This window comes from Savagea faecisuis, from assembly GCF_042675605.1.
Classification (GTDB): domain Bacteria; phylum Bacillota; class Bacilli; order Bacillales_A; family Planococcaceae; genus Savagea; species Savagea faecisuis.
Map to the genome: position 1 here is coordinate 1 of NZ_JBHTJF010000014.1, position 57671 is coordinate 57671.

The window sequence follows — 57671 nt, forward strand, 5'->3', positions numbered from 1 at the left end:
ACAAATTGACATAAAAACCTTATATAGTGGTTTCACATAAAGTGTTGCATTTAATATTGCAATTTAGGTCAATTTATAAAATTAAAAAGCTAGCAAATTTATCATTTAAATTTGCTAGCCTTTCTAATACATCGTCTACATTATTTCAATCCCCTCACCGATCGTATGAACGATGAGACTAACGTACATGAGATAGACTAGCATATTTATTTTTTTATCTCAACACTTCATCTTTTGTAATATTTATACTATTTTTACCACAAAAGAGGAATATAGTCAAATAGATGTTTCTATTTGCTTATGTAGAATAAAACTGCTAGTCCTGTAAAAGGCAATGTGAAGTTGCGATTTCAATTCACTCCCTCTATGTAGAGGGAGACATCTAGGTCAAAAAACACCGGACACGATGGGGATATTTCAATCCACTCCCTCTGTGTAGAGGGAGACTACGAGGGGGTGTGTTTGGATCCCTCAATTACTACATATTGTGCCTCATTTCCCTTTTTCTTTCAAGTGACCTCTTGCACTTTATAAAAGATCGTGAATGATACAATTCACATATTCAAATAACAAAGCGCCTCACATTAAGCTTTCACTTCATACGAGGCACTTTTATATTTTATGCTTGTTTTTATTTCTAATCACGTTTGTCTTTCGCTTTAAAAGAGTCACTTACTAAAATGAAGATGAGGAAAATAGTTAAGATTATAGGAAATACAAATAACCAATGTTCAATCGAGTAAAGGTCAGCGTAATAAGTATCGTATAGGTGGATAAGTAACCAACTAATGTTTACTAATAAAATCGTGATAATAAGTAATTTCATAACTTCTTCCTTTCTATACCTAAGCGATTTTTTGCTATATATGTAAAATAATACTTTCCATCTGTTTTGAATTTTTCAGGAGGGGTTTTCACTCTTCTATTCCTACATATTGTGCATTATTTCCCCTTTTCTCGCAAGCTATCTCTTACAATTTATAAAAAGTTCGTAAATGATGGAGTTCACCTATTCAAACAACAAAAGTGCCTCCCATCAAGCTTTCACTTCATTAGGAGGCACTTTTAAACTTTATAAAAAATCGCGCAATTCGTATCGCTTCACAACGTAATATGCGGTTTCATTTTTTCGTATGTTTTCGGTCCTAGTTGTTTCACTTGGAGTAGTTGTGTTGTATTCGTATAAGGACGCCCTGCGATAATGCGTGCCGATAATGTTTTTCCGATGCCCGGAATTGTTTCCAGTTGTTGCTGTGTCGCATGATTAATACTGATGAGCCCCGTCGGTTGTTCCGGTTTTGGTGTTGGCTTTGGTTTTTCGTTCGGTGTTAGTGCAGGTGGTGTCGGCTTCGGTTGTGGCGTTGGTTTTGAGATCGTTCCCGTACCTGTAAACGGTTGAGCCGACACGTGAATTTGTTTGCCATTCGTTCGGAATGTAATGTTTCCTGATGTCGCAGTCGAGTAGTTTTTCGTTTTATAATAATTTAAGCGCTGGATCACTTCCGCATGTGGATGCCCGTACGAATTGCCTTCTCCGTAAGAAAATACGACGTACTTCGGTTTCACCATTTGAAGAAGTGCTGCGGTGCTGCTCGTGTTCGATCCGTGATGCCCTGCTTTGTAAATATCACTACGCAATCCACCACGTGCGACCATTGATTGTTCTGCTTGTTGTTCAGCATCGCCTGTCAACAACACATTGACATCACCGTACGTTCCTTTCACTGCAATCGAAGCATTGTTTAAATTACTTGCTTTTGAATCGACATGAACGACCGTTAAAGCAAAATCACCAAATGTAAAACGGTCGCCTACTTTCGGCACTTGAAACGCAATGTTTTTTTGATCAATCATCGCTAACATATTGTAATACGTTTCTGTCGTATGCGGTTTTCCACTGTCTAAAAATTGCGTAACGGGGAAGTTCGCGAGTACGGTCGCCATTCCACCGATATGATCGCTATGCGCATGAGTCGCAATGACAAGGTCCAATTTCCCGACATCTTTTTGTTTTAAAAAGCTTACCACTTTTTGACCTGCTGAATGTTCTCCCGCATCGATTAAAATATTTTGACCAGTTGGCGTTTGAATGAGTGTCGCATCGCCTTGTCCGACATCGATAAAGTGAACGAGTAAATCGTCCATCTTTTCCGCTACTTTAAAATCATCATGTAAATGACGCGCCATGAAAAGCGCAAAGTGTTGACGTTGCATCGGTGCATTCGGACGAAACGATCCGTCTCCATATCCGGCAATGATGCGCTCCTCTGTCAAAGCATCGATATATGGCTTTGCCCAAGCATCGTTCGCTACATCGGTAAACGTGTACGTTTGATCTGTTTCCAAATCATACGCGAGAGCCATCATTTTAGCCATTTGGGCGCGTGTTACAGCAGCATGTGGTTCAAAATAACGTTCGCCATTTTTTACTTTTCCTGAAATAATGCCTAGTTCTGTTGCTTTCGCAATGACTTCATAACCGTAAGAACCTTCTTTTACGTCCTTATAGTTCGGGTTTTCGACATTTTCAAAAACAGTGATCTTTTTTTCACGTAAAATCATTTGCATCGCTTGTAGTCTCGTAATCGGTTGCGACGGTTTAAATGTACCATTCGAATAGCCTTTAATAATATCGCGTTCGACTAAATACTGAATTTCATCGTCATATTGATGAACATCTTGAAATGTTGAAGCTTCTACTGAAATAGGAAGCAACAAAATCGCAAATAATACGACCCACCACTTTATAAATTTCGACATATTCTATCTTCTCCTCCTTTATCCCCTTTCATCATACTAAATCTTCCATATGAAAAGTACTGATTTCCCTAATATGTCGAAGTTTTATCGTTTAAATTTAAGTTTTAGCAAAAATTATAGAAAAAAACCTCCTACTTTCCTCTAGTAGAAGGCTGATTCTTTATTTTCATCTTTGAACGATTCAATTTGTTTCATACGATCGAGTAGTCATTTTACTGGATGCGACATTTGATATTCCTTCCCACTCAATAACTACTTCTTCATCAATTTGAGCCATTTGAGGAGCGGATGAAATAATTGTTAATCTTTGTTCTCCTACTCGCACGGTGTAATACATTTCTCTCCCTTGAAACGATACGTTTTCCACAATTCCACGCAGTCCTTCTCCGCTCCGCTTCAAATGAAGTTGCTCGGGACGAATCGGACATTGCCCCGCTTCTTTAAAAGCATCCGGGATGTCGGGGACAACCCAATAAAAAGAAGGATGTCCATACGGATAAAAATGCTCCCCCCTCCAAACACCGTTTAAAATATTCGCTTTTCCGACAAATGTCGCGACAAAAGGGGTAGCGGGATGATAATAAATGCTTGTAGGGTCTCCCATTTGTTCGATGCGTCCGTCTTTCATGACGACGATTTTATCAGCCATGGCGAGTGCTTCGCTTTGATCGTGGGTGACATAGACGACGGATGGCTGTAACGTGCGATGAATCGTTTGAATTTCATCGCGCAATTCGATGCGTAACGCTGCGTCTAAACTACTTAACGGCTCATCCATCAATAATAACTGAGGTGAAGCTGCTAAAGCGCGCGCGATGGCGACCCTTTGTTGCTGTCCTCCTGATAATTCGTGAGGCATACGCTTTTCATATCCTGATAAGCCGACAAGTTGCAACATACTTTCTACTTTAGCGTCCATCGATGAAAATGCTCGTTTTTGATGCAAAAAGCGATGATGTTTTAAAGGAAATGCGATTTGTTCAGCGACTGTCATATGTGGCCAAAGGGCAAATTTTTGAAAGACAAGTCCGATATCTCTTTTTTCTGGCGGGACGACCTTTGAAGCATTTGCGAGGATTGTCTCGCCCATCCGAATTTCTCCAGAAGTCGGTGAAGTGAAACCTGCCAGCAAACGAAGAAGTGTCGTCTTTCCGCATCCACTCGGCCCAACAATTGCGACAAACTCGCCCTCCTCAATTGTTAAGTCAATGTCTCGAAGTGCCGTCGTTTCGCCAAATTTTTTCGTAACGCGTTGCAGTTGAATCATCGAATCATTCCTCCTCGTTTTTTATTTTTCATCCGAAGTAATAGTGCCACGAACAAAGCAACACTTGCCATTAAACTAAGAACGATGACAGAAAATGCCGTCGAATAAGTCGTATATCCGGCTTGTTCGTAGTTAAAAATCATAACGCCAACGGTTTCTGTTCCACTCGACCATAAAAGAGAAGATACGGTCAATTCCGTAAACGTCGTCAAGGCGACAAATAAGGCCCCGATACTTACTCCTGTCGCCACTAACGGCCACAAAATTTCCTTCCATTTCGCAAATGGCGAAGCACCGCTCACTTGTGCCGCTTCTTCTAAATCAACACTCACTTGCGCAAATGCCACCGCACTCCCTTTCACTTGTAAAATGAGGAAGCGTGTAAAGTAAGCGAGAATTAAAATTTTTCCTGTTCCGTATATGTTTGGGTTCCACCCAGGCAAGGGTTCCATCCATGCTAAAATCATCGACAAAGCCAATACGATACCAGGAAGTGCGTAAGGAATCGTAATCATCCCTTCCATCCACCGACTCGTCAACGTATTCGAACGAGATCGAACGTAAGCGAGCGCTGTACCGATGATGATTGTGAGTGCGACCGTAATGACAGCAAACATACCGCTCGTTTGTAAACTGTTCCACACTTTATCCGTATCCTGGAGTAAAAATTGATAATGGCTCAACGTTAAATTTTCAAAACGGAACGGAAGTCCGTACACTTTAATTACCGATGTTTTAACTAAAACGAGAAGCGGGACAATCGTCAGTAAAAGAACACTGCTCCACAATATAAGTTCTACGTAAATTTTCTTTTTCCCTAATGGAATACGCGGTGTCGTAACGACGGGTGCCGTCTCCGAAATATGTTGCTTATTTTTTAAAATGAGATTTTGCAACGTGTAGCCGACTAAAGCGATCACAGCGAGAATCGCAGATAACGCGGCGGCTCGACTAAATGCGCCTGGACCAAACCCGACCACTTCTTGATAAATCGCTGTGCTCAAGACTGTAATATGCGCAGGAATTCCAAGAAAAGCAGGAATTCCGAAGTTATCTAAATTCGTTAAAAAGGCGAGTAATCCACCTCCTACTAATCCTGGCAAAGCGAGTGGAAACGTGACTTGTTTTAATACCGTCCATTGATTACCGCCGGATACACGTACCGCTTGTTCTAACTCTAAAGGGATACGTTGTAACATCGTTAGCGTAAATAAAAAAACGAGGGGGAAATGACTGATCATTAATACGAAAATAATACCGCCGATACTGTACAAGTTAATTTGAAAAAGTTGAGCAAACTGCGTCCAACCGATTGTCAAAATGTAAGAAGGGACGATGAACGGCATCATTAACAACAGTTGCATCACCTTTTTTCCACGCACGTCCGTATAGGCAATTACATAAGCGTAAACGAAACCGAGTAGTAATGCACCGAGCGTTGCCCAAACGACAATCCACAATGTACGTCGAAACATTTTCCAAAATTGAGCATCTTGAAAAATTTGACTGAAATGCGCAAGCGTCAATGAACCGTCCGCTGTGACACTCATCCAAATTAATCGTACGAAAGGCCAGACAAATAAAATGAAAATAAATAAAATAGCACTCAGCGTAAACCATTGATTCGAGGAGATAAAGCGCTCTCGTAATCGCACCTCTCCTTTTCCTTTCATCGCCATCGTCGACATCGACATCCTCCTTAGAAAAAAGAGATAGGTGACGATCTCTCCCTATCTCCGTTTTTGCTTATTCGCCAAACAATTGTGAAAACTGACGTTTATCTTCTTCTCGATCTTGTACCAATTGTTTCAAATCGGCTTCCATCACATTCATGTCTTGAATGCTTTTTAATCCTTCTGGCGCTTCCAAGTCTTCACGAATTGGCGTGTAACCTAAAGAACGTGCTAATTCTTGTCCTTCTTTTGATAATACGAAATCGATAAAGTGTTTGGCAGCTTCTTCATTTTTCGCATCTTTCATTAATGCGATCGGCTCTGTGATAACAGGTACACCTTCTTCAGGATACGTTAACGTAAGTGGAGAACCTTCTTGAATGGCACGTGCTACGATGAAATCTACAACGAGCGCATGAGCACGTTGACCGCTTTGCACTTCTTTCAATGCCGCTCCATTTCCTTGTACGACCATTAAATCGTTTTGTTTTAACTGTTCAAACATTTCCCAACCGAGAGATTGACGTGTAAAAACTCCAACGTTATACGCAGCAGCACCTGAGTAAAGCGGACTCGGCATAACAGCTTGTCCTTTTTCACTCTCTTTCAACAAATCTGCCCATTTTGTCGGCATATTTGAAGCGACATCATGATTCGTTGCGATCACCGTCGCCATCGCTTTCGTCCCTGCATACATAAAGTCTGAATCGATAAAGGCTTCTGGAATTTCTGCCATTTCTTTTGATTCATAAGCCTGTAGTAAATCTTCTTCTTTCAATCGTTCGAACGTGACTGCATCAGCTACAAGTAAAACATCTGCTTGTACAGCTCCTGCTTCTTTTTCAGCTAAAACTTTACCGATGACTTCTTCTGTGCCTGAACGGAATGTTTGCACATCGATGTCTGGATACTTTTCTTTGAACGCTTTCACTAATGCTTCCGCGTCACTATCTGGTTGAGAAGTGTAAAATTGAATCGTACCACTCACTTGTTCTTCTCCTTCTGTCTGCTCCGTCGGTTCTTTTTCGTCATTTGCTCCACATGCTACGACAAAAGTCATCATCGCTACGATCAGCGCCATCCACATTTTTTTCATTTTAATATCCTCCTCGTTTGATTAACGCATGGTGTTCCATTTTTTCTAACCATTGTTGCTTCGCTTCCACTTCATAATGTAAGCGGAGGGGGTGCCATGTACTCGTCGTTAAAAAATGCGCATTCAATAAATAAAAATCACTTTGTTCATCGAGCGATTGCACATCTTGACGGTAATCCGTCAACCAATAAATCGTACGTTGATGAGGTCCTTTCGAAACCATATGGCGATAGCGCTGAATGTCTAAATCAATCGTCGCCCATCGCATCCCTCGATACTGTTCATCATCGCTCGCTGGAATATTCACATTCCATAAATGACGACTTGCGACGACGTCTTCTAAAAAAAGCGACAACCATTCATACATCCGCTTCGTCGCCCGTTGAAAATCGACCGTTTCGATATCGTATTCATCATACGAAACGGCAACAGCCGGAATGTCATAACTAATCGCTTCCCTCGCGCCGCTTACCGTTCCTGAATAAAACAAATCACGTCCAACATTCGCTCCAAGATTCATGCCAGAAAATACGACATCAATCGGCGAAGTAATTAACACATCGCAACCTAATTTAATCGCATCTGTCGGTGTTCCGTTAATGCTCCAAGCTTGTACATTACGCCCAAACACATTCGATTCTTTCGCTTCGATCGGTTGACGTAAGGTGATGGATTGACTAATCGCACTTCGCTCTTTATCCGGAGCGATGACGTACACTTTTCCAAAATGTTGTAACACATCGACGAAAGCGAGAAGGCCAGGCGCAAAAATTCCATCATCATTCGTCACTAAAAAAGTCTTCATACCGATTGTTCTCTCCTCTCGCTCATCTGCTCTAAGCGGTGAAGTCCCGCAAGATGCGCACGTAAAAATTGTTCATCTTCCGACACGTCAAATCCTTCTAAAATGAGCGGAACCTTTTTATTTAAAATGTACGGCATCAGTCTCGACCATTGAATCTCGCCTTGTCCAACCGGAACATGAAAGGCTAACGGTGTCGCATCGCTCATATGAATTTTATTCACGCGTTCCAATTGAATTAATGCTCTTTCTGGCTCTTCTCCTAAACTACTGTGTGCCACATCATACGTCGTATACACCCAATCCGAACACGCTTCAAGTAACGCATTTAATTGTGTGGGTGTCGTATACATTTCTTTCCGAATCGGCTCCATCAATTCAAAAGAAACAGGCATTTCATACTGTTGGGCCAATTGATCAATCGCTTCCACACTGTACAGCATTTGTTCTCTGTGCCAATCATCCAGCAATGAAATTGAAGAATGTCGACCTGGATGAATCGTCACATCGTCCGCCTGTAGTAATTTCGCAAAGTGTAAAGATTTCTCGATTTCTTCTAGCGATTGTTGACGCACTCCTCGGTTGATCGACGAAAGATTTAAATCCCAACTCGCCGCATGCACAGTCCGTGCTTGACTATAAGAAGAAAATACATCCGCGATTTCCTTCGGGGAAAGGTTAAAATATTGGGCTTGCTCATACCAAAACTCAATGCCCGTAAGATGATACGTTTCTAATGCTTTCGCCATCTCTAAAATAGATCGTCCCCAAAACAATGTCGAAGAACTATATAACATGTCCACGCTTCCTTTCTAATAAAGAGGTCATGAATGGATGTACACTCGCTTCATCATAAAGAACACTTCCTGGCAAATACGGATTGCGTGAATGTTCTCCGTGATAATCACTACCGACCGAAACATATAACCCGTCCTCTTTTGCACGTTTTAACCACGTGTTCGTCATTTTAATCGTGTGACGACTATGGAAGGCTTCGACACCTTCAATGCCTTCTTCTTTCAATTGTTCCCACGACCAATGCTGCGCGTACAAACCAGGATGGGCTAATAAAGCGATGCCTCCTGCTCGTTGGATTAATCGGATCGCTTGCTCTGAATCGTATGGAGGGCGCTCGACATATGCGGATTTTCCTTTCACTAAAAATGTGTCATACAGCTGTTTCGCTGTATATTCTGGATAATGAAGCGCTAGTTCTTCTGCGATATGCGTGCGCACAATAATCCCTCCCGTCGCCCGCTCCATACACCGTTCCCACTCAATCGCAAAACCGAGTCTTTGAAGACGGTCCACAATGTCTTGACTCCATGTAATTCTCGTCTCTTTTCTCCAATCACAATACGCACGGAGATCCGCATGATCGACATCGATGCCATACCCTAAAATATGTAACTCTCCTTGAGGTCCTTCCGAATTAATTTCGATGCCTGGAATAACATCGGCAACCGCTTGTAATGCGTCTAATTCCGGATCATCATACGCCGCTACCGTATCGTGATCGGTAATCGACACATGTGTCACTCCCGCATGGCGCACACGCTCTGCTAGTTCTGAAATCGTATCTTGTCCATCTGAATGAATCGTATGCATATGTAAATCGATTTTCATAACATCTCCTTCCTTTCCCCTCTATCTTAAAGCGCACATATTGAGGACATATCATAGTTTTATAAAGGTCATGTAAAACTATGAATATTTTTCTTCTTTTCCATTTCCGTTATTTTACACGTATTTCACACGTCGTTCATGAGTGCTTTACAAACGGTAAAACCTTTCGTCATATAAGGAATTCATGACGTATATCGAGAAGTAAAAAAGTTCGTAAGGAAAGGTTAAATCGAACCTATACATGATGAAGACATACGACACTCTTCTAAAAGGGCAGACAAAAGAATAAAACGTGAAAAAGCAAAAAACGCATGGAATGTCGCGACTTTCAGTGTGGTGACAGGATATCGTCTAGTATGTCAAAAACGGAAGAGATGCAATCAAACGTTACGCACTTTGATCGCATCTTTTTTTCATTTATGCTGTTCTTTACATTTAATTTTCACCCCTTCCTCTTTTGGGGCATGTGTGACCCATTCGATTTTATATACTGAAGATAGAACGAAACAAAGGAGAGGATACTATGATGAAACAACAATCTTGGATTGACCGAAATGACGAAACGATCGCATTAATTAACGAACGAGGACAGATCGAGTTTCAACCTCAGTTGGACGTTGACCGTATGTACTTTCCAAGTTATGGTTTAACACAGGTAAAGCGAGAGGGACGATTTGGTTATGTGAATCAGTTCGGCAACCTCGTTATTCCGTTCCGCTTCGCCAAAGCATATCCATTCTCAGAAAATGGACTCGCTTTCGTCGTAGAAGAAAAAGGAGGCAAAGGAGGATATATTAATCGTGAAGGAGAATACGTCATTCCCCCTCGCTTCGATACAGGGACGCCGTTCAAGTTCGGACTCGCGGCTGTCTCTAATGGTGGCGTCTATTACTACATTACGCCAGACGGCTATCCGGCTATTAATGAGAAGTTTCTCTACGCTAGTGAATTCGCAGATTGTGGTTTGGCAAAAGTTGTCGACTCGAGTGGCCGTCACGTGTTCATGGACAATTATAGTCGCATCGTTCTTGCGATGAAAAAAGGGAACATCTTACTCCACTTTAAAGAAGGAGGACGAGCGGCTGTATTCAACTCGAAAGGGAGACATGTGTTAATCGATGCAGCGGGCAATATCATTACTCGTTCGTATGACAACATTCGGCTCTACCCTTACAGTCACCTCCACCCGTTCTTACTCGACGGACTGTGGGGATACTTAAATGACCGAGGGGAAGAAGTCATTCCGAATATTTACGAAGAAGTAAACCCGTTCAACCATCTCGGATACGCAAAGTTGAAAGCATTCAATCCACTCGCTCCGAATGGTCAAAGTGAATTCTACATCGATCAACACGATCAAATTATCACACCTCAAAAAGTGGAAAGAAAATTACGACGATTGACTAAGCAATACCAACATATTAACGCCTTCCAAAAAGGTCGTGCTCTCGTACGCTATACGGAAGAACAATAGGAGGAATGAATGATGAAAAAAACATGGATGAAATGGATGACATTATGAATCGTACTTACCTTAGCCGCTTGTAGTGATAAAGAGGTGGCGCAACAAGATCAAGTTGCGCCAGAAGTAGAACAACAAGAAGTGATACAAGAAGAAGATTTACAAACAAATGAAGTAAGCTTACAACCACTCACAGGCTACTATCAAGAACGAGACGGTCTAACGGTTTGTCAATTGACCGAAGAGGCACTCATCTGCGGAATCATCAGTGTCGATGCTTATGCATATGCCCCAATCGAATCAGTAAGTGTAATCACAGACGATGAGTGGGATTTCCAGTTGACAGACGAGACTCATATTACATTTTCAAATGTGACGGATGAAACATTCGAAATGTTTGGCACGACGTACGTCAAGACAGCACCTGAGACGATTCACACTCAACTCCCATACATGCCATCGCTCGATGATTACTTCAATATCGACGTAATTCAAACAACACTTGAAACGGCGCAAGGACAAGGGCACGACTTATTAGAAGAATGGAGACAAGCAGAAACAAATGAAGCGGAAACAAATAGTGATATGACACTGTTTCCAAACTATACGAACGAAGAAATCGAATACGCGCGCATGTGGCACGACTACGGAAAATCAGACACCCCACCCCGTCTCACGGTATCTTTTTACGAAGCGGGAACATACATTAACCCATATATTGAAGATAGTCGACTCGTCTACCCAGAAAAAGTCGTCGTCTTAACAGGAGAAATAACGGGGCATGACATGGTAATCTACAGTAGTAACGAGGATGGAACAGTTAACTTATACGATGTACCTTCTCATTGGCATCAAGATAATGAAGCATCGATGAAGCGAGCAACAGAACAAGTATTACAAACTGTCACAACACGTGAAGTACCCGATGGCGATCCAATCGTAGTCGGACAAATTTTACACAACATGACAATCGAACATTGATGAGTAAGTCATAAGTGAAAAATGTATCAAAGTTTTTAGAGGTATTTCGAGTTCGCGCTTTAGTTCACTTTTGCTCATTTCCCTACAAGAAAGAGACTAGAGCATAAGTCGAAATGTAATAGAAAACGCATGAAATCAAGGTTTTAGCTTTTGATTTCATGCGTTTTGAGGATTTTCAGAGGTTTTGTCTCAACCTGTTTTCTTGATGCGATAAACGTTCCAATGAAAGTGTGGGTGATAATCATCACGTTCTTCGTTGTAGGTGATTTCTAGTTTTCTAGCATAGCCTTTTACAATTTTCTAAAATACCGTACTTGCTACACATTTCCTTTATTTTCACCTTCACTATTAAAAAGCAAAGCTTCCACTTCAGATTGAGAAAGTATTTTTGGGACCGGGCTCTTAGCGGTAAATATACTGACTACATTTTTCATCGAATTTAAAAAAACAATTAAACCTAACAGCCCAATAACTATATTGATTAATGGATTCACAATAAAAAAATAACGATTTTTAAGTTCACTACCTTTTCTTTTAAGCATAAAATTCACCTCCTGAGTAAAAAACACCTCAAAGAATCTCTTTTATTTTTTGTTGAGAGAAACGTCCATCCATACATTATTATGTCTCCTTTCTAATTCTAATTCATATTCTCTTCGATTATTTTCTTGAGTTTGAAAAAGCCTGATCAATATTTCATTAATTATTTTTCATAACAATCTTTACAAATGATTTCACTGTTTTTTTTCAAATATGCTTTAATTTCTACCATAGCCGTTTTTTCTGGGGCTTTCATCTTTGCATAAATTTCTTCATCGCCTTCTACTTCTCTTCCGCAAACAGAACAATATAAATTACGTTTAATCATTAAAATCACTCCTTTTTAAATGTTAACTTTTAAACTAGTATTTTCAAACTTCCTCTATGCAGAGGGAGACAAAAAGACTTCACGACGCGCTCCTAACGCATCGTATTTCAATCCACTCCCTCTATACAGAGGGAGACCTTCGTCAAAAATTGTGTCTAAAACTTCTTCTGCTATTTCAATCCACTCCCTCTATACAGAGGGAGACCAACATATAGAGGAGGGTTAGACAATGACGACTGATTTCAATCCACTCCCTCTATACAGAGGGAGACGTGCATCGGATGAAGCAGGCAGGCGCAAAACGAGTGATTTCAATCCACTCCCTCTATACAGAGGGAGACTAACGTAATGATCCAGGTCGTTTAGATGGTATATAATTTCAATCCACTCCCTATATACAGAGGGAGACTCCCCGTCGCAAATCGTGACGACAGTTCCAGGCCTATTTCAATCCACTCCCTCTATACAGAGGGAGACAAATTCTCGAAAGGACCATTCCGAAGAGATTAAAATTTCAATCCACTCCCTCTATACAGAGGGAGACAGCGATAAATTGGACAACTACAAATTTTTAGTTATTTCAATCCACTCCCTCTATACAGAGGGAGACCGCCATCCACAAGCGATGCAATGAGGATCGTCGATATTTCAATCCACTCCCTCTATACAGAGGGAGACTGCGAGGGATTGTGTTTGAATCCCTCTATTCCTACATATTGTGCCTCATTTCCCTTTTTCTTGCAAGTAACGTTTGGAACTTCATGAAAACTTCGTAAATCAGGCGATTTTCTGTGCGAAGGTCCTTAGTTTTTTATGGGCACTTCAGGTTCGCGCATTAGACTTGGTTCACTTTTGCTCATTTTCCCTACAAAAAACCTCTACATATCACAATGTAGAGGTTGAAGTTCGTTATTCCCATTCCATTTCGCCTTTGACGACTTGTGCGCTCATTTCTAAGTTGCCTTCCTCTAAATCAGGATACGCTTCTTTCATTTTTTCTACTAACTCCGCACTCGTTTCGGTTTCTTGTTCGGCCTGGATAAAGGCTTGAATGTATTCTTTTGTAAATGTGATGTTATCTGGTTGGAACGCATTTCCTTTTTCAAAATGGCCCGGGATGACGACTTTCGGATTCGCTTGTTCCAGCTGTTCCAAATCTTTCACCCATTGTTGTTGGCTCTCGATTGTCTTCGTATCTGCCATAAATAAATGGCTTCCCGTCGATACTAAAATACCCCCGAGGAATAAATCGTCCGCTTCGTTATAAAGCGTCTGTTTTTCAAGGTCGTCTCCAAAAATTGTGAACGTCGTATCCCCTAACACGATCGCATCTTCCACTACTTCAGGTATGACGATTTCATCAGGCGCGCCGTCTTTCAACGTATCCGCCCACACCGCTAATTTCGCTTCGTACGTATTTTGAATATGCTCAATCGTCGCAGGAGTCGCTACTACTTTCGCATCGGGGAACTTTTTCACGATTTCATTCGTGCCGAAATAAAAATCAGGGTCACTGTACGAAATGTAAATCGTTTCGATCTCGACGCCTTTCTCTTCCGCCACTTTCAAAATGTGCGCAGCGTCTTCTTTTGAAAACTGAGTATCGACCAAAATCCCTTTCCCGTCTTTTTCGATAATCGTTGCCGTCGACCCAAACACATCATCTGGATCCATCGTGTAATACGTAACTGATTGCCCTTTCGTCTCCGTATACCCTTCCGCTGCTTCAGAAACTTTCTCCTCCACAGCTGGCGTATCCTCGGCTTTCTCATCTTCCTTCACTTCTTTTTGTTCGTTATTCGAACAAGCGACTAACGCAAACAACGCGACGAGTAACGTAAACACAAACCATCGTCTCTTTCTCATCCAATCTCCCTCTCCATACCCGCTCCACCTCAAACAAAACGTAAATGAGAAAAAAGACAAGAAAAAACGCAAAATCGTCACATTTCATAACGAACATATTTAGGGAGTTTGTAAAAATGATAACAAAAAAGACTTATCTTTATCATTTATTCAGAAAATGATAATATATGTATTAAGCTTCACCTATCACCTCGTTGCTAGTGTATACAAATAAAGGAGTGCTCTTTATGCTGGCATACCACGGAACAAAATATAGCAATGCTACTTCTATTTTAAAAAATGGATTTTTTTTAAAAACTTATGATGTAAATAGTGAAGAAAAACAGTCGATGCCTGGAGATTTAGGTGCTGGGATTTATGCATTTATTTGCGATAAAAAGCTCAAGAATTCTATTAATTTTGCAAGAAAAAGATTCGCTCCTCATCATTGTACCTTGATCCTAGAACTTATAGAAAACTATCCTGTTTTAGATTTACAAGATCCGAAAAATATAGAGTATATTTCAAGATTTAGAGAGAGTCTCGATTTAAAGAGGATTGAGGAACGCGCTAAAAAGGATAAGGGAAAACGGACAGTCACTCTAGATGGTTACATTATCGAACTCTTAATCGCAGAATCAGAAAAAAGAAATCCGAATAATAAAATTGCAGCTGTCCGTGCTCCCAGTTATACTAAGTTTGAGAAGGGTATAAACTTTCACGCTTCTAAAATACCGAACGGAATCGAACTATGTATACGGCAAAAAAGTATCATTAAAAATATTAAATTAGCTAAACCTTAATTAAAAAAGAAATTAAATTGGGAGGGAATACAAATGAAAATAAATCTTTTTGACCTCTTACCTCCACCAGAAGAATTAGCGAAAACAGTCGATTTAAATTTACTTGAAATTCAAATTTTTGGAGATATCGAAAGTGAAACAGGAAATGACTATCCTAATGGTAATGTAGACAGCAAGTATTCTAGTAAAAACCCTTCACAATCAACAAACTTTCTTGAAATAGGATTCTACATGACACAATCGAAAAGGAGAACTTCTAGACATGTAAATAAAAACTGGTCTTTTGATTTGAGCAGTAAATCTACTCTTAACCATATAAAAGGAGAGTTTCAGACATGCTAAATTCAGTTCTTTTAGAAGATGTGAAAATTAATGAATGCTTCTTTTCTTCTATGCCTGGGCTTACTGATCCTGGCACAGGAAAATTTCATATCAAATATGAAGTTTTTCCTCATGCTGAAAACTTAAATCAGACATTAGTGCAACTCTACTTCAGTTTGCATTCGGATCAACTAACTGACGAGGAAGAGCCTGCCTACAGTTATGAAAGCTTAATAAATGCTTTCGTTTGGCATGAAAATGAACTCGATGAAAGTAATATTCATAGCGTTATCTTACAAGTAATCCCTCACATAAAGAACCACTTAAGTATGATTGGTACTTTTTCAGATTTAAATCTAAAAGCAATTAATTTTGATGCTTTTTCACAAGAAATCAAATCTAAAATTAGTTAAATGCACAACATCCTATTTCTACAAGAAAATATATAAATACGAATGCAATCAAAAACAAAGAAAGAAGCAAATTCCTATGAGTTTGCTTCTTTCTTATTTTAAAACTGTTATTGTCTTTTTAAAAATAAATGTGGGCTTTATGTGGGCTTTTTAAAAATCACGTGTCAAAAATTTGGCACTTTGACACATTATCTATTATTTTCGGTTTCTCGATGATTTTTCCGTAGTTTTTGACACATGATTTTATAGGTCTTTTTACTTTTTATTTCCTTTCTTTCAGTCTTGGTTTCAGCTGAGCATCCTCAAAGAAAGTCTTGTAAGCCAGTTGTGTGAATAGGATGACGCTCATTGCGACACCACCTAGTATCCCGAGCATAATAGCCAATTGGTACTGTATCGCTGTCACTGGACTGAGACCTGCTAGGATCTGCCCTGTCATCATGCCAGGAAGGAAGACGATCCCCATTCCGACCATATTGTTGATCGTTGGGAGGACGGCGGAGTCGAAAGCTCGGTCGACGTAGCGTTTGACGGCTTGTTTTGGTGTCGCGCCTAGCATGAGAGCGGCTTCGACTTTGTCTCGATTGTTCGACATATTGTCGAGTAACGACTGGATGCCGAGTGTCACACCTGTCATCGCATTGCCGACCATCATGCCCGCAATCGGTATGACGTAACGCGGATCGAACCAAGGCGAAACGTTTAAGACGACGAGGTTGAAATAAAGAAGTGCTACAATCGAACCGGCAAACATCGAACTAGCGATGACGCGTTTTAACGCTTTCGGCATAGCGTAAGGGACGCGCTTATATATGTTGTATATCGCAAACACTTCCATTGCGAGCACGATGCCGACGACGAGCCAAGCATTCGGATTGTCAAAAATGTACGCAAGGACGTACCCTGCAATGACGAGCTGAATCGTCATGCGCAATGTGGCAACGGTTAATTGCATTTTGCGTGAGATGCCACGCCATTGAAAAATGAGCAGCACAAATAGAACGAATACGTATGCGCTCACGAGACGCCAAAATTCAATATCAATCAATGATTTCACCCGCTTTCACCGTAATGATCCGGTCGCTCACTTCTTCAGCGAGTGATTTCGAATGCGTGATGATGATGATCGTTTGTCCGGCTTGTTTCGCATTGCGCAAAAATTGTCGCATCACGTCTTCTTCCGTATGATCGTCTAACGCAGACGTCGGCTCATCTAATATGAGGACGGATGGATTCATAAGAGCGACCCGTGCGAGTGCAATCCGTTGTTTTTCGCCTCCCGACAATGTCGCCACATCATCTTCTAATGATTGAGTCAGTTTCATCTCTTGTAGCACACGCATCATTTCTTCTTCTGTCGCTTCTCGTTTTTCTGCATAGTGTAAACCGAGCTGCAAATTATCACGGATCGTTCCTTCTACGATGAGCGGTGTTTGCGACAACATGACAACGTCGCGACGTAACGTGACCGCGTCCATTTCTTTAAGGTCTCGGCCTTTATATGTAATCGTTCCTTCGGTTGGGCTATTCATTTTATTGAGCAATTTCGCAAGCGTCGACTTCCCCGCTCCACTTTCCCCGACGATACATGTAATGTCTCCTTCGTGGATCGTCAAAGTGGGGACGTGCAACACGTTTAAAAAGCGAATATTTTGTAGTTCAAACATATCCTCATCCTTTCTCCTATTCTGTACCCGATTTCTCTTATTTTACACAACTTCGGTGAAAGAATGCGCAATTTCAATGATTCTCGATAAGAAAAAAGTTGAAATAGCAAATGCGCCATTCCAACTTTTTCTCGTTTAGATGATCGTATTCTAATTTGCCACTCCCTCCATACAGAGGGAGACTCGTCTGCTGCTGTTGCAATGTATGATGCAGCAATTTCAATCCACTCCCTCCATACAGAGGGAGACCATTCCCCCGGTTCCGCTTACAACGTGCGCGATGTATTTCAATCCACTCCCTCCATACAGAGGGAGACTACTCACGACGGTTACAGATTTATAAGCGAGTTTATTTCAATCCACTCCCTCCATACAGAGGGAGACTAATAAGTTCGCAAAGCTCGAAAGATTCAGCTTCAATTTCAATCCACTCCCTCCATACAGAGGGAGACTTAGAGAAAAATGTAGATCTATACCCTACGTATAATTTCAATCCACTCCCTCCATACAGAGGGAGACCTGGCTTGTAGTTGGCTGGCTTATGACCTTTTTTATTTCAATCCACTCCCTCCATACAGAGGGAGACGCCAAAAATCGACACTTGTTTAACACGTCCTGCACATTTCAATCCACTCCCTCCATACAGAGGGAGACCAGATTCAGATAGATATAATTATATATACAATCATATTTCAATCCACTCCCTCCATACAGAGGGAGACCAGATTCAGATAGATATAATTATATATACAATCATATTTCAATCCACTCCCTCCATACAGAGGGAGACACAATTGAAAAAAGAAGAAGCGAGGGAAGAAGAGTATTTCAATCCACTCCCTCCATACAGAGGGAGACAACGGAATCGCTCCGGTATTTGATGCGATGGTAACATTTCAATCCACTCCCTCCATACAGAGGGAGACAATTAAAGAGGATGCCACGAGATACTTGTATCGTTATTTCAATCCACTCCCTCCATACAGAGGGAGACTTAAATGCGGTGAAAGAGAAGCATCAAGAAATTGAATTTCAATCCACTCCCTCCATACAGAGGGAGACTTCCATTCGCCATTCGGTGTACAGTTCACCGTTATTTCAATCCACTCCCTCCATACAGAGGGAGACCAAGGGGCAGGCAGAATATGCGAAAGCAGTTAGTATTTCAATCCACTCCCTCCATACAGAGGGAGACGTTTTCCCGCCACCGCACCCCAGCGTAACGAGTGGAATTTCAATCCACTCCCTCCATACAGAGGGAGACAAGTACATAAGTTAACGACTGATAGAGATTTTCGATTTCAATCCACTCCCTCCATACAGAGGGAGACAGCGAGGGGTAGGTTTTTCACCCTGCTATTACTACATATTGTGCCTCATTTCCCTTTTTCTTGCAAGTAGCTGCCTGTACTTCACTAAATGTTCGTAAAGTATGCTTTTTTCTTTGCGAAGGTCCTGAGGTTTTCATGGGCACTTCGGGTTCGCACGCGTTTTTGTTTAGTGGCAATCCCAGTTGTATAAGACGTTGGAGAAATCGCGGTTTTTTAAGTCGTCTGGGTGAATGAAGAAGTTGGCGACACCTGCATCGCCCCACATACATTCAATCGTATCGTCTGTGTCGAGTTGGAAAAGTAATTCGTACTCTTTTAAAACGTCGTCGCTGTAGGCGCGAGGATCTTCTTGGGTAAAGTACGGATAGCCGCCGAGTTGATGACCGGAAGAAGAGAAGTTTTCCCATAACTCGTCTAACACTTCGTCTTCTTCATCGCCTAAGTCGAGTGCTGTCCAATCGTACTGTTCGGTAAAACGGAAATCGTCGCATGATAAATACATCTCTTCTTGCGTAAATTGTAAAGTTCCCGCTTCTTCCATCGGAAGTCCGTACTCTTCTACAGGAATGTGTGGAATGTCTGCCCATTTTGTTTCGTCTTCTTCTACCGTTTCATGATAGACGACGCGAAATGTATCTTGTTTTTGCGGGGCGTCGAAGTCGAGACCGTATAGATCGTCACTTGCGATAAAAAATTGCAGTAAGCCCGTCGTCGGATAGTGTGGCAGTGGTTGCTCGATTTCGTCGAAACGAATTTGCGCTAACAAGCGGAGCGGTGTGCCGTCTTGCGCTGTCGGATAAGGCATCGTTTTTAACCAATAAGGTGTGCCGCCAAAATGACTTTGCGTGCGGGATGGTTGTTCTCGTTTCGTCTGGATGCGAATCACAGGGCGTGCGGTTTGTTCTAAGCCTTGGCGCCACGCTTCTAATTGTTTCGGTAATTGTACAGTCATACGTCCCACTCCTCTTCTAATCGTAATCCATTTATAAATTGTTCAAAGTTGTCAGCGAGCTTTGTTTCTTGTTCGCATTCTACGTCGATATGGACGACAGATGGTTCTCCCGTCGGTCCACACGCTCGGTAATCGAGATATACGAGGTCGTGGCCAGCTGACGGGCAGTCACAAATCGCTACACCAATCGCAGGATAGCCCCATTCACTCTCCCAAAAATGAGTGCCCATCTCTCCCGCAATACCGTATTCATGTGTGCTCGATATAGGGAAGAATGCTGTAATGGCGATGTGGTCTTCTGCCCAAGATGTCGCCTCGCTTGTCGGATACGTGGAGCGAAGCGGGATTCCTCCATTTTGTCCACGCATTAAGTCGATATAACGGCTCGGTAATGTGTAGCCTAATCGTTGTTCTACTCTCTCAATCTCTTCATCTGTCGGCTTTGGCGCGACGTATGTTTCGGTCGCGTATTCGCTCATTTCCCAAAAGTTTTCGATCCTCAGCATCCCCTTTCACTTTCCATTATAAAAGAACGAGTGTTCGCTTTCAAGTGTGAAGAACATATTTTAATTGAGTATCGAAATCGAGGACGAGATGCGCGGGCTTTGTCGTGCGTAAAAATCCGAGTGCGTGCAATTGTTTTTCCACCGCATGCCAATCTTCTAACCACATTAAATTGTCAATCATTGAGCGATCGCCTACGTAAACACGTTCTTCTTCTAATTGATAATGATCGATGCGAATGCGCACAGGCTCTTGCCACGCCACTAAACGTTCTAAGTCCGCATAGTCGTGAATAATGTAATCGATCGGCTGATTCGGAATCGATGCCCGTTCAGGATTGAACCAACAGCTCGGAATACCCGCTCTCCGCGCTCCTTCCATATCGCTCGTCAATGAATCCCCAATGACGAGCGCCCGCTCTGCTTGAAATTCGGGAATCGTTTCGTTTACCGCTTCAAAAAATCGCTCGTCCGGCTTTTGAACACCGATTTCACTCGATACGAAACGATAGGCGAAAAAGGAATCGAGATTCGACCGCTTTAATCGAGCATCTTGCGTATTTCCGACACCATTCGTCACAATCGACAAGCGATGATGACGTTCTAAACGTCGAAGCATGTCATACGCCCCGTCAAAACTGTAATCATCCGCTGCAAGCAACGAACGAAAACGCTCATCTAAAGCGACACCATCGCCTTCTAATTGATATGCGTCTAGCCATTTCATAAAACGGGTTTCTAAAATCGTCGGAACCGTTATTTCTCCCGCTTCCGCCGCTTGCCATAAGGCACTGCTGATCGTGCGAAATGTCTCGAATCCATCCGCATAATCGATACCGTAATCCGCAAAAATCGTTTGAAGTGCCGCTTCCTCTCCTTTTTTAAACTGCAGTAACGTATCATCCACATCAAATAATAAATCTGTATACAACACCATCAACCATCCTTTCTCATTTCTGTAGTATACCACGCGCGAACGACACGAAAAAGTTGTCAACTGTTACACCTCGAAATAAAAATGACAATTCGTTCGTTTTTCAGACATTAGTTCGTCAAAAGTTGCTTTAAACAAAAATCTTGTCGCTTAAACATGGTTTATGCGGAAAAGTCGTTAACAATCGATTAATTTTCTGTGTCAGTGCTTTGTCACATTTTCAAATGTGAAACAGCGCTACGTACAGCAGAAACATCGCTATGTTATGTTCGTCTTAACAACTAAAGGAGCTGAACATTCATGAAACGAAATATATTAGGTGCCGTCACATTATCATCGGTTTTACTTTTAGGCGCATGTGGTTTAGGGAATACGATGAAAGTCGAACAACAAGAAGGCATCGATGCCGCACAAAGTGAGGAGGTTGCGCAAATGCCAGGAACAATCGGTTTAATTGACGATATTACAGATGAGCACATTTTAATGACAGTTGAAGAATCATCTGTCTTTAATGGCAAAATGAAAGGTCAACGCATTTTCTTCTCAACAGGAGAAATTGATGACGAAACGAAAGCACAGTTAAAACGTGGACAAAAAGTAAAAGTGGAACATGGCGAAGCATTCGGTATGAGCCATCCACCGGTCGGCAACGCTGAAAATATCGAAGTGATCGATAAAGCGATGAGCGAACAGCCCCATGTGATGATTTTCAAATATGACGGAGGTTCAACAGACTACTTACGCCACGGAACAGTGACAGGTGCAGCGATCGCATCAGTTGAAACAGTATTAGAAGAAGCGACATGGGAAGACGCTGAGTTCCCGTTCGACGGACCAGCGGATTACCAATTTTCAGTCGAAACAGCATCTTCACCATTTAAAGAACAAAACATCTTTATGCAAAATACAGACGACGGCGTTCTTTTATACAATGCAGCGACTGAACAAAAAACAATCGTCTCAGGCGGTATGTCACAAAAATTAGTCGAATTAATTAAATAAGTACACACAAAAACCAAGCACCTACTTAAAGGGCTTGGTTTTTCATTTGTCCTTCATAACATATACTATACTTTTTCACGATATACTTTTTACATTGTTTGCCACTTTCATCGTACCGTTCCTTGTCGACGTTTAGCGCTAATTGAAAATCGCCGTTTTCGATACGAAGGACGTCTTCTGTTTCCCATACGAGATGTAAACGTTCACGAGCTTCCGCAACATAAATCGTCCGACTTCCTACATTGACAATCGCCCGTACCCCACCTGCCGCACCCCCGTATAATTCGTAGCGAATGACCGCTTCATGTTGATGATTCGGAGATACGATCGGGTCTCCGTCCACTTCTCCTCGTTCCGTATACCATTCCGACGTCGTCCATATTCCCCAGTTCACCGCTAATCCGATGAGCGCAATGCCGATTCCGAACCAAATGATTTTTCGCAACTCGTTCTCCCCCTTTACTACGTAACGTGTCCTTCTTAAACAAGTTCCCTCTTTTCATGAAACTTATTCCGATTTGTAGCGTATAATAGCTATATCAACATTAGAGGAGTGTCGGCGATGAGCATTTTTAACTTTTTTAAAAATCAATTTATCGAAGTAATTGAATGGACAGATGATAGTTCAAACACATTAGTGTACCGCTTCCCTGTCGCAAATAATGAAATTAAAATGGGCGCGAAGTTAATCGTGCGTGAATCACAAGTGGCGATTTTCGTCAATGAAGGAGAAGTGACGGACGTGTTCGGTCCAGGGCATCACGAACTCGTGACACGCAATATGCCTATCATGACGAAGTTAAAGTCATGGCCTACTGGTTTTAATTCTCCGTTCAAAGCGGAAGTGTATTTCGTCAATACGAAACAGTTCATCAATCAAAAATGGGGCACGTCGAATCCGATCATGATGCGCGATCCAGAGTTCGGGGTCATCCGTTTGCGCGGGTACGGAATTTATTCGTATCGCGTCAGTGAGCCGAAAGTGTTTTTACAACAATTGTTCGGCACGAACGGAGTGTATACGACCGAAGCGATCGAAGGTCATTTAAAAAAGATGATCATTTCAGGTCTCAGTGATTTATTTGCGGAATCGGGTATTCCAGCGCTCGATTTGGCGATGCATTACGATGAATTAAGTGAAGCAGGACGAGAAAAAATGCGTCCGCGTTTTGAAGCATTCGGTTTTGACATTACATCGCTCTATATCGAAAACTTATCGCTTCCGAAAGAAGTCGAACAGACGATGGACGAGCGGACGAGTATGGGTGTTTTAGGCGATATGAACCAATACCAACAATTCCAAGCGGCGAAAGCGATTCGCGAAGCGGCACAAAATGAAGGTGGCGCTGCAGGATTAGGCGCGGGCTTCGGAGCGGGTCAAGCGATGGGGCATATGTTGAACCAAGCGCAAACGCAACAACCGAGCACGCCAAATGTTCCGAACATGAAGCCTTGTCCGCATTGTCAAGAGGCGATTCCACACGACGCGAAGTTTTGTTCACATTGCGGGAAGTCAACAGCACCAGATACTGTTCCATGTGTGTCATGCGGAACGGCGATGCAAAAAGGAGCGAAGTTTTGTCCAGATTGTGGAGCGAAACAACAAGCAGACTGTCCGAAATGCGGGCATGTGAACGCTCCAGGTACGAAGTTTTGCAGTGAATGCGGAGAAAATTTACAACAGTGAGGTGACGAGCTATGCCACATGAGCTCCATGCGGAAGAAAAACAAACGACGATTTTCCAATGTGCGTCTTGTGGCGGTAGTGCCCTTTTCGACCCGGAAAGTCAGCAGTTAAAATGTCAATTTTGTGAGTCGTTAACGCCGATTGAGCGGACCGATGAACAACATATTGAATATCCCCTTTGGGAAACACTCGCCACATATGAACGAGGAGAACGGGAAACGACACGTATTTTCCATTGTGATAATTGCGGAGCGGAAACGGTGCTCGATCCATACAATATTGCGGACTTTTGTTCGTTTTGTGGTTCGAGTCATATCGAAGAACAAAATGTCGAAGAAGTCATTACCCCTTCTCTCGTCGTTCCTTTCCAAGTGACGCATCAACAGGCGATTCAAAAGTTTCGAGAATGGATGAAAAAGCGCTATTTCGCCCCTTCTAAATTAATGCAGCTGCATCAAATGGATAAACTGACAGGAATCTACATTCCGTATTGGACATTCGATGCGGATACATTTAGCAAATATACGGTCAATGTCGGGACGCATTATTATGTGACCGAAACGTACACGTATACGGACGGCGACGGCAAAACGCAAGTCGGCACACGCACCGTTCAAAAAACACGGTGGCATATTGAAAGTGGGACGTATACAGAATGGTTCGATGACATCCTCGTGCAAGCGACCCACCAAACGGCAAAAGCACTCATACGAAAAGTCGAACCTTTCCATCTCGGTGGATTGACGGATTACAAAGATGAATACATTTCAGGTTTTTTAGCAGAGCGTTATGCGGTCGGTCTCGATGATGGATGGTCCATCGCGACACAAGCGATGGATCGCGCGATTCGTTCTGGCATCGAGTATCAAGTAAATGGCGACATCGTTCAAATTATGAAACTAAAAACCGAGTATTCGGACGAAACGTTTAAACATTTACTGCTTCCGATTTGGCTATCTTCTTTCCGTTTTAAAGACAAGACGTATCAATTTATCATTAACGGGCAAACCGGGAAAGTGAGCGGCCAAGCGCCGATCAGCTGGGTAAAAGTATTACTCACCACACTCGGCATCGCATTCGTCGCTTTTCTCTTTTATATGTATATGGAAATGCAATAAAAAAAGTGGAAGGAGCGTATCACACACGCGCCTTCCACTTTTTCATGTCTAAATTTTTCAAAAACAGCCCGGTCCTCGTAAGGAGCCGAGCCTGATCTCTTATTTCAAAATATCATATCATCTTCTATCATTCAAGATGATAGCATTCTTCACTATTTTTTTGAATCATTATCCCCCATGCGCTCGGTTAAGTCATAATGCATGAGCGCGTCGGGTTGATAACGGTTGTAGCGCAATTTGTACAAGTCGAATAAATGGGTGACGAGTACTTTTAACACCGCATACCCTGGAATCCCGAGGATGACCCCAGCAACTCCGAATAACGAACCGCTCGTCAATAAGACGAAGATAATTGTAATCGGGTGAATTTTGAGTGATTTCCCCATCACTTGTGGTGAAATAAACTTGCCGTCAATTAATTGCACGACCGTCCATACGACGATTAACTTCACTAACATCCACGGACTCGAAACGAGTGCGATGATTGCTGCTGGTGTAATCGCAATCGCCGCTCCGAGATACGGAACGACACTTGTAAACATCGCAATGACCCCAAGCAATAACGCATATTTCATACCGATGATGAAAAATCCAATTGACACCATGACACCGATACAAAAAGCGACGATAATTTGCCCTTGAATGTATGCGCTAATTTGACGATCCGCATCTTGCAAAATCATCTTCGCATCAGGACGCATGCGAGGTGGCAACATTTTCACTAAAACGGCTGGTAATTTTTCGCCGTCTTTCAATAAGTAAAATAAAATGAACGGTACTGTCGCGATACTTAAGACGATGCCTGTTAAAGCGCCGATGAAATTCGACACGCCGCTTGCGACACTGCCTAATGTATTGCCGACTGTTTTTCCGATATTCGCAAAACTGCCATCGAAAAACTTCGACACATTGACATTCATATCATTGTAATACGATGCAAAAATCGAAGAATGACTTAAAAAATAGTCGATATCTTGTGTTAACTTTTTAAAATACGTTGGAAATTCCTCTACTAAATTCGTAAATTGGACTTTTAAAAATGGGAAAATTAAAAAGACGAACAATGTAATTAAACCGATGCCCCCTACGAAAATGATGAGGATGCCCCACGCACGCTTAATGTGTATCTTTTCAAGCAAACGTAAAATCGGACGCAATAAATAATATAAAATCGTCGCTAAAATAATCGGCAAGACGACCGTTGAAAAGAAAACGCGTAACGGTGTGAAAACGAACGATACTTTATCGAAAACGAAGATGATCAATCCGATGAGTAAAATGCTCGCTAACACATAAAGTGTCGTCATTCCCCCTAAAAAAGGCATGAGTGGAAATATCCCACGACGCACATCCTTTTCATGCTCTTGTAAAACGTGCTCTCTTTCTTTCTCTTTCATTCCAAATCCCCCTGACCTTAATGCAGAAATTGTTGAAGGGCTTCCGCATTTTGTTGTCGGTCAATTTCGATGACAGCTCCCGCATGTTCATACGTGACGAAGCGATACGAATGCTCGATTGGAATCGTCATCGTCTCAACAGATAAATTTTTAGACGTGACGATTTTCATCGCTTTCGACAATTCATCGATCGGCGTCATATCGGTTTCGATAAATTGTGTTACCGCTCCGAGCGTTTTCGGAACTTGCGTCAACGTCGTCAACGTAAGCAAGTTTTGTTGCATCGCTTCAAGCACTTGTTGTTGACGTCTCACACGACCGAAGTCGCCTTCTTCATCCGCACGAAATCGCGCATAGCCGAGCGCTTCTTTCCCATTTAAACGTTGAACACCAGGCATTAAATGAACGCCGATTTTTTCGCTCATCTCTTTCTCGACATCTACTTCTAACCCTTTCGGGAAAGCGATGTCGACCATCGTTTCGAATGTTTTAAAATCGACGAGGGCGTAATGATGAATCGGGATATCAAACATCGTTTGAATCGCATCTTTCGTTCCTTGTACGCCATTTAAATAAAACGCTGTATTCAATTTATACGAACGGTATCCTGGAATTTCGGCATAAATGTCTCGCATAAAGGACACAATTTTAATCGATTGTTCCGCTTGATCCCAAGAAAGAACCATCATCGTATCCGTTCGTGACTTCCCGCTCCCGTCATCGTCTACACCGAGCAGTAAAATATTTTCCACACTCGGATTCGTCGGATCGACGAGATCTCTCGTAAACGGTCCTGGTTCAATCGACATCGCCTCACGCGCCATTTGCGTGCCGACATAATATTGATACGTACTGTAAATAATTCCGCCAAATAACGTGAAGACAGCAAGAGTAAACAAAGTACGAGCTTTGCGTAATTTTCTCTTTTTCTTGCGCGGTTGTTCAAATTCGTTCATGCTGATCCTCCAAAACGCGTGTCATATAACTATGGACGTTACACGACTGAAATGGTTGCTTATGAACGATTATACCATGATTGGTTCAAAAGTGGTGTAGCCCTTCGTTGCATTTTCCATACCCTGTTTTGTTTAGAAACTAACCTTTTCGTGAAATTAAGGAAATGTTAAGAATTAAAACGGAACTTTTTATACCGCTTCATCGCTATAACTTATACAAACATTATGAGAAATGAGGAGACGTTATGAAAATCAAACCACTCGTCGCCTTCACGTTAGGGGGCACATTGCTCTATTCCGTAGGGGCCACGCTCTATTATCGCAATACAAATCAACCGCGCATACATCGACACGGGGCGAAACAAGCTATTTATTTAACGTTCGATGACGGTCCGCACCCATTTTACACACCGAAGTTGCTCGATTTATTAGCCGAGCATAATGCGAAAGCGACGTTTTTCGTCGTCGGCGAACACGCGAAAGCGTATCCTGAACTGCTAAAACGCATGAGTGAAGAAGGACATGCGATCGGCATCCATCATATGCACCATCGTTCTAGCTGGACGATGACACCGCAAGCATTGCGTGAAGAGGTGACACAATGTGCACGTGTCATTGAAACAATTACAGAACGTGCGCCTCAGTTATACCGTCCACCTTGGGGACATTTCAATGCCGCTTCCATGAAAGCGAGCCCTTATCCATTCGTCCTTTGGAGTCATATTTTCGGAGATTGGAAAGTATCTCAAAATCACTTATCTCGCCTGTTAAAAGAAGATATACCGAACGGTTCTATTTTATTGTTGCACGACCATGACGGAACGCTCGGTGCCGACTTAGGCGCTCCGCTACAAACATTAGAAGCTGTCAAACAATTTTTGAAATTACAACCAGGACGCTCTTTCCATGCGTTATCGAAAGAGGTTTTACGATGACGATCGAAACGATTACAGGGGCATTCGCAACATACGGCTATTTCCTCGTCTTTATCAGCTTATTTTTTGGCATTGTCGGCATTCCCGCCCCCGAGGAATCATTGCTCGTCATTATCGGTATGAGCGCTGCGAGTCATCATATGTCGCTCCCTCTCGCTTCGTTAACTTCAATTGGCGGTGCGATTGCCGGTATGCTCGTCGCCTACGCAGCAGGGCGATGGATTGGACGGCCCGCTCTCGAAAAAATCGGTCCGTGGATCGGCTTGCCGAAAGATAAATGGGAGGCGGTCATGCACAAATATAAGACGCGCAGTCGCCGTACGCTCGTCTTCGGTTACTTTTTGCCAGGCGTTAGACAAGTGAGCCCTTATTTAGCAGGGACGACTCAGCTTCCTGTTCTACGTTTTACTTTATTTTCTTGCCTAGGGGCTATTTTATGGGTCATCCCTTACGTATTACTCGGCTACTATGTCGCCGCACGTTTTAACATTCCTCCGGTTTACATTTCGTCGATCGGTTTTATTTTATTCGGACTTTTTATTATTCATTTCATTTATCAAACAATTCAAAAACGACTGAAAAAGGAGCCTGTATCATGAACATTTTAATTTTACCGCTCTTCCGCTTTCCGACGGGACACTCTGTCGTCGCGGAAACGGTACAACGAAAAATTACGAAAACTCATCCTGCGACACATATTGAAATTGTCGACTTACTTTCTTATACGAACCCATTACTTGAAAAAATCGTCGGCACGACATACATTCGCTGGATTCAAAAAAATCCACAATCGTATCAATTTATGTATGAGAAAAACGTCAATTCTTGCAAGAAGAAGAAAAAAGAAAAAATGCCGATTTTAACACCCCTTTTCATTCGCTCGATGAAAAAATTACTCGACGAAAAACGACCGGACCTCATTTTATGTTCGCACGCTTTCCCGTCTAGCATTTTGAGCGCATTGCGCGACAAAGGAACATTCGTACCGCCTGTCGTCAATGTATATACAGACTTTTTCATGAATGATGTTTGGGCGAAATCAACGAGTGACTACCACCTCGTGCCCCATGTAGAAGCAAAACGTTTATTGATCGACGAATACGGACAACCGGCCGAACGTATTTTTGTGACGGGTGTGCCGATCGATGATGAAATTTTTATCCCGAAGTCATTAGGTGAAGTCGGCCACCAACTACTCATCGCGGGCGGAAATGTCGGCTTTATGGACATCGAGCAAGTAAGCCGACTTCTACATATGTACGAAAGTCATCATTTCAACATTTTATGTGGCAATAACAAAACTTTGTACGAAAACATTCAAGCAGCCGACCACCCGCGACTCCATGCGATTCCGTACTTAAAAAACCGCGAGCAAATGAATGAGTTATACGACCGGATGGACGCAGTCATTACAAAGCCAGGCGGTGTGACGATGACCGAACTCATTCATAAACGTCTTCCGATTTACATCGATCATTTTTTACCTGGTCCTGAACAAGAAAACTTCCACTACTTACAAGCGCGTGGACTCGTTCAACAAATCGACTTAACCGAAGGAACCGCACTCGAACTCGAAAAACAAAACGCCGCTTTCCACGAAGCGTGCGATCGATATGAAGCCCAGTTCGAAATGAACGCCACTGAAGCCCTCGCCCACATTATCGAACAAGTTCGAACCGTTTCCTTAAGGCAATAATATAAAAAAACCCCTCGTCGAATCCACTTTTTCTAAAGTGTAATTCAACGAGGGATTGTTTATTTTAAAGAGGTATCTTTATTCGCATACGCTTGTTCTAGCAGTTCTACCCCACGAATGAGCCAAGCCGAAATGAAAAACACGCCAAACAATACAAAATAGGCGATCGCATAATTTCCGTTAATGACGTAATTGTATCCATCGTCCATGACATACGCATTTTGCCCAGGCTGCTGCTCGGACAACTCCTCTTCCCCTTCTGAATATTCCCAGTACTCTATAAGCGGTGATTCGTAAACGTACATTTTGTAAAAGCCGATCGACAACATCGCAACGGATAAAATGAAACAAACCCAAGACCAAGCACTAAACTGTTGCATCTTCCCCTCTCCCTTCTCTTACGATTGATTATACAGAAAAAGGGAAGGAATTATAGCTTTTTTGGAAAATAGCCTGTTTATTTTTTCGGCTTTGTACCGAGTTCTTCCATGAGCTCGTTTCTTAATTGATCGATTTCTTCTTTCGTCATGTTAGGTTGGGATGTTTCTTCTTTTGCTTCTTGCCACCAACTCGGCAATCGTTCTTCCCGTCGATTCGAATATGTATTATTTTTTCTACCGTATGTCGCTTTACTTCGTTTAATTTCTTCTTTCACTTCCTCTACCGTCGTCAATCCTTTCTGTTCCCAATCTTCCAAAATCGACTTCGTATAATTCCAAAATCGCGAATATTCCGCTGTTCGTTTAATCGCTAACGAGACGATATCCGCTCCTACTTTTTCTATCCATTTATGCAAGGCGTCATTCGTTTCAGGTGAAGGGGGTAAAAGTTCGTGTTGTTTATACAACCGATAAATGGAATCGTGTTGAGGCTTTTTCTTTTTCACGATCATATTCAGCCGATAAATATTATTCGTAAATCCGACCTCCTTCCGTTTTCGAAATGTCGTCAAATACCCTCTTGACTCCAAATCTTCCCGATGTTTTTTCAATCGTTGTCGTGAAATATTTAAGTCGTCACACACTTGTTCAACAGGTGGAAAAGCTTCTCCTGCAGCATTCGAATACGCTGCTAAATACGCATAAATCGCTTTCGCTTCAATACTCAACTGCCGGTCTCTCATAATTGCTTTCGGTACAATGCCATAACCATATTTCATAATTCCTTCCGTCTCAATCTTCATCGTCCATATCTCCCATCTTTCGTTTTATTTTTTATATTGACAAGCTTTCTCAAAAGATGGACAAAAAGTTTTGATTGTTTTTTTTGTTTTTTTGTTTTTGTTGTTTGGGAATATTCCTATGTCGGATATTAAATATTAATGGTATAGAGTACATATGGATAGAAAATCATATAATCATCTTTTGGTAATTTTTAAGAATGGTATTATTAGGGGTAAGGTTTTGTAACATACGATTTCATAACGTTACAAAACATAACGATACGGAATTTTGTTACGATTTGCTATGTTACAAAACGTAACGATACGGGCATAATGATAGATTTCGTAACCTACCATTTCGTAACGTTACAAAACATGACGGTACGAAGATTTTAGAATGAAATTTCAAGAAAAATTTACTGCTTCTTTCCTAAAAATCATGGATTAAAATTTTTCTCAAACTACACTTTGCACCTTATTTATACAAAACAAAACCAGTGCTCTTCAAAAGAGACACTGGTTTAATTATTATTTTCTACTATTCATTGGGGGTACTTGAACGACGTATTGTTTTGGTGATCCTAACTCAGTTCCTTCTAAAAATTGTCCGCTTACGAAGCATTGCCCTTTTTTGAGGGAACGTAATACTTCTTCAAAATCGCCACCTAGACGTTTTGATATCGAGCGTACTTCACTTTCCGCTGGGTTAAAGTAAATTTTCGTTCCCGCGTTCTCAAATACCGCCAATTCTTCCGTCGTAAATTGACTAAATGTTTGAGTAGCAAACCAGGCAGACCAACCAAATTTTCGTCCTTCTCGCAATATTAAGTTAGACGGAGCACCTTGTGCAAAACTTAAATTTTGTGCCTCATCTAAAACGACAGCGACGGGACGGTCTTCGTGGTTGCTCAACATGAAATACCATAAGTCCCATAAAATAAATTCAGTTAACACTTTTTTAATTTCAATTTGTTCATAACCGTCTAATTGAATAATATTGACTTGTCCGTTTGAGGTGAACAAGTCATCCCAATTATTTTCGGAAGTGTAATCGAACGGATCCATGTCAACGAGCTGTGTTAAACGAGATTGAATCGAAGTGACCACTGACTTTTGACTATCTTCCAATAAAGATAATTCATCCATTAACAACGTGAGCGTCATATGGTCTTCATACTTTTCGATACCATTTCGAATCGCGCGGTATAACGTCATTTTTTGTTGGTCTCCAAACGAACGATACACCGAGGCAAATACTTCTACTACACGGTTCGCTGTTTCGTTCGCAGGCTCTGGTGTTTCTCTCCCAGCGACAAACTTCATTCTCCGTTTAAATGGATTAATGGGCATTTTATCGATATATACGACGCGTTCTTTTAAATGTTCGCCGACATGCTGGACGAACTGTTCTTCTAATTGATGCTGCGTATAACTTGCAGAGTAGTCAATGATGAGAGACGGTTGTTTCGCATCGTGTAAGTCCATGAGTAAAGATTGAATGAAGTACGTCTTCCCTTGACCGCTTCGCCCTCCAATCACTAAATGACGATTGCTTAAACCTTTATGGTCAAATTCCCAATAAATATTCATCCCTGCGTTTGTCGCACCGATGAGTGGACGACTTTGGCTGATTGTTTCAGGAACAGGTTCTGCAGGCGAAGGCTCTAACGGAACGGGCGCATCTACTATTGTTTCAGGTAACGTTGAATGAGTCTTCTGCTGCTCGCCTATTTGAGGTTCTGCTACCTTACTATGGATTTGCTCTTCGTTTTCAACGCTGTTCACTCGTTCTTCCACCGGTGAAATGACCGTCTCTTCACGTGGAGCAGCCGGTACATCATACGTAAATTCTTTCAGTGCAAATATATCCGTCATTGATTTTGTCAACAACTCGTAGCCTAATTGTTCTGGATATGTCGCAACGACGACTCCTTTTAAACGTGTAATATCTTCTACATATTGATCTTTCTTAAAGGATAAAACGAGACCTTCTCCGAATAAATGTTGGTGAGTGTTCGTCATATGGAAATCATTGTTGAGCAATCGATATTCAACTTCTTCTGCCATCGGTTCTCCGTAAAATTGTTGTTCATGCATTTTTTTCGCATTGGTAATAAGACGTTGCATAAAGAAATGACGCATGAAACGACTTTCAAATGTATCTCGTTCTAATACATCGCGCAGTCGTGCATTTAACGCTTTTACTTGTTCAATACCTTTACTAATTACCGATGACTCATTATGTCCAATTTTCACTTCAATCGGATAGAAATGGACCGCGATTTCATCGTCTTCATCAATTTCATACCCCATCATTAATAAATCGTCGCTACAATTTCCATGATGGCCGATCGTCATTCCTGAAAATAGACCGTCTTTTTTACTTAAGTGAATCGCATTTGAAACACGTACGATCTCTTCCATCGAAATCGGAACCCAATGAATGTCGGGTGCTTGCTCTGTGAAATAGCGAAGTGCTTGTTTTAACGCAGACAATACACTCATTTTTTCACGTTTATCGTACGCCTTATTTTGAACAGCACGCAGCAGCCATTCACCGTTAAAAACGTTAAATGCTTTAATCGTTTCTTCGATTTCCTCTTGTGTCGGATGAATGTCATGCGCTTCTAAAAATTGTTGAATGACTTGAACATATTGTTTCGATTTATTCGTTACTGTAATCGCATCAAAACTCATCGAAGAGCTCAGTTGATCACTATAATGGACGACGATTAAATCTTCCTCATGTTCTGTAAAATACGTTAAGTCCATTTCTGGATTAATAAACGTAACCCATTGCGATTGCGCATACAGTTCATTCAGTTTTTGCTCATTCAATTGATGGACGCGTGTCGCGATGGATTGCCATTTGCGATACGGATGTGTCCCTTCATACATCATATTCGCTGCGAATTCATTCATTGAAAATACGAACCATTCTAACAAGCTTTTACTTTTCGATTCAAAAGAGCCTATACCAAACCCAATCCGGTACCCACCCTCTTCTGTCAATTGCGATGAAGGTGAAACGAGCAAGCCGTTCAGTGACGTACTATTCGGTAAGCTATCCATCATTTGTTTCACAACTTCTGTTTTTCCATCCATTTTGTAAAATGATAAATGAGCATACTTTACTTCATCTGTAAACGACTTTTTTGAGAAGCGAATTAAACGTTGTAAATGAATAAAGACATCTCGTTCTAGTTCAAACTTATTTTTAAACGATAAGTTTTGTAAAAAAGCTTCCGCTTGTTCTACCGTTGCGAGTTGAATAAAGGTTTCAAAGGCGCTCGTTCCTGATTTCATATAACTTGTAATTTCAATCGGACGCATCGCTTGTAACTCTGCACCTTTTCGGATTTCTTGCATATACAGTTGAACGATTCCTTTCACGATTTCATAATCGTCTGGAATGTTGACGATATTCATTTTGAATGGTGTCCGCTTCGATATAGCAAATAAATACGGATAGTATTCTAAAAACTGCTCAATTTTCTCTTTTACGACATGAGCTAAAAATTGATTCGCCTCTCCCACTTGAACCGTTTCACTATTTTTATAAACTGTCCATTCTGGTAAAACATCATGAGACACTGGTTTATATAAACGATTATTCGCTTGCAAATAAGGTAAGACATGTGATTTTCGGATACGTTCAATCGTATTTTTAGAAAGCTTTTCATTCGCCATCAGTTGTTGACTCACAAGCTGATACGCCATATTCATCGGTGACAAACTCGTATAAATTAACTCTTGCCCATTGTCTAATCGACCGAGTTTAAATAAATTCCGCTGTGCTTCAGTTAATAAAGTATCGTTTTGAATACTTTGAATTTCTTGAATATAAGAGGTAATCAATGCTTCAACCGCTTCACGCAACTCCCCTTCGTAATAAATAAAAGTGAAAGGGGCATCGATGTCTCGACTCAAATTCAATATGCGTTCGTATGCTCGCTCGATGCTAGACGGCAAAGTGAGTGGGACAGGTGTCCATTGACCATCTTGCATTTCAGCATAATGCCAACCTTCTTTCACCCAACGACGTTCCAACTCTAAATACGGTCGCTCATTAGAATGAGTGGAATAAGGATAATCAGAAATGTACGCTTGGCTAAAGTCCTCTGAAAATGGAATTGTCTCCGTCGATTGGAATTTTTCTATCCAAATATCACGGGCAAATTTCGGAACAATCGTCATCGTCTCATCTTTAATAACAATCGGTAACTCATAGTTTGGTGTACGGACATACATTTTTGTCGTGTCCGACTCTTCAATTGCGGAAGGATGTAATTTTAATTGTAAGCTCGTTCCTTCATAAACGATCGTCTGTTCAGCCTCTGTGATTGCCACTTCTTCCACTCGTTCTGACTCTCCTAAAATGATCGGCGTTTCATTTCCCTCAATCGTTAACGCATACTTCGCTTTACTTTGCGTATTAATTGTGTAATTTTGACTAACTGATTGCAAAAACTCAGGTTTATCCTGAAGTACTAAAATACTAAAGATATAGCGCATGCGCGATTCATCTTCATGTCGATACAAAACACGATAAAAGTCTGCTCCATCTTTCATTTCTAATGTCACTTTTAATCGCTTACCGCTCGTTTCTGTAAATTTTTTCGCTTGATTTGTCAAAAAGCTTGTTTTCGTATTTAAACTGAACGGAATGATCAATTCTATTTCGTCTTGCATTTGTTCCGAAAATAAAATAATATTCCATTCTCGCATACCGGCTGCTGTCGATGATTTTGGACGTTTCCACATCGTCACCTCATCTGTCGTGCAAGTGATTTGATCCGCATACAATTCAATCGCTCGACTGCTTTTTACTTCTTCTTCCCATTGGATAATTTTCGTTAAATCTGTCTCGTACCAGACGTCTTTCTCTTCATCTTTTTTAGGCTGTAATTGTTTTCTGCCGTTTCCGAAACGGTTTTCTAATTCTTCTTTCGCACTTCCTAACTCTCGAATTTGTTCAATGTCGTGGTGAAGGGCTGTATTTTTATCGAGACGCTTTTCTATTTCTCGTTCTTTCTTTTTCCAACTTGCTGACTGTTCTTTTAACAGTTCTTGCTCACTTAATAATCGCGTCAATTCACTGTCTGGAAAGTATTGCAAGCTAAAATAGTCTTTCGGTGTGACTTTTTCTTTATTCGCAATTTGTAACACTTCTTCAAAATCTAAAAATGTTGTATTTTCCAACGTATATTCACGTTCTCGACGTTTTAAAAAGTGTTGAATCATTTTGCGACTAACCGGATCTTTCACATCTTCTTCTATAATGCGTTCTAATGCCCCGATAAAGCGTGTCACATGGAGAGGCATCCCTTCATTAATTAAATGGATACTCCCATCTTTAATCGAGTCTTGCACAGACGATGTTAACAAAACGAGAGAAGTATTTTCCCATTGCCCTTTTTGTAAACTCATCGCATTTCGCAATGTTACTAAAAAGGACGGAGCAATATTGTCATTGACGACCGCAATGACGTATTTATATTCCCCGTAATGTAACGCGATCGTTTCATACGTTTCAGACCCTTCCTCGTGCTTATAAATGAATGGCCTAGCAACCGACATCGCTTCAAATATTTCGAACAATTGCTCGGAAATGTCGATGCTCGGTAATTGCAAATAGTAACGTCCGACATTTTCTTTCTTTACTTCTTCTTGAAAAAATTGTGTTAATTGATTTGCGACATATTTATAAAATTGGTTTGACATATTGTGCATCCCCACTATCACTTTTCTTTTCGATGTAGTTCAAGCTATCAAGTAAATCTACGATAACTTCTTTTGTTTTATAATCAACAAAAATTCCACGCTTTTCAAATTCATCCCAAAGTAAGTTTAATTCTAATCTTTCCGTTCCGACACTCACGGCAACGAGTAACATCACTTGTCGTTGGTCTAGTCCATTTAATTTGCCGAGAGAGCCACCATGCTTGTAATAAAAGCGATTAAACAACTCTTCAAACCCTTTCGGATAGCGGCTGTTTACTTCTTCCGGAATATTAATTTTCACTTGTTCATACATTTCACGATACAATTCTCCGATTGTTTCACTCGACTCAAACGGACGCCCACTCTCTTCAATGACACAATAAACGGTTTTCATCCATTCTTCCGCCGATTGAATATATTCTTTCACCGCTTCCGGACCTGCCGCTTCGACTGCTTGTTGAATATCATGATAATACGCATTTTGTTCAATGCTTTCCGCTTGCGAGACGATATTTAATAAATGTTCGTGCGCATAAAAGTTTTTTAATTCATTTCGCACCATACGGTAGCCCCATTTATACGCATCTCGCCAACGGGCAGATTTTTCTTCTTGGTAAAAGAAATAAATCGGCACCCAGTCTTCTTCATTGAACTGTTCCATCCGACTCACTTGTAAAATGAGTTGACTAATAGCGATAAATGTATATTGCGCAAACAATAATTCAATATTTTGCACTAAAAAGCTCGGGTGCTCTAATAATAATAAAAAGTCTTTTTTAAATTGCTCCCCTAATCGTTTCAATTTAGGCGCATATAAAATTTGAATCCCTTTTTTCGACTCTGTTTCTTCATCACTGAACAATCGGAAAATAATATTGTTAGGTTCTAAACTTTGAATCCCTTTTAAAAACTCCTCTCGGTAAGGATGTAAAAAGACATCGTGAACGAAATGAATTAAATATTTTTCTCCTTTTACTTCATTTGCATTTTCAGACAGTGGAACAGCCGTTAACTGAGAAACATCTTGAACAGTACCGCTCGAAACGATCGCTCGTTCTGATTCGATATAACTTTCAAAAAACCGCTCCGCTATAGCGTCTTTAAAGTCGAGTTGTGCTAACACATCATCAAAGGATTGTTCTTCAATTGAATCGATAGATATATTTTGTAATTTACGTAAAGCGCCTGCGACAATCGGCATAAATCCGTTCTTAAATTGAGCACGCTCTGGATTTCTTGTCGGGAAAGGTAATAAATACACTTTATCTTGTCGGTTATTTCGATATTTTTTCTCTGCTACATTGACGTTCATTACACGATTTATAGTTTCAGCTTGTAAACGATAACTCATCACTCAATCGACTCCACTTCATATTTTTTCAAACCGCCTCCGAAAAATGGCTTCTTCATACGAACCATTTGTTTCGTCGGAATATGGACAATTAACATTTCGTCAGACTTATCCGTATAGCGAATAATATCGCTATAAAACTCAACAAACTGCAAAGCTTCTGTATAGTCTTGTCTCGTCGGACGATATCCATTCGCCACATTACATAATAGTTCAAATAACGCATAATCAATCGTCACATAAATCGTTTTTCCGTTCACGTCTAATCCTAATTCGACTTCTGGTTTTAAACGATTTATTTCAGTTTGGCCTCTTGCCTGTCCAAATTCCCGCCCTGGTCTTGCATTCGCTTGGAAAGGTATCGCCAATTGATAATTCGATTCACCGATCGCATCGATGTAAATATAACGCTCTTTCGGACTACCGATCCAACGCTCAATCGCTTGCATCATCATATGAAATAACTTTTCATACGCATCATTTGTTTCGGTATAGTAACTGAACAATGTTTGTAAAAATTGATAAAATCGTTCGTTTAATGCAGCATGATTTAAAATGTAATAGTGACGGATTAATAATTTAGAATAACTTTCAACGTCTCCGTCTGTGTTTTCCCATATCGTTAAATAATGTGCATTCCCTGTCAAATGTTGCTGAATCATCGTTGTTACATCATTCGTCAAAATAAATTCGCGCAACAAGCTATCTAACACTTCCGCTCGACGTGCTACAGGGTCAATCGTATGCAAAGCATGCATTAACTCTGAACGTTCGGGACGTGAAAATAATAAGCTCGGTAGCATATGGTCTGGATGGAATGTTGTATTATCTAACGGAACGATCATGTCATAAATGACGTTGTAAAGCGCACGCGTTGATAAGAAAAGTTTTTCTTTCATCATCGCTTCTACTAACACTTGAACAATTGCGCTAGGCATCGTTTCTTCCTGTAATAAAGAATAATTTAAATGAGCCGGGGTCCATACATCACGCTCACGATCCTTTTGCCAGGCGCGATAAAATGGATTCTCTTCTGTCGGCGCGACAATTTTTTTAATAATGGCTTCAAAAAATCGTGACGTCGCTCCTTTATCACTAATTTCATACGGTTGTAATCCAGCAAAGTTCAGCAATGTCACATCTTCTGTGCTATTGTCAAAGTCTTTATCTACTTCAAACACTCGGGATGCTTCAATCGCATGAATCGTTTTCGGAAATTGTGTTGTATGGCGATGTTTCGCATAAAAATTGTGCAACACTCCGAGGTTAATCGCGAGAACGACTTTATCTCGGCCGGCCCCTCGTCCTTCAAACGGTGCTAACACTTTCTCTAAAGTTTCAATTTCATCTTCACTCGGGTTATGAGATTCCGTCGAGTCATTGTGCACATACACTTGCTCCAGCAACTCAGGGCGAATTTCATGTACGTATGAAATTAAGTGACTTTTTCCGTCCCCTACGCTACCGCATAACATAATGAGATGTGCGCCATTTTTGCTCTCTGCCTCTTCAAGTGCACGTATGAAATGTTCCTGTATCGAACGCTCCACGTGCATATAATGCTGTAGCTCTGTAAATTCTTCCGCGTGCACAACCGATTGAACAGATGAAGTTTGCAAAACCGAAAGCTGTTCTAAAAAAGTAAAATCTTTTTCTTGCGATACCGTTTCAACAACCTCAACCTTTTCGATTTCAACTAGCTCTACTACGTTTTCTTCTACCTCTTTTTCTTCTTTTTGAACGACTGGCTCTTCTATCTGTTTCTCTAATAAAACTGTGCTAGATACGTCTAGTGTACGACCGATAAATCGTTCAAATGTTTCAGTAAACGTGTACTTCTCACGATCGTTAATCGAGCGATCCCACATATTTACGACGACTTCATTAATGTAAAGAGCATCTGCCAATTCTTCTTTTGAACATTGATAAATACTATGTATTTTTTTCCATGTAAATGCTAAATCATTATTACCAAAATAGTCTTTTGATAAAGGAGATAATTGCGTCAAATTCGCAAGCGTTTCCATTCGATATTGAGAGAGTTGTATAAAAATCCCTTGTAATTGTGCTAACGCTGCTATCGATAAACTCGTTTCTTGCCCTGCTTGAATCCACTGTTGAACTTTATTCGTTTCACTATTTTTAAGTAGTGGTGTTTTTAAAAGTGTATTCCATAATGTAATATTCATTCTATTGACCTCCCTTAGAGATATGTACATGTATTGTACTATATAAAAGGCATACACCAAAATTTCATTTTCATGTAGCCTAAATCACTACACCATTCATCCATTGCTCCTAATTATATTCCATAAAATTAAGCTGTAACGATCGGCTTAACGAACACAACTATTTCAAAAACCCCTCACATCATCTGTCATGTGAGGGGGTAGTCGCAACGGGTTTTTACGGTGTCGTTATGCTGTTTTTTTGTTTAAGTATAGGTAGACGATGTACAGGCCGAACAGACAGGTTGTGATGCTGATGTAGGTTGTCGTGTACGTGCCGGTTGCGTCGTTTAGGGCGCCGACGAGTAATGGGAGTGTTCCTGCCATGAGGAAGCCGCCTGCTTGGGCCATGGCGTTCCAGGCGCTCGCTTCTTTTTCGTGGCGCGCTTCTCTTAGGGGAAAGACGAGCGCGAGTGGGAATGTCGCCCCGAGGACGATGCCGAATAACACCATGCTGATGAGATGACCGCTCACCGGTCCCCATACTAAGTTCGCTAAGGCGAGGAAGCCGCCGAGGAACATCGCATGAATGAATAGTGGTGCGCGTGTTGGCCATTTGTTGAGCGCTGCGGGGAAGGCGATATTCGTCACAATTTGAACGCTCGTCATCACTCCGACGTAAAAGCTCGCCTCATGTCGCGTATGCCCCGCTTCCATTAATAAAGGCACGATCCACGTAATCGTCGTAAAGAAAAAGGTCACTTGCAGGCCGAAAAATAATAATATGCTCCACGCCCGCTTCGTTCGCCACGGGTTGCGCATCGGCTTCGTTTGTTCGGCCACAATGACGCGTTCTTTCGGAATGAAGCGCCAAAATAGTAAACCGACGACCGCAAATATCGACCATATGCCGAGCGCTGTCGCATACGTTCCGAAATAGCTCATGAGCGGTGCAGTAAAGCTTGAACTCAACGTCGCCCCGATGCCGATGCCGAACGAATACAGTCCAATCATCAATTCAAAACGTTCAGGAAATGTCCGTTTAATCCACGCGGACAAAACAGGTCCGACGATCGCAATTCCTACCCCGCCGATAAAGGCGGTCACTAACAACGTGCGGTACGACGCGTCAACAAGACGAATCGCCGTCGCTACCCCAATCGCAAATAAAAAGAACGCGATGAGTCCGTGCGACGAAAAATGGCGCTCTAATCTCGGAATGAGTAGCGCAAACAATCCCATGCAAAGAATCGGCACACTCGTCAACCACGTCACTTGAACGTGCGTCAACCCTTGATCGGCTTGAATATGGTCGATAATCGGACCGATCGATGTAATGATCGGGCGTAAACTGATTGCGACAAGTACGATCGCCCACGCATAAAGCGCAACATGTTTTTTCAACAAAAATCCCTCGAATCTATCTTTTCTTATTACAAATGATTGTATCACGTTTTCCCTCTCGCCTCTTCCTATTTTTCAAAAATGAAAATTCCCCTTACTCTTTCTTGAATTTGCTTTCCTTTCTGAAACTAAATCATGTATAATAAACGCATTGTACATGAAGGAGGAAATCGTCTTATGTTAGCTGTATCTGACGTTAGTCTTCAATTTGGAGATCGTAAACTATTTGAAGATGTCAATATTCAATTTAACCCAGGCAATTGTTACGGTTTAATCGGTGCGAACGGCGCTGGTAAATCGACATTTTTAAAAATTTTATCAGGGGAGATCGAACCACAATCTGGACAAGTTATTATGAACCCAGATGATCGTCTCGCTGTTTTAAAACAGAACCACTTCGAATACGAAGAGTTCGAAGTATTAGAAACTGTCATTATGGGCCATAAACGCCTTTACGATATTATGAAAGAAAAAGACGCCATTTATGCGAAAGGTGAAGACATGACAGAGGACGACGGCATGCGTGCTGCGGAACTCGAAGGTGAATTCGCTGAATTGAACGGATGGGTTGCGGAATCAGACGCTGCGATTCTTTTACAAGGTCTCGGCATTCCAGATGACTTACACAGTGCGAAAATGAGTGAATTAACAGGTTCTGAAAAAGTGAAAGTTTTACTCGCTCAAGCTTTATTCGGTGAGCCGGACGTTCTCTTACTTGACGAGCCGACGAACCACTTGGACATTAAAGCGATTCATTGGTTGAACGAGTTTTTAATCAACTTCGACAATACAGTCATCGTCGTTTCCCACGACCGTCACTTCTTGAATAACGTATGTACTCACATCGCCGACTTAGACTTCGGAAAAATTCAATTATACGCAGGAAACTATGACTTCTGGTATGAATCAAGCCAATTAGCGCTTAAATTGTCACAAGAACAAAACAAGAAAAAAGAAGAAAAAATTAAAGAATTACAAGATTTCATCGCGCGCTTCAGTGCGAACGCATCAAAGTCTAAACAAGCGACGAGCCGTAAGAAAACACTCGAAAAAATCGAGCTCGACGACATTAAACCGTCTAGCCGTCGCTACCCATACGTCAACTTTAAAATGGGACGCGAAATTGGGAACGACGTGTTAACAGTCACAGACTTAAACTACACGTTAGAAGGAAAGCAATTGTTGAAAGACGTTCGCTTCACGATGGGACGCGAAGACAAAATTGTCCTTCTCGGTAACCCACTTGCGAAATCAGCGCTTTTAGACATTATCGCAGGTGAACGTGAAGCAGACAGCGGCGAGTACAAATGGGGCGTCACAACGAGCCAATCGTACTTCCCGATCGACAACGAAAAATACTTCAACGGACCAGAACGTACACTCGTTGAATGGTTGCGTCAATACTCACCAGAAGATGAAACCGAAACATTCCTCCGTGGCTTCCTCGGACGTATGCTTTTCTCTGGTGAAGAAGTAAACAAAAAACCGTCTGTCTTATCAGGTGGAGAAAAAGTGCGATGCATGCTTTCAAAAATGATGCTTGCTGAATCGAACGTTCTCTTACTCGACGAACCGACGAACCACTTAGACTTAGAATCGATCCAAGCGGTGAACGAAGGATTAACAGCGTTCAAAGGTGCGATGATTTTCACATCTCATGACCACCAGTTCATCCAAACGATCGCCAACCGCGTCATCGAAATCCGCGAAGACGGCACTATCTTCGACAAATTAATGACGTACGAAGAATACATCGACTGGCAATTGAACGATTCGAAATAAACAATACCCGCATCTCTATTAGGAGAATGCGGGTTTTCTATTCAGTCATTTAGTCATTTACTTATATGCGCTGTTCTCTTTCATTTCTACTCCCTCTAAAAATAAAATCAAGAAACCCCCACCCCTATCTCTTTTCTTGTATAATCAATATAAGGAAGGATGTCTGTTTATGAATATTTTATTGTTCGTCATCATACTATTTTTTGTCGCGTTCGGGCTCATGTTGCAGTTTAGTCGGAGCGAGTTGTTTTTAGCAGGTTTTCGACTGATCGAAAAGCAAGGTGGGAAAGTGGCAGATGAGGCGAAGTTGTTGCGCACGGGGGCGTATGCGTTTTACGGGTATGCGGGTGTCGTCGGTATCATTTGGTTTGCGTATGCGCGCGAAGAACCTTATTTTTATATGATTGCTTTTCTTGCCTTCATCATCGTGACGTATTTAGCGGTGCTTAAATTGAATAAAAATAAAAAATAATCATCACTCACGTCCGTCAATCGGTCGTGAATGATGATTTTTTAATACGCTTCTTTTAATTTCGCATGAACGACGAGGCGCCCTTCGTTTGGATCTAACGGTAAATATAAAAGACACGAACGTATGAAAAGGTTCGTGTCTTTTTTTGCTTCGTTTACATTGTTCGCTCCTTTTGGTATCTTTTGAAGAGATTATACGTCTTCATATGTATAGAAAGGAGCTTTCATATGTTGCGATTATTTTATATTTCATTAATTAGTAGTCTTTTATTCGCCCTCGGTTTCGCTGGGTTATCTGTCCCACCTAGCGACCCCGATCCAGATGTCTATACTTTTTCATTTGGCGAGTTATTTCTTTTCTACTTGCTTTACGCTGCACCGCTTTACATAACACTCGGAACGTTCGTTGCGTATGTGACGACAAAGTTTAGCGAAAAAATGACGTGGCGCTTTCCGAATATGATTTTAGGAGGCGTACTCATCGCGGCGCTTTATTACGTCGTCAGTGGGTGGAATTCGGTTAAACATGGTGATGAACTTGCGGGTATCGTTGCATTCGGTGCTTTTGCCGCTTTATTATTTTTCATCGTGCAACTCATCGCCGAACGTTGGGTGTGGAAAGAGCGTGCGGTTGCTAATGACCGAGAACGCGGTGGTCTTTTATTTCTCATTTTTAGTTTGTTCATTGGCTCACTTTATGCGATCGTCGTTCAAGATAGTAAAGGGCGCTTAACAGATGAGGCGTACGCATTTCCTTCAAAAGAAGGCTGTTATTATGTCATTTACAATCAACCAGATGCCCCGCCCCTTCCTTTTGAAGATGGGTGGATTACGTATGACTTCACGAAAGAAAATCCGATCATTACTTCCTCTCCTCAAGATCTCGGATGGGAAGGGAAAAACTCTAGCGGTGCTTACCGCACACATATCGTCGTTGACGGAACATTATTACCTCTCGAAGAACAAGGCGATTTAATCGGTGCGAACGGCAGTACAGAAATAGACGGGCGTGTCATTGAACATAGCTTTATGACATTTGATTCAGAAAATATGGTCTGTGAAGAACCCGATTGGTCCGAATTTCAATAATAAAAAGCATCGCCCTTTTTACGAGGACGATGCTTTTTTCATTATTTATGAGCCGAGCATTTCTTTGGCGATGAGGCGATACGCTTCTAATTTGTCGTCGTAATCGTACGTAATCATGACGAGCATCACTTCTTTCGCCGCATATTTTTCGGCGAGCGCTTCAATTTGACGTTTTGCGGACTGCGGTGTTCCGACAATCATGCGTGAACGATTTTGTTTCATGCGCGCGATTTCAGACGGGGAAGCATTGTAAGCGGCGATCGTCTCAGGGGATGGCGTTCCTTCGCTCGTTTTCCCCGTTTCTAACCAAAGCATCGAATAATCGAAGCCTTGTGCGATGCGCTCTGCTTCTTCTTCTGTTTCCGCACAGGCGAAGAAAATACTGACTGCATTTTCAGGTGTATCTTCTTCTCCTGCTCGGTTGTACTGTTGGTGATAGAGTGAAGTCGCATACGTGCCGATCGCTTCACTGCCACTAATAAACTGGGCATACATGTAAGGCAATCCTTGTTCTGCGGCAAGTTGTGCAGAAGACGGACTCGACCCGAGCATCCAGACTCGCGGTTTCGTATCAATTTCAGGTGCGGCATACAACTTCGGATGCAATTTTGCCCCTGTCACATCATCGTTTAAATAACTGCGCAACTCTTTCACTTGATCCGGGAAAACGTCTACGTTGCGCGGCTGTCCTTCTCGCAAAGCGTAATGAACGAGCTGACTTCCTCCTGGCGCGCGACCGACTCCTGCATCGATGCGCCCTGGGTAGAGCGCTTCTAACAATTTAAAGTTTTCCGCAATTTTGTACGGACTATAATGAGGCAACATAACACCGCCCGAGCCGATGCGAATACGCTCGGTTTCGTTGGCGATATGCGCCATTAAAATTTCTGGGGTTGAGCTAGCGAGTTTGCGCGAACCGTGATGTTCAGCGACCCAAAAGCGTTCGAAGCCGAGTTCATCGGCGAGCTTTGCCATCTCGACCGTCTTGTCTAAAGCTTCTTTCGCTGTTTGTCCTTCTGATAACATCGATTGTTCTAAAATACTTAATCGAATTGACATCCAATCACTCCTTCGTGTGAGACAGTATATCATATGTGACGTGTCACTTCTCTCTTTACAAACTTTTAACAGTTTTCTCCAACGGAATCTCGTATACTAAAAGAAAAGAGGTGACGCGATGTATTTATTACCCGCTTATTTTTTCGGAGCTTTTGCTGTTTTGGCATATTTGATGATCCCTTCTATCATTTGGCGCAATAGTGTCGTATTCATTTTTAGCCTCCTCGCTTTCATTTCCTTTCTATTTTTTATACGAAAGACGGTCATTCGGAAATGGTTACAGCGGAAAGGGACACTCACGATCGGTCATTTAAAACAATGTTCCGTTGACCAAGGCATTTACTTTGAACAAGCAGGAATGTGGTTCAATCGAGTCGATGCGCTCATCGAATATACTTGTTCGAAAGGGATGAAGCGCCAAGCGAAAGTGCGCGACTATATTTACAGGCATTATGCGACCGATTACCGCTCCGGACAAGCAGTACCCATTCGATATTCCACACGCTTCCCTCGCTTCATCGCACTCGACTGGAGCGTCCAACAAAAAGAGCGAGCTGCGGCCGTACAACAAGCGAAACAAAAAAGAACGCAGTCTCAATGAGTCGTGCGTTCTTTCGTATGCAAATTTTCAAGCATCGTCACTTTGTCAACAACCCGCCACTTAACGACCTTGCGGTCTGTTTGAAGTGGGGGCTTGCGTCTACCAAATTACAGCAGTGCCTCTACCCTCATAGAGTGCAATTACGCTTGTTCCTACCCAGTAGTGCGAATGGTTGTTAAGACCTCCTACCTTCGTGTGGTGGAACACAAGGACGGTTGACTTCGCCCCTACCGCAAGAGCTATACTCCTGCGGTAACTACACCAATATGCTCAATTCCTTTACGATGTAGATTCATCGCACCAATATAGCGATTTTTTACTTGTACTTTTTCAGTTGCGGAACGAATACCTGTCAAGTCTTCCAAAACAAACATCGTACCTCTAGGGTGTTTGTCAACGAGTGCCTTCGTAACTTGATGGTTTACATCCGTTACATAACGGTTTTCTCTTGACGCTATTTGTTTTAGTTTTTAAAATATATCACGGTTTTAGTGAAAATTCAACAAAAATGGAGAAAGGAGGAGGCAAGGTACAGGTTTCAGATACTACCGTATCTGACGGCAATTCCTCCCCCACTTATCGTTGAGCTATCGCCCTTCACATGATTGAAGTGGGGGTATCCTTGCCGATTTCAGATGAAGTTGGACGAATGTTTCTCCGTCTTTTTCATACGTGATGCGCAAGCGGCGAAGCGGATCTTGTGTCACGTCTCCTTGCAACTTCACATAGAGGAGAAAGTTTCGTTCTCCTTCCAATCGAAAGCCGTCTAACGGAACGGTCGCCCCGTACCGCTCCCACGGCATCATCCCGACCGATTGTACAGGCGTCGCGCCGTAAAACGCATATTCCATTCCGTCGACGACATCGTCTTGCTGCGTCACAATTTCCATCGAACGCAATGTGACCGCTCCTTCTCGCCGACGCTCAATCGGAAAGACGATGCCATACTCTTTTCCTTCCGCAAGCCCTTCTAACCCGATACTCCCAACACTCAATCCCATATCTGCCACTTCCCATGTGCAACCCGCCAAGACGAAAACGAACAAAATGAGCCATCGCTTCATCCGACACCCTCCCTTTTCTCTTACTTTACAATAGCTTGCAAAATGCTTCCAGTTTCTCACGTTTCATTCAAAACAGAAATTTCATTCAAAAAAGCGTATACTAGAGAAAAGGAGGCGAATGATATGGAGATGACGACTATTTTTTGGATCGCGGCGTACGGATTACTTGCGATTGTTTTCATCGTTCTCTTCTCTCGCCCACTCATCCGACGTTTCGTCCGACAAAAGGGGCGATCGACTGTCGGGCATATTATATCGATCGAAACGGAACGAGGTCTCTTTGTCGAACGTGGCCAAATGCATCGAGATGCTCTCGTCATGACAATCCGCTATACGACCGATGACGGCAAGGTAATCGTCGGACGCGCCTATGAAATCGAAGTTCATTTACATATGGCGCTCATCCGTACAGGGCATGACGTCGCGATTCGGTATCACCCACTTTTCCCGAAAACACTGATCGTCGATGCGACATCATTTAAAGAAAGTCTCGCCCGCAATCAAATCAAAGCGTAAAAAAACGACTCCTTCTAATGGGGAGTCGTTTCTTCTTCGTTCGCAAAATATAAAATCCGCTCCATAAACGCATCATCTTCTTTATTTGAGACTCCCACGGCTAAAGCCGCAAGCCCTCCACCTTGTGGTGTACGGGTGGGATTCTTGAGTGATTAACCGTTCGCAGTCCATTTCTGTTTTGAACAATCCTCAAGGTTAGGGTGTCCCATCACCCCTCCTAAGACAGTGCATATAGCATCTTAGGCTGATTGACTGTTACCATCAATCACAGGTGCATATCGAATGTTCATAGCACCGACTAAATCACGATGTTTTTCGAATCCGCACTTACATGTATACTTACGGTCTTTTACTTTGTTTTTCTCAGAGCATTTTGGACATGTTTGACTTGTGTATGCAGGATTCACATATTCAACTCTAATGCCTTCTAAATTCGCTTTATATTCAATAAATTGAGACAGACGATAAAATGACCATGTATGCAAATTCTTTTCGTTTTTACGGCTTGTTCTTGCCGTCTGTCGAATATTCGCTAGTTTTTCTAGACGAATGACAGAAATCTTATTTTCTTTAGCAAAATTTACGATTGCACGACTAACCTTATGATCCTGGTCTTTCATATATCGCTGCTCTTTATCATCAAGAGCACGAATAGCGTTTAATTTCTTTAATCTTCCTAACTTCTTACGTTTGGATTTGAACATGCGTCTAATATATTTATTTTGCCTACCGTTTCCAAAGAAGCGTACCTTTTCATCATCTGTAACAGCAACAGCAGGCACTTTTAAACCTAAGTCTACACCCATAACTTTTAGACCTGTCTTTTCAATCGTTGAAATAGTGACAGAGATTTGTGCAATCCACTTATGATTCTTTTTTGTGATACGCAATGTGCCAAGCTTATGGTTTAACAAAGTGAAATTTCGGTTATCTTTATCTACTAATAAAGCGCGTATTGGTGTTTTCTTTGCTTTACCATTCACCATGATAGGAAAGGAAATATGCGTGAAATCAAATGAATAATTTTGATTGTTCCATACGCATATCGGCTTTTTAAGTACTGGAATACGTTGATAATTGCTTTGCCTCGCTTTCTTAAACACGCTTTTAGCGTCCTTGATGGCTTGATTTTTAACAGCACTTGGCAAAGAAACAGAAATATCTTTACTCGACTTCTTTGTGCTTTTCTTTTCAGCAATCATTTCAGAAACGAGAGTATTGATAGTGGAGATGTACGTTTTACTCATTTCTTCAAGGATTGTTGCTTGCTCTTTTGTAGGAAGTAACTTGATTTTAACTGTTATTGTTTGTGACATATGACTCACCTCCTTTTCAACTTACGTTCAATAATTGAGATTTCTTGTTCAATTTTACGCATTTCTTTTGCTAATGATGATTTTGCAGTTCCTTGTTGAATCATCTTGAATCCAAACAACAAGTTGTCTTGCCTTTCCAGAAGCATATTTTCTAATTCTGATTTACTTTTTCCTTTTAAGTTAACAAAACGCAAAGCGTTTTCACCCACTTGTTTTTTGTTGTTCGACATAACGCTTTATTGTTTCGCTTGATACATTCCCTGCGGTAGAAACGAAATACGAGCGTGTCCATAGACTTGGCAAATGTCGAAGATGAGGAAATTCCTCTCTTAACTTTTTAGAAGTCACTCCTTTGATTTTTGCCATTATATTCGCAGGACTAAAGGTTGGTAGTGCATTAAGAAACATATGTGTGTGGTCTTTGTCACACTCTAAAGCAACAATGACAATATCTAATTCTTCACATACTTCTTGTACCAATTGTTTAAAACGCTCCTCTACATCACTACGAAGGAATATTTTCCTCCTGTATCTAGGACAAAAAACGAAATGATAGTTGATTAATGATATGGTTGTTTTTGTTTGTCTATATTCGTTCATAAATAAAATGTATCAGTTTTATTTATGAACTGCGACACTTATACAATAAAAAGAGTGTGATTTTCGGCTACTTGAAGCACCACAAACCTTTCAGTTTTTAGTGATACTCCGTATCCGACCTCACTTTCATCCCACACCTAAAGGAGTGGGCTTTCTCGTTCGGAAAATCTGTAACAGACGGAAATTTTGCTCTTCCTCTTCTGTACGTTCTTCTTTTTCCATCAGTTCGAAATAACTTTCTTTCAATGCTAAGACGAGATTTAGTTCTTCATGTACTAAATAATTTCGCACGTCAACATAATACGATAAATGGAGCGGTCTCCCGATTTTCGGAGCGAGCGCCTCTTCAAGTAAAGCGATCGTGCTCGTATAATGTCCATGTTTCGCATAATATGCATTCAATGCTTCGCGGTGGACGAACGGTTCATCGTAATAATACTCATGTGCGAGCTTCCACCCTTGTTCGACAATTTGAAACAACTCGAACATGAACATCCCGTATCGTTGACTGCGTCGCCTTTTCAAAATCTTTTGTACCGCTTCGTCTTCATTTTCTTCAATTTGTTCATCCAATGTTTCAAAATCCCGCTTCACAAGCTCCGTCCGCTCTCGCATATGAATGCGATAATGCCTCGGCTCCACCTCATACCCTTTTTGCCATCTCGTCACAATCATCACCTCGCCCTATTCATACCCACTTCACTTCACGAAAAAACGAGCATTCACCTAATAGACAAATACTCGTTTCTTTTACTATCGGAATAAAGCTAAAAAAGCATCGAAATTTTCAGCGATTACTTTCATTGAATGATCGCGTTCGCTATCAATAAATACTATTTGTTGTTCATCTTCTAATGGGTCTTCATAAAAACAAATGTAGTTACCAAAATCATCATTCATAAATGGGACGACATTCGTTACACGCGCTTCCTGCATTTGTTTCATCGCTTCCCATATCGACTCGTCATCTGTTGGATTGAAAGAAAGCAATGCTTTCGCTTCTTGATCTCCATAAGCTGGAGGTGTCGGATAGCCTGCGTTGTATTGTTTCACAATTTGAATGAAGCTTGCCGGAAACTTCACATCATATGTCGATTCAAATTTTTCGATGAGTGTCTCATCTTCTAAAGCAATCGTATATTTCCATTCCATATTGATCTCTCCTATTAACGATTTTCAGTACCGCCGCCCCAAATTGCGCGACCTCCTGTATGTCTTACTTGTTGATGTGTGTTCGCATCAACGAGCTGTAATTTTCCAGGTTGTTCATTATGATGCCAAACGTAGCCACGCGGGGTGCGTCCATCTTGGATTTGCTCTAATTGTTCTGGTGTAAATCGTTCTGCCAGACTCGGGTCTTTTTCAATCGCTTCTTTCAACTGAGCGTTCGCTTCTTTTTTATGATAGGCATCGCTTTTTTCATAATCTTCCGGGTCTAATTGGGCATCAAATTCTGAATCGAACTCTGGGAAAACCCCTTCTACTCGATTGCCATCGCTATCGATAGTTTCTTGACGCTTCATTTCAACACCAGTATCTCCAACAGTTTGTCCTTCTAAATGTTGGTTAATTGTATCAATTTGTCGGACGTCCTGTTCTGTTCCTTCTTGTGCCGTTTTTTCTACTTCTTCCGTATTCTCTTCTAGCACTTCTTCTACTTCGTCCACTTCAACCGATTCACTCACTTCACTCGTTTCCTTGAAGTAGTCTGGTACATCTTTCGGTTTTTCGATTTGTATTTCTTTTGTTATTTCCATTGCTTTTGAAAAAGGGTCCATCATTTTACTCCCTCCATCCCTTCAATATAATTTTGCTCCCGCCAATGTTCAGCAAAAGATTCATCCATATTTCGGAGTAAAGCATTTATTACTTGATACGTCAACTTACGATCTTTTGTATCCATTTCATAACGCAAAATTTGTTCTAAACGAGCGTGATATTCATCCGGAGAAGGTGCTTGCTTCGCATATGTTAAAATGTGAGAACCGTTTAAAAATTGAGAAACAAACTCATTTTTTAACTCCGTATCTTCGTAATTTCCTGCTGCGTACCAAAGTTTTAGGCGACGCGTCAAGAAACTTTGCTCTATGTAATCGATAAGCTTTGGTGATTTTGAGTCGAATAAAGAACGTAAAACTGCTGTTTGTCGTGCTCGCTTCTCTTTCAGCTCTTCTTTCACGGAATATGTGTAACTAAATGGACGTTCATCTGTGAAATGTGCAATTTTCCCGAGAACTGGTTGAAGCCAGTCATTTTGGTAAATAACAGCGATTCCTTTTTCAAGTTTTGGTATTTCATCGATTTGGAAAGGATTTAAAGCTGCTGCTTGACCGACGTCTTGTCGATCTTGTCCTTCTGGCAAGCGCATAATAATTTTCGTGTTCGTGTTACGAATCGCTGATAAATCGAGTAAGTTCGGTGATTGGTCTGCGATGATGAATCCTTCCCCATATGTGCGCATTTCTGCCATACTGTTTGAAATCATTTCGACCGATTGCGCCTGCAATTGATTTCCTTCTCCTGTTGGTGTCACTCGTTTCAATAAATGATGCGCTTCTTCTAAGACGGTCACATGCTTTAGCGAAGTATTCGTTTCAGTCGCTGTCGCAATGCGATGTTCTTTTAAACGCATGAATAGTAAACCCATTAATAAAGATTTTGTTTCCATCGAACCGACACGGCTCAAGTCGATAATACAATTGCTTTCAAACAATGTTTCAGGTGCAATTTCGTCACTTACTAATATTTTTCCAGCAATTCCGTTTCGTAAAGATTGTACACGAGTTACGAGCGAACCCGTATAGTTACTTTTCACTTCTTGTGAATAGTCTGACTGATCGATGACGACTTTCAACATTTCAATCAATTCATGAAGCGATGGGTAACGAGGAGTTTGTTCATAATGGTACGAATGTTGTAAATTCCAACCTGCTTGAATATATACACGTTCAACCGCTTCTTTTAATACTGCTGGCATCGCCGCATACATCGGCCAACTCGCATTAAAGATTTCAATCAATTGATCAATATGTTCCAACACATGAATTTGTTCGGGGAAATAAAACGGATTAATTTTTAGTAAAGGAGTAATTTTTTCATTCGTTCCGTAAACGGAAACGTCCTCGTATCCTCCGAACACATGACGATACTCCCCTTTTGCAGGCTCGATAACTAAAAATCGAATCCCCTGTTCTTTCAACTCATGCAACATATGGTACACCGTATTCGATTTTCCCGTCCCCGTCGTTCCTGTAATAAATGTGTGCATTGATAAACTTTCCACATCTAATTCAATCGGTTCACGTTCAACTTGACCCATATGATAAATCGTTCCGAGTTTAATTTTCGCACGCTGGTGTGAATCGGAATCGTGCTTTCTCACATCTCGTCCAAACTCGGCCATCTCCATAACGGGCAGCCCTGTAATCGACTTTCGAGGTAAACCGAAAGCGACTGATAACTCACGTGTATGAATTAACGTTCCCGCATCAATCGGAGCTAAATCTGGCCCGATACTAAATTGCGGATGTTCAAATTGTGCGAGAGCACGTTGCACATTTAAATAATGAGGATCTCGCGGATACCATACATTAATCGCACTATTTTCCAAATACGATGTTTCCCCTCGAATGAGAGATTGGTACGTCGATGCCGCGACTTGAGCCGTTTCAGCATCTTCTGATAAAAAATAAGCCGCGAAATTCCACATTCCGTAGTTTTCCGACATATCAATTCTCTCTAATTGCTGTTGCACTTTATTTAGAATCGATTTTACTTTATAGTTCGTATTTTCGACTTGCATACTTTTACCTGTCGTCATCGTTTGCGAGCGACCTTTCGCTTCGCTTCGTGAAGTATTTTTGCTATTCGTACTTCCTGTTGTTTCTCCTTCTGCTTGAGAAGTTGAAGTGTTACTCGTTTCAGTGGGAGCAAGTGACATAGCTATTCCAACTGCGGATCCGGCTACGAGCGCTCCAACTGGACCTAGTACAGCTGCACCTGCAGCGACACCTAGACCACCAGCTGCTATACCAGCACCACTCATTTTTTTTTGGCTTTTTCCGTGAGAGTCAGACTTTGTCGTAGTCGAAGTTTTAGATAAACTTTCACTCAAAGTTTGACCAATCGTATTTGTTAATGTTTCAGTCGTTCCATGTGCTTCTGATTCACTTAAAGTCGTTGTCACTTTTTCAAAAGGACTTAACATCGTCGCAATTTCTTCATATCCTTGACGCATTACTGTTAATTGATCACTGTATACTGGATCAGCGATTAAAATTGTCGTAAATTCACGACCGTGCATCGATTCAATAAACTTCTCAAGACCTTGAATATAATGGTCTTCTACTTTTAAAGAAGGTAAACCCGATACACTTGCAATAAACTGCTCAGATTGAAATGTCTCTTGTAATGTACTATTAATTGCATTCCGATCTAAGCCTTGTAGCTGTGTACCTGGAAAAATACCTCGTATACTTTCTTCCAATCCAGTTGCTACTCCCTTTGAATCATCTGCAACAATTCCAATATAAAAATGAATAGTAGAGCCATCACTTTTGAGTAATAAAAATGTTTTGCCTTTCAACGTATGAATTGTCGTAAGAACTGTAACAAGCTTTTCGTATACATCTTCTTCAACATCATAAACAATTTTTTGAAAATGAAAAATTCGGAAATTGTTCGTTTTCGTACCGCCTTTAACTTCTAATGGACTGAATGAACCGAGTACAGGCAAATAAGAACGATTTAAAAATGCTGTTGTACCATCCAGTATTAAATGGCTTTGCTGTTCCCTCTCTGTCATTTTTTGCAGTTGTGATTGTTTTGTCATTTTATCTCCTCCAAAAAACCCAGTTTTTCCAATTTCGTAAGTCATTTATAAGTTCCTGAATTTTAGCTAACTCTTCTGCTCTTTGCTTTTCAATTTCAGCTTTCTTCAAAAGAATCTGCTCTCTTTTTCCCCATATTTTTTCCATATCTTTAGTTTCTTTTAAATACTTTGTATATGCTCTTTCTACTTCTTTTTCAGAATAAAATTTTTTAAAATAATCGATTTGTTCTAAAATCCAATGAAAAGATTGTAAAAAGTATACATCTACTAGACTTTTCGAGTAGACAGAAAAACTTACAAACGCTTCATTGTCTTTTTGGACCTTAAAATTTTCGTTACTAATATTAAAGTCTTGTTTCATTTGTTCCATATGATTTTGAATGACTTTTAATAAATCTTTGCTTTCGGATTTCTGAAGAAGAGTACTATCATGAAACTGCTTGTATAATTGTTCAATATCGAGTATGAGAGAATTTGCTCTACTTTTTATAAAACGATACTGAGGTTCAATATAAAAATATTGTTTAGAATTTCCTTGTTCAAAAAATTCAAGCATTCGCCCGTTCAGTTGATCTTCTAAAATTTCGTTTACTTTTTCGTTTCCTTTATATCGATCGATATACGTTTGTAATTTATTCATGATTCCATTTAGTGTTTCAATATCTCTTTTATAAAATTCCTGAGCTTTATTTAAATATTCTTGTTCTATTTCATATTGCTGCATTAATCTCTTTTCTTGTTCTTGAATTTTTAACCTAAAACTTTCATCAACTTTTACATATTGTTTTTCTACTACTCCCTTCATTTCGAGCATTTTGCTTTGGAATTTAGAAGTGAAGTTTGCTTCCTCTAATTTCACTTGAATGCCATACTCTAAATTTTTAATTCCTGATAAATTTCGATTTAAATTACTTTCGAAATATTCTAATTCTGAATCATTTATATACTGTCTTAACTTTTCAGACAGTAACGATTTATCTATTAAATTTTCGGAAAAAGGAGACTCCGTAGATAAACTATCTAACTTAGATTGAGATAAAGCATATTTTGCACTTAAGAAAATAACATCAGGCTTCCACTCGAATGAAGATTTTATAGTTTTATCTAGTTTTTCTATCGCTTTTTGTAGAGCTTTTTGACTTTTTAACAAATCAACTTTATTCATAACGAGACATAATCGATCTTCTAAAGAAAATCCAGTTTCATTCGCTAATTGTGTTAGCATTTTAAAGTAATCTCGATCTTTTACAGTACCAATTTTCTCGGCATCCAATACATAGAGTAAAACTAAATTCCGCTCTGTTTGCATAAGTTCTCGAAGCTCTTTGTACTCTTCTATATCTACTTTACTAGGTGTATCTATTAAATTTGCAGGTAGTCCAAGCCATTGAAACCCTTCTAGCTCTACACGTTCTATATCTTCCCGCTCATTCCAAGTTCGTAATACGTCTTCACTCACATATGGAGACTCACTCACTAAAGCACCTTGTTTATCATATGCATACGCTGTCTCTGACGGGTCTTTATTCAAGTGAATTCTCGAAATTTTATTTGTTGTTGCATTATCAATAGGTAATACATTTTCTCTTAATAAAGCATTAATAACTGACGTTTTTCCAGATTTTTGTGGTGAGATTACGCAAGCCGTCCCTTGAGGCTTTTCGATATCTTTCTTATCAACTAAAAAATTGGCTATTTCAATGTTTCGAAAATCAGCTTGCTCCAAACGATTTCTAATAGCCGAGATGAAGTCTATCGGGACTATTTCTTGACGCAAGCTGATTGTTTCTCGTAATGGAGAATTCTGTAATACATTTGATAATAAGTCGAAGTCTTCTTGCGATCCTAGAAAAACAATTTCAATTTCTACAATATTTAAACTATCTTGTAAATGATTCAAAATAGGCTCTACGCTTTCTTCAAAAGGTTTATATAAATACTGTTCGAATATTTGATGATTCAGAGGTTTTAAATTCGCTTCAAGTGTCGATTTTCCATCTTTATATTGCCAAGTAATTTGTTGCATAATTTTTTATCCTACACTCCTTCTGTTGTAAAATTAATAAATTTAGATGCTTGATATAGATAAAGCAACTTTTGAATCTTCGTGTTAGATAACTTCATTAAATTAACTCGTAATGAACGAATTTGCTGCACATTAAATTTTTCGAGAACTTTCAGAGTTTCTAAGTGATTACAAAGAACTAGAGCTTCTTTAACTTGTTGCTCTCTTATTTCTTCACGTTCCTCAGAATAAAATTTACCTCTTATTTTCTCCCCTGGGATTATCCATTGATAATCATTACTATCTTCGTACGACAGCAATTTGAAATTTTTTAAATAGTCTATAATTCTTTCTGAGTATAAAAATTTAATAAAAAGAAATTTAGGATTATCTAATATGCTTAATCTTTTCGCAAAGTTTTCTTTTTCAATAA

The 57671-nt window shown here is 41.0% G+C and carries 51 protein-coding genes, 2 pseudogenes and 2 CRISPR repeat arrays (1 of these 55 running past the window's edge); of the genes and pseudogenes, 16 read left to right on the forward strand and 37 right to left on the reverse strand.

Annotated features, from left to right (window positions below; genetic code table 11):
* Positions 1–1101: 1101 nt before the first annotated feature.
* From ACFQ0V_RS03180 to ACFQ0V_RS03210, 7 genes are all read right to left on the reverse strand, one after another.
* Positions 1102–2760 (reverse strand): S-layer homology domain-containing protein, encoded by a 1659-nt coding sequence (locus ACFQ0V_RS03180; protein WP_381009570.1) that lies wholly within the window; start codon positions 2758–2760, stop codon positions 1102–1104.
* A gap of 181 nt (positions 2761–2941) precedes the next feature.
* Positions 2942–4027, reverse strand: a complete 1086-nt coding sequence (locus ACFQ0V_RS03185; RefSeq protein ID WP_381009573.1) for an ABC transporter ATP-binding protein — start codon at positions 4025–4027, stop codon at positions 2942–2944.
* Positions 4024–5715, reverse strand: coding sequence for an ABC transporter permease (locus ACFQ0V_RS03190; RefSeq protein ID WP_381009576.1), 1692 nt, complete (start codon positions 5713–5715; stop codon positions 4024–4026). The genes ACFQ0V_RS03185 and ACFQ0V_RS03190 overlap by 4 nt, the downstream gene beginning before the upstream one ends.
* Before the next feature lie 58 nt (positions 5716–5773).
* On the reverse strand, positions 5774–6796 hold the full coding sequence (locus ACFQ0V_RS03195) for an ABC transporter substrate-binding protein (RefSeq protein WP_381009579.1): 1023 nt from the start codon (positions 6794–6796) through the stop codon (positions 5774–5776).
* A gap of 1 nt (position 6797) precedes the next feature.
* Positions 6798–7601 carry a 5'/3'-nucleotidase SurE gene (surE, locus tag ACFQ0V_RS03200; protein WP_381009581.1) on the reverse strand — a complete coding sequence of 268 codons (804 nt, stop codon included), beginning with the start codon at positions 7599–7601 and terminating at the stop codon, positions 6798–6800.
* The gene (locus ACFQ0V_RS03205) at positions 7598–8395 is read right to left on the reverse strand and encodes a sugar phosphate isomerase/epimerase family protein (RefSeq protein ID WP_381009584.1); all 798 of its coding nucleotides are present in this window, start codon (positions 8393–8395) and stop codon (positions 7598–7600) included. The genes surE and ACFQ0V_RS03205 overlap by 4 nt, the downstream gene beginning before the upstream one ends.
* Complete coding sequence (locus ACFQ0V_RS03210) at positions 8385–9224, reverse strand: PHP domain-containing protein (protein WP_381009587.1); 840 nt, start codon at positions 9222–9224, stop codon at positions 8385–8387. Before ACFQ0V_RS03210 ends, ACFQ0V_RS03205 begins: the two co-directional genes overlap by 11 nt.
* 523 nt (positions 9225–9747) lie before the next feature.
* Between ACFQ0V_RS03210 and ACFQ0V_RS03215 the strand changes: the two genes are divergently transcribed.
* Positions 9748–10698 (forward strand): WG repeat-containing protein, encoded by a 951-nt coding sequence (locus ACFQ0V_RS03215; protein WP_381009590.1) that lies wholly within the window; start codon positions 9748–9750, stop codon positions 10696–10698.
* 84 nt (positions 10699–10782) lie between these two features.
* Positions 10783–11667, forward strand: a complete 885-nt coding sequence (locus ACFQ0V_RS03220) for a hypothetical protein (protein WP_381009593.1) — start codon at positions 10783–10785, stop codon at positions 11665–11667.
* 222 nt (positions 11668–11889) lie between these two features.
* Here the strand turns inward: ACFQ0V_RS03220 and ACFQ0V_RS13270 are convergent.
* The 4 genes and pseudogenes from ACFQ0V_RS13270 to ACFQ0V_RS03235 all read right to left on the reverse strand — a co-directional run.
* Positions 11890–11964, reverse strand: a pseudogene (locus ACFQ0V_RS13270) (protein rep); the annotation flags it as partial.
* A 20-nt stretch (positions 11965–11984) separates the two neighbouring features.
* Positions 11985–12209 carry a hypothetical protein gene (locus ACFQ0V_RS03225; RefSeq protein ID WP_381009596.1) on the reverse strand — a complete coding sequence of 75 codons (225 nt, stop codon included), beginning with the start codon at positions 12207–12209 and terminating at the stop codon, positions 11985–11987.
* 161 nt (positions 12210–12370) lie between these two features.
* Positions 12371–12535: a Fe3+ hydroxamate ABC transporter substrate-binding protein gene (locus ACFQ0V_RS03230; protein ID WP_381009599.1), complete on the reverse strand. Its 165-nt coding sequence runs from the start codon at positions 12533–12535 to the stop codon at positions 12371–12373.
* Between the two features lie 104 nt (positions 12536–12639).
* A CRISPR array of direct repeats spans positions 12640–13213; the repeat unit is 33 nt; unit sequence ATTTCAATCCACTCCCTCTATACAGAGGGAGAC.
* Between the two features lie 231 nt (positions 13214–13444).
* On the reverse strand, positions 13445–14401 hold the full coding sequence (locus ACFQ0V_RS03235) for an MBL fold metallo-hydrolase (protein WP_381009602.1): 957 nt from the start codon (positions 14399–14401) through the stop codon (positions 13445–13447).
* 227 nt (positions 14402–14628) lie between these two features.
* Between ACFQ0V_RS03235 and ACFQ0V_RS03240 the strand changes: the two genes are divergently transcribed.
* Genes ACFQ0V_RS03240 through ACFQ0V_RS03250 form a run of 3 tightly spaced genes read left to right on the forward strand, consistent with a single transcriptional unit; the run spans position 14629 to position 15917 of the window.
* Positions 14629–15183: a hypothetical protein gene (locus ACFQ0V_RS03240; protein ID WP_381009604.1), complete on the forward strand. Its 555-nt coding sequence runs from the start codon at positions 14629–14631 to the stop codon at positions 15181–15183.
* Between the two features lie 33 nt (positions 15184–15216).
* Positions 15217–15525 carry a hypothetical protein gene (locus ACFQ0V_RS03245; RefSeq protein ID WP_381009607.1) on the forward strand — a complete coding sequence of 103 codons (309 nt, stop codon included), beginning with the start codon at positions 15217–15219 and terminating at the stop codon, positions 15523–15525.
* The gene (locus ACFQ0V_RS03250) at positions 15519–15917 is read left to right on the forward strand and encodes a hypothetical protein (protein WP_381009610.1); all 399 of its coding nucleotides are present in this window, start codon (positions 15519–15521) and stop codon (positions 15915–15917) included. Before ACFQ0V_RS03245 ends, ACFQ0V_RS03250 begins: the two co-directional genes overlap by 7 nt.
* Before the next feature lie 262 nt (positions 15918–16179).
* Here the strand turns inward: ACFQ0V_RS03250 and ACFQ0V_RS03255 are convergent, their stop codons facing one another.
* The 5 genes from ACFQ0V_RS03255 to ACFQ0V_RS03275 all read right to left on the reverse strand — a co-directional run bounded on the left by ACFQ0V_RS03255 (position 16180) and on the right by ACFQ0V_RS03275 (position 21304).
* On the reverse strand, positions 16180–16974 hold the full coding sequence (locus ACFQ0V_RS03255; RefSeq protein ID WP_381009613.1) for an ABC transporter permease: 795 nt from the start codon (positions 16972–16974) through the stop codon (positions 16180–16182).
* Complete coding sequence (locus ACFQ0V_RS03260) at positions 16958–17584, reverse strand: ABC transporter ATP-binding protein (RefSeq protein ID WP_381009616.1); 627 nt, start codon at positions 17582–17584, stop codon at positions 16958–16960. The genes ACFQ0V_RS03255 and ACFQ0V_RS03260 overlap by 17 nt, the downstream gene beginning before the upstream one ends.
* 216 nt (positions 17585–17800) lie before the next feature.
* Positions 17801–18915: a CRISPR direct-repeat array (repeat unit 33 nt; unit sequence ATTTCAATCCACTCCCTCCATACAGAGGGAGAC).
* A 166-nt stretch (positions 18916–19081) separates the two neighbouring features.
* A complete protein-coding gene (locus tag ACFQ0V_RS03265) occupies positions 19082–19867 on the reverse strand; it encodes a YwqG family protein (protein WP_381009619.1) in 786 nt (261 codons plus the stop codon).
* Positions 19864–20373 carry an SMI1/KNR4 family protein gene (locus ACFQ0V_RS03270; RefSeq protein ID WP_381009622.1) on the reverse strand — a complete coding sequence of 170 codons (510 nt, stop codon included), beginning with the start codon at positions 20371–20373 and terminating at the stop codon, positions 19864–19866. The genes ACFQ0V_RS03265 and ACFQ0V_RS03270 overlap by 4 nt, the downstream gene beginning before the upstream one ends.
* 40 nt (positions 20374–20413) lie before the next feature.
* Complete coding sequence (locus ACFQ0V_RS03275) at positions 20414–21304, reverse strand: YjjG family noncanonical pyrimidine nucleotidase (RefSeq protein WP_381009625.1); 891 nt, start codon at positions 21302–21304, stop codon at positions 20414–20416.
* A gap of 300 nt (positions 21305–21604) precedes the next feature.
* On the opposite strand from ACFQ0V_RS03275, the gene ACFQ0V_RS03280 reads away from it, so the two are divergent.
* Positions 21605–22306 (forward strand): DUF3221 domain-containing protein, encoded by a 702-nt coding sequence (locus tag ACFQ0V_RS03280; protein ID WP_381009628.1) that lies wholly within the window; start codon positions 21605–21607, stop codon positions 22304–22306.
* A gap of 25 nt (positions 22307–22331) precedes the next feature.
* On the opposite strand, the gene ACFQ0V_RS03285 is transcribed toward ACFQ0V_RS03280, so the two are convergent.
* Positions 22332–22751, reverse strand: a complete 420-nt coding sequence (locus ACFQ0V_RS03285; protein WP_381009631.1) for a hypothetical protein — start codon at positions 22749–22751, stop codon at positions 22332–22334.
* A gap of 117 nt (positions 22752–22868) precedes the next feature.
* Between ACFQ0V_RS03285 and ACFQ0V_RS03290 the strand changes: the two genes are divergently transcribed.
* Positions 22869–23993 (forward strand): SPFH domain-containing protein, encoded by a 1125-nt coding sequence (locus ACFQ0V_RS03290; RefSeq protein WP_381009634.1) that lies wholly within the window; start codon positions 22869–22871, stop codon positions 23991–23993.
* A gap of 11 nt (positions 23994–24004) precedes the next feature.
* Positions 24005–25111: a hypothetical protein gene (locus tag ACFQ0V_RS03295; RefSeq protein ID WP_381009637.1), complete on the forward strand. Its 1107-nt coding sequence runs from the start codon at positions 24005–24007 to the stop codon at positions 25109–25111.
* A gap of 152 nt (positions 25112–25263) precedes the next feature.
* Here the strand turns inward: ACFQ0V_RS03295 and ACFQ0V_RS03300 are convergent, their stop codons facing one another.
* Complete coding sequence (locus tag ACFQ0V_RS03300; protein ID WP_381009795.1) at positions 25264–26436, reverse strand: AI-2E family transporter; 1173 nt, start codon at positions 26434–26436, stop codon at positions 25264–25266.
* 89 nt (positions 26437–26525) lie between these two features.
* Positions 26526–27464, reverse strand: a complete 939-nt coding sequence (locus ACFQ0V_RS03305; protein WP_381009640.1) for an LCP family protein — start codon at positions 27462–27464, stop codon at positions 26526–26528.
* Positions 27465–27709: 245 nt separating this feature from the next.
* On the opposite strand from ACFQ0V_RS03305, the gene ACFQ0V_RS03310 reads away from it, so the two are divergent.
* From ACFQ0V_RS03310 to ACFQ0V_RS03320, 3 genes are read left to right on the forward strand one after another with little or no spacing between them, the layout of a single operon-like run.
* Positions 27710–28399, forward strand: coding sequence for a polysaccharide deacetylase family protein (locus ACFQ0V_RS03310; RefSeq protein WP_381009643.1), 690 nt, complete (start codon positions 27710–27712; stop codon positions 28397–28399).
* Entirely contained in the window at positions 28396–28998 is a 603-nt protein-coding gene (locus ACFQ0V_RS03315) for a DedA family protein (RefSeq protein WP_381009646.1), read from the forward strand. The genes ACFQ0V_RS03310 and ACFQ0V_RS03315 overlap by 4 nt, the downstream gene beginning before the upstream one ends.
* Entirely contained in the window at positions 28995–30095 is a 1101-nt protein-coding gene (locus ACFQ0V_RS03320; RefSeq protein WP_381009649.1) for an MGDG synthase family glycosyltransferase, read from the forward strand. The genes ACFQ0V_RS03315 and ACFQ0V_RS03320 overlap by 4 nt, the downstream gene beginning before the upstream one ends.
* A 59-nt stretch (positions 30096–30154) precedes the next feature.
* Here the strand turns inward: ACFQ0V_RS03320 and ACFQ0V_RS03325 are convergent, their stop codons facing one another.
* The 6 genes from ACFQ0V_RS03325 to ACFQ0V_RS03350 all read right to left on the reverse strand — a co-directional run bounded on the left by ACFQ0V_RS03325 (position 30155) and on the right by ACFQ0V_RS03350 (position 41904).
* Positions 30155–30475 carry a hypothetical protein gene (locus tag ACFQ0V_RS03325; RefSeq protein ID WP_381009652.1) on the reverse strand — a complete coding sequence of 107 codons (321 nt, stop codon included), beginning with the start codon at positions 30473–30475 and terminating at the stop codon, positions 30155–30157.
* 77 nt (positions 30476–30552) lie between these two features.
* Entirely contained in the window at positions 30553–31278 is a 726-nt protein-coding gene (locus tag ACFQ0V_RS03330) for a helix-turn-helix domain-containing protein (RefSeq protein WP_381009655.1), read from the reverse strand.
* 507 nt (positions 31279–31785) lie between these two features.
* Complete coding sequence (locus tag ACFQ0V_RS03335) at positions 31786–36981, reverse strand: helicase HerA domain-containing protein (protein ID WP_381009658.1); 5196 nt, start codon at positions 36979–36981, stop codon at positions 31786–31788.
* Positions 36962–38332 (reverse strand): DNA phosphorothioation-dependent restriction protein DptG, encoded by a 1371-nt coding sequence (gene dptG, locus ACFQ0V_RS03340; protein WP_381009798.1) that lies wholly within the window; start codon positions 38330–38332, stop codon positions 36962–36964. The genes ACFQ0V_RS03335 and dptG overlap by 20 nt, the downstream gene beginning before the upstream one ends.
* Positions 38332–40521 (reverse strand): DNA phosphorothioation-dependent restriction protein DptF, encoded by a 2190-nt coding sequence (gene dptF / locus ACFQ0V_RS03345; RefSeq protein WP_381009661.1) that lies wholly within the window; start codon positions 40519–40521, stop codon positions 38332–38334. The genes dptG and dptF overlap by 1 nt, the downstream gene beginning before the upstream one ends.
* Before the next feature lie 228 nt (positions 40522–40749).
* The gene (locus ACFQ0V_RS03350; RefSeq protein ID WP_381009664.1) at positions 40750–41904 is read right to left on the reverse strand and encodes an MFS transporter; all 1155 of its coding nucleotides are present in this window, start codon (positions 41902–41904) and stop codon (positions 40750–40752) included.
* A gap of 177 nt (positions 41905–42081) precedes the next feature.
* On the opposite strand from ACFQ0V_RS03350, the gene ACFQ0V_RS03355 reads away from it, so the two are divergent.
* The 3 genes from ACFQ0V_RS03355 to ACFQ0V_RS03365 all read left to right on the forward strand — a co-directional run bounded on the left by ACFQ0V_RS03355 (position 42082) and on the right by ACFQ0V_RS03365 (position 45246).
* The gene (locus tag ACFQ0V_RS03355; RefSeq protein ID WP_381009667.1) at positions 42082–43686 is read left to right on the forward strand and encodes an ABC-F family ATP-binding cassette domain-containing protein; all 1605 of its coding nucleotides are present in this window, start codon (positions 42082–42084) and stop codon (positions 43684–43686) included.
* Between the two features lie 169 nt (positions 43687–43855).
* Positions 43856–44158: a DUF3784 domain-containing protein gene (locus tag ACFQ0V_RS03360; protein ID WP_381009670.1), complete on the forward strand. Its 303-nt coding sequence runs from the start codon at positions 43856–43858 to the stop codon at positions 44156–44158.
* Between the two features lie 227 nt (positions 44159–44385).
* Complete coding sequence (locus tag ACFQ0V_RS03365) at positions 44386–45246, forward strand: hypothetical protein (protein ID WP_381009673.1); 861 nt, start codon at positions 44386–44388, stop codon at positions 45244–45246.
* A 45-nt stretch (positions 45247–45291) separates the two neighbouring features.
* Here ACFQ0V_RS03365 and ACFQ0V_RS03370 read toward each other — a convergent pair whose 3' ends face one another.
* On the reverse strand, positions 45292–46305 hold the full coding sequence (locus ACFQ0V_RS03370; RefSeq protein ID WP_194561822.1) for an LLM class flavin-dependent oxidoreductase: 1014 nt from the start codon (positions 46303–46305) through the stop codon (positions 45292–45294).
* Positions 46306–46423: 118 nt separating this feature from the next.
* Between ACFQ0V_RS03370 and ACFQ0V_RS03375 the strand changes: the two genes are divergently transcribed.
* On the forward strand, positions 46424–46906 hold the full coding sequence (locus ACFQ0V_RS03375) for a hypothetical protein (protein ID WP_381009677.1): 483 nt from the start codon (positions 46424–46426) through the stop codon (positions 46904–46906).
* A 239-nt stretch (positions 46907–47145) separates the two neighbouring features.
* Here ACFQ0V_RS03375 and ACFQ0V_RS03380 read toward each other — a convergent pair.
* A pseudogene (locus ACFQ0V_RS03380) lies at positions 47146–47376 on the reverse strand (hypothetical protein); the annotation flags it as partial.
* Positions 47377–47493: 117 nt separating this feature from the next.
* Positions 47494–47970, reverse strand: a complete 477-nt coding sequence (locus ACFQ0V_RS03385; RefSeq protein ID WP_381009680.1) for a hypothetical protein — start codon at positions 47968–47970, stop codon at positions 47494–47496.
* Positions 47971–48093: 123 nt separating this feature from the next.
* On the opposite strand from ACFQ0V_RS03385, the gene ACFQ0V_RS03390 reads away from it, so the two are divergent.
* Entirely contained in the window at positions 48094–48486 is a 393-nt protein-coding gene (locus ACFQ0V_RS03390) for a hypothetical protein (protein WP_381009682.1), read from the forward strand.
* A 239-nt stretch (positions 48487–48725) separates the two neighbouring features.
* Here the strand turns inward: ACFQ0V_RS03390 and ACFQ0V_RS03395 are convergent, their stop codons facing one another.
* The 9 genes from ACFQ0V_RS03395 to ACFQ0V_RS03435 form a co-directional block, all read right to left on the reverse strand.
* Positions 48726–49802, reverse strand: coding sequence for an RNA-guided endonuclease TnpB family protein (locus tag ACFQ0V_RS03395; protein ID WP_381009684.1), 1077 nt, complete (start codon positions 49800–49802; stop codon positions 48726–48728).
* 5 nt (positions 49803–49807) lie between these two features.
* Positions 49808–49996 carry a hypothetical protein gene (locus ACFQ0V_RS03400; RefSeq protein ID WP_381009687.1) on the reverse strand — a complete coding sequence of 63 codons (189 nt, stop codon included), beginning with the start codon at positions 49994–49996 and terminating at the stop codon, positions 49808–49810.
* A gap of 7 nt (positions 49997–50003) precedes the next feature.
* Entirely contained in the window at positions 50004–50402 is a 399-nt protein-coding gene (gene tnpA / locus ACFQ0V_RS03405) for an IS200/IS605 family transposase (protein ID WP_381009690.1), read from the reverse strand.
* 126 nt (positions 50403–50528) lie between these two features.
* Positions 50529–51071: a hypothetical protein gene (locus ACFQ0V_RS03410; protein ID WP_381009693.1), complete on the reverse strand. Its 543-nt coding sequence runs from the start codon at positions 51069–51071 to the stop codon at positions 50529–50531.
* Positions 51072–51155: 84 nt separating this feature from the next.
* Positions 51156–51554, reverse strand: coding sequence for an SMI1/KNR4 family protein (locus ACFQ0V_RS03415; protein ID WP_381009696.1), 399 nt, complete (start codon positions 51552–51554; stop codon positions 51156–51158).
* Between the two features lie 14 nt (positions 51555–51568).
* Positions 51569–52183, reverse strand: a complete 615-nt coding sequence (locus ACFQ0V_RS03420; RefSeq protein WP_381009698.1) for an HNH endonuclease — start codon at positions 52181–52183, stop codon at positions 51569–51571.
* On the reverse strand, positions 52180–55233 hold the full coding sequence (locus ACFQ0V_RS03425; RefSeq protein WP_381009701.1) for an ATP-binding protein: 3054 nt from the start codon (positions 55231–55233) through the stop codon (positions 52180–52182). The genes ACFQ0V_RS03420 and ACFQ0V_RS03425 overlap by 4 nt, the downstream gene beginning before the upstream one ends.
* Before the next feature lies 1 nt (position 55234).
* A complete protein-coding gene (locus ACFQ0V_RS03430; protein ID WP_381009704.1) occupies positions 55235–57259 on the reverse strand; it encodes a dynamin family protein in 2025 nt (674 codons plus the stop codon).
* A gap of 11 nt (positions 57260–57270) precedes the next feature.
* Positions 57271–57671 carry the 3' portion of a hypothetical protein gene (locus ACFQ0V_RS03435; RefSeq protein WP_381009706.1) on the reverse strand. The gene runs 301 nt beyond the window's last position, so 401 of the gene's 702 nt are visible here — the last part of the coding sequence; its start codon lies off the right edge, out of view — the gene reads right to left on this strand; it ends in the stop codon at positions 57271–57273.

What these genes read in the sequence shown, in the direction of transcription:
- ACFQ0V_RS03180 (WP_381009570.1), bottom strand. Translation starts at nt 2,760, where the DNA reads ATGTCGAAATTTATAAAGTGGTGGGTCGTATTATTTGCGATTTTGTTG.
- ACFQ0V_RS03185 (WP_381009573.1), bottom strand. Translation starts at nt 4,027, where the DNA reads ATGATTCAACTGCAACGCGTTACGAAAAAATTTGGCGAAACGACGGCA.
- ACFQ0V_RS03190 (WP_381009576.1), bottom strand. Translation starts at nt 5,715, where the DNA reads ATGTCGACGATGGCGATGAAAGGAAAAGGAGAGGTGCGATTACGAGAG.
- ACFQ0V_RS03195 (WP_381009579.1), bottom strand. Translation starts at nt 6,796, where the DNA reads ATGAAAAAAATGTGGATGGCGCTGATCGTAGCGATGATGACTTTTGTC.
- surE (WP_381009581.1), bottom strand. Translation starts at nt 7,601, where the DNA reads ATGAAGACTTTTTTAGTGACGAATGATGATGGAATTTTTGCGCCTGGC.
- ACFQ0V_RS03205 (WP_381009584.1), bottom strand. Translation starts at nt 8,395, where the DNA reads ATGTTATATAGTTCTTCGACATTGTTTTGGGGACGATCTATTTTAGAG.
- ACFQ0V_RS03210 (WP_381009587.1), bottom strand. Translation starts at nt 9,224, where the DNA reads ATGAAAATCGATTTACATATGCATACGATTCATTCAGATGGACAAGAT.
- ACFQ0V_RS03215 (WP_381009590.1), top strand. Translation starts at nt 9,748, where the DNA reads ATGATGAAACAACAATCTTGGATTGACCGAAATGACGAAACGATCGCA.
- ACFQ0V_RS03225 (WP_381009596.1), bottom strand. Translation starts at nt 12,209, where the DNA reads ATGCTTAAAAGAAAAGGTAGTGAACTTAAAAATCGTTATTTTTTTATT.
- ACFQ0V_RS03230 (WP_381009599.1), bottom strand. Translation starts at nt 12,535, where the DNA reads ATGATTAAACGTAATTTATATTGTTCTGTTTGCGGAAGAGAAGTAGAA.
- ACFQ0V_RS03235 (WP_381009602.1), bottom strand. Translation starts at nt 14,401, where the DNA reads ATGAGAAAGAGACGATGGTTTGTGTTTACGTTACTCGTCGCGTTGTTT.
- ACFQ0V_RS03240 (WP_381009604.1), top strand. Translation starts at nt 14,629, where the DNA reads ATGCTGGCATACCACGGAACAAAATATAGCAATGCTACTTCTATTTTA.
- ACFQ0V_RS03245 (WP_381009607.1), top strand. Translation starts at nt 15,217, where the DNA reads ATGAAAATAAATCTTTTTGACCTCTTACCTCCACCAGAAGAATTAGCG.
- ACFQ0V_RS03250 (WP_381009610.1), top strand. Translation starts at nt 15,519, where the DNA reads ATGCTAAATTCAGTTCTTTTAGAAGATGTGAAAATTAATGAATGCTTC.
- ACFQ0V_RS03260 (WP_381009616.1), bottom strand. Translation starts at nt 17,584, where the DNA reads ATGTTTGAACTACAAAATATTCGCTTTTTAAACGTGTTGCACGTCCCC.
- ACFQ0V_RS03265 (WP_381009619.1), bottom strand. Translation starts at nt 19,867, where the DNA reads ATGACTGTACAATTACCGAAACAATTAGAAGCGTGGCGCCAAGGCTTA.
- ACFQ0V_RS03270 (WP_381009622.1), bottom strand. Translation starts at nt 20,373, where the DNA reads ATGCTGAGGATCGAAAACTTTTGGGAAATGAGCGAATACGCGACCGAA.
- ACFQ0V_RS03280 (WP_381009628.1), top strand. Translation starts at nt 21,605, where the DNA reads ATGAAACGAAATATATTAGGTGCCGTCACATTATCATCGGTTTTACTT.
- ACFQ0V_RS03290 (WP_381009634.1), top strand. Translation starts at nt 22,869, where the DNA reads ATGAGCATTTTTAACTTTTTTAAAAATCAATTTATCGAAGTAATTGAA.
- ACFQ0V_RS03295 (WP_381009637.1), top strand. Translation starts at nt 24,005, where the DNA reads ATGCCACATGAGCTCCATGCGGAAGAAAAACAAACGACGATTTTCCAA.
- ACFQ0V_RS03300 (WP_381009795.1), bottom strand. Translation starts at nt 26,436, where the DNA reads ATGCCTTTTTTAGGGGGAATGACGACACTTTATGTGTTAGCGAGCATT.
- ACFQ0V_RS03305 (WP_381009640.1), bottom strand. Translation starts at nt 27,464, where the DNA reads ATGAACGAATTTGAACAACCGCGCAAGAAAAAGAGAAAATTACGCAAA.
- ACFQ0V_RS03310 (WP_381009643.1), top strand. Translation starts at nt 27,710, where the DNA reads ATGAAAATCAAACCACTCGTCGCCTTCACGTTAGGGGGCACATTGCTC.
- ACFQ0V_RS03315 (WP_381009646.1), top strand. Translation starts at nt 28,396, where the DNA reads ATGACGATCGAAACGATTACAGGGGCATTCGCAACATACGGCTATTTC.
- ACFQ0V_RS03320 (WP_381009649.1), top strand. Translation starts at nt 28,995, where the DNA reads ATGAACATTTTAATTTTACCGCTCTTCCGCTTTCCGACGGGACACTCT.
- ACFQ0V_RS03325 (WP_381009652.1), bottom strand. Translation starts at nt 30,475, where the DNA reads ATGCAACAGTTTAGTGCTTGGTCTTGGGTTTGTTTCATTTTATCCGTT.
- ACFQ0V_RS03330 (WP_381009655.1), bottom strand. Translation starts at nt 31,278, where the DNA reads ATGAAGATTGAGACGGAAGGAATTATGAAATATGGTTATGGCATTGTA.
- ACFQ0V_RS03335 (WP_381009658.1), bottom strand. Translation starts at nt 36,981, where the DNA reads ATGTCAAACCAATTTTATAAATATGTCGCAAATCAATTAACACAATTT.
- dptG (WP_381009798.1), bottom strand. Translation starts at nt 38,332, where the DNA reads ATGAGTTATCGTTTACAAGCTGAAACTATAAATCGTGTAATGAACGTC.
- dptF (WP_381009661.1), bottom strand. Translation starts at nt 40,521, where the DNA reads ATGAATATTACATTATGGAATACACTTTTAAAAACACCACTACTTAAA.
- ACFQ0V_RS03355 (WP_381009667.1), top strand. Translation starts at nt 42,082, where the DNA reads ATGTTAGCTGTATCTGACGTTAGTCTTCAATTTGGAGATCGTAAACTA.
- ACFQ0V_RS03360 (WP_381009670.1), top strand. Translation starts at nt 43,856, where the DNA reads ATGAATATTTTATTGTTCGTCATCATACTATTTTTTGTCGCGTTCGGG.
- ACFQ0V_RS03365 (WP_381009673.1), top strand. Translation starts at nt 44,386, where the DNA reads ATGTTGCGATTATTTTATATTTCATTAATTAGTAGTCTTTTATTCGCC.
- ACFQ0V_RS03370 (WP_194561822.1), bottom strand. Translation starts at nt 46,305, where the DNA reads ATGTCAATTCGATTAAGTATTTTAGAACAATCGATGTTATCAGAAGGA.
- ACFQ0V_RS03375 (WP_381009677.1), top strand. Translation starts at nt 46,424, where the DNA reads ATGTATTTATTACCCGCTTATTTTTTCGGAGCTTTTGCTGTTTTGGCA.
- ACFQ0V_RS03385 (WP_381009680.1), bottom strand. Translation starts at nt 47,970, where the DNA reads ATGAAGCGATGGCTCATTTTGTTCGTTTTCGTCTTGGCGGGTTGCACA.
- ACFQ0V_RS03390 (WP_381009682.1), top strand. Translation starts at nt 48,094, where the DNA reads ATGGAGATGACGACTATTTTTTGGATCGCGGCGTACGGATTACTTGCG.
- ACFQ0V_RS03395 (WP_381009684.1), bottom strand. Translation starts at nt 49,802, where the DNA reads ATGTCACAAACAATAACAGTTAAAATCAAGTTACTTCCTACAAAAGAG.
- tnpA (WP_381009690.1), bottom strand. Translation starts at nt 50,402, where the DNA reads ATGAACGAATATAGACAAACAAAAACAACCATATCATTAATCAACTAT.
- ACFQ0V_RS03415 (WP_381009696.1), bottom strand. Translation starts at nt 51,554, where the DNA reads ATGGAATGGAAATATACGATTGCTTTAGAAGATGAGACACTCATCGAA.
- ACFQ0V_RS03420 (WP_381009698.1), bottom strand. Translation starts at nt 52,183, where the DNA reads ATGATGGACCCTTTTTCAAAAGCAATGGAAATAACAAAAGAAATACAA.
- ACFQ0V_RS03425 (WP_381009701.1), bottom strand. Translation starts at nt 55,233, where the DNA reads ATGACAAAACAATCACAACTGCAAAAAATGACAGAGAGGGAACAGCAA.
- ACFQ0V_RS03430 (WP_381009704.1), bottom strand. Translation starts at nt 57,259, where the DNA reads ATGCAACAAATTACTTGGCAATATAAAGATGGAAAATCGACACTTGAA.